Source organism: Microcella alkalica (assembly GCF_014137945.1).
Taxonomy (GTDB): domain Bacteria; phylum Actinomycetota; class Actinomycetes; order Actinomycetales; family Microbacteriaceae; genus Microcella; species Microcella alkalica.
This window is the reverse complement of record NZ_JACGWX010000009.1, coordinates 1-57,363: the sequence shown is the minus strand read 5'-3', so window position 1 is coordinate 57,363 and position 57,363 is coordinate 1. Positions and strand designations below refer to the sequence as shown.

The following is a 57,363-nucleotide window of genomic DNA, read 5'->3' as shown; positions in this document are numbered from 1 at the left end:
CACGCCCGCGTATTTGAAGCCCGCGACGTGGATGACGCCCGTGACGCCGTGGTCGACTACTGCGCGGTCGACCGCGACGGCGTCGAGGATGCTCGCCCGCACGAATGGGACCCCTCCGGGCACGAACCGCTCGTGCCCGCTCGAGAGGTCGTCGAGCACCACGGCCTCGAGCCGCGCGTCGAGGAGGGCGCGCACCACGTGCGCGCCGATGTATCCGGCGCCGCCGGTCACCAGCCAGGTCATGCGGTCAACGCTAGAGCCTTCCCGCGTCGATGCTCAGCGTGCGCTGCGTGGATACGCGATCGCGTCAAGGAGAGCCGACATCCGCACATAGACGTACCTTCCGTTGTAAACCACCTGGTACCAGGTCCGGGCGCTGGCGTAGACCTCAAGGCGCACTCCAGCCGGAATCGTTCCCAGAGGGGCACTCGTGCTGGCGTGACGGTAGAAGGTCGTGGGTGCCGCTGTCACGGCGTTCAGGCTGCTGTACGACGCAGCCGTGGCAATCGGGCCGTTGTAGTGCTCGTACACCACGCGGCCGATCGCTCGAACGCCGGCTGCCGTGGCCCCCCGGCTCCCGAGCACGGCGATCGCGTAGGTTCCGCCCACCGAGGACACGACCCCGGCGTCGGAGTGGAACCAGCCATCCGCCGTCCAGGCAGAGCCTGTCTTGTTTCCGACCGGCACGCCTGCAGCGACACCGGAGGGCAGCTTGGACCGCCAGTACTGCGTCTCGAGGAGCGCGATGAGATGCTCGCTCATAGCGGGGCTGAGCAGCTCTCCCCGATAGAGGCGGCTGAGCAGCAGTGCGAGATCGTCGGTGGTCGAGAGCTTCGCCGGGTAGTACGTGCCGCCACCGCTGCGACCGGCGTAGACCGTTCCTCGGTAGCCCTCCGCCCAGAACTGATCGTTCAGCGCCTGCTCCCCCACCAGCGCTACGAGATCCCAGTGGCAGTAGTTGTCGGATACCTGGATGATGACCCGGAGACAATCCTGGACCGTCACGCCAGATCGGGTCCTGGTGGCGAGGGTCAAACGCCCGAGATCGACGCGATCGAGCACGGCGTACGCCACGAACACCTTGATGACGCTGACCGGTTCCTGCATCGTTTCTCCACCGATGTCGACCGTGGACCGCGTTCCACCGAGATCTCGCACGCTCACGGAGTACTTGCCGCTCAGCCCACCGAGGGTGGCGGCCAAGACTGTCGAGAGGCCACCGGTGGGCAGCGGTGCGGCCGGTGCATACGAAATAGGAACCCGGAACGCATCGCCTTCAAATGTCCAGATATGCGCCGGATATACCGCTTTGACCTTGTCGATCTCCGCTGGATCCGAGCTGTAAAAGTGATTCCAGAAAGTTGGGCTCCAAAACTGAGCCATAACCTGGGTCTGAGCAAGTGCATCCTGTGTGCCGTACGCGTAGAACGCCACGCGCTCGTATTGCCATACGTCGACGGGATAGGCCGCAATGACGTGGTTCTTCTCGTCTTCGCTCGCCGTGTAGTAGTGCGCGTTGTGTACCTGGCTCCAAAACCGGTAGACCGGAATCGTTCCGGCCACTTGCGATTGGTAGGCGCCGAACTTGGCCCCTTCGTACTGCCACACCGACTTCGGATAATTCGCGATCACGGAATCCCGCTCCGCAACATCGAGGGTGTAGAAGTGCGACTGGAAAGTATCGCTCCAGAAGCGGTAGACCGCTGCAGCTTGATCCGACGCGACCTGGCCGCTCGGGGGCAGCGGTGCGGCCGGTGCATACGAAATAGGAACCCGGAACGCATCGCCTTCAAATGTCCAGATATGCGCCGGATATACCGCTTTGACCTTGTCGATCTCCGCTGGATCCGAGCTGTAAAAGTGATTCCAGAAAGTTGGGCTCCAAAACTGAGCCATAACCTGGGTCTGAGCAAGTGCATCCTGTGTGCCGTACGCGTAGAACGCCACGCGCTCGTATTGCCATACGTCGACGGGATAGGCCGCAATGACGTGGTTCTTCTCGTCTTCGCTCGCCGTGTAGTAGTGCGCGTTGTGTACCTGGCTCCAAAACCGGTAGACCGGAATCGTTCCGGCCACTTGCGATTGGTAGGCGCCGAACTTGGCCCCTTCGTACTGCCACACCGACTTCGGATAATTCGCGATCACGGAATCCCGCTCCGCAACATCGAGGGTGTAGAAGTGCGACTGGAAAGTATCGCTCCAGAAGCGATAAACGGCTACGGCTTCGGCAGAAGCAACTTGCGTAGACACGGCGTCCTCCGGCGACCCACCTTCGCCCGGCGGTGAGGTCGGGGGCGCTTCCTGCCTAGCGGGTTCCGGCTCCGCCGGAGGAGTCGGCGGGACGGTAGCAGACGCGGACTCCGTGGGCGAAGGCGGCTCGGCCTCGATAGTCGGCTCCGCGCTCGACTCCGCGCTCGACGTCGGTCCGACGCCCGATCCGGGCTCGGCGAGCGCCGCCGTTCCTGCCGACGCGGCGATGAGCGAAAGCGTGAGCACCGCGATGACGGCGGAGCGTGTTGTTGCGTGCAGATTCCCCATGACGATGTTCCCCCCGGTGACGTCTGAGCAAAAGGTAACTCACAAATCGAGCGCCGTGTGAGTGGTCGCGTCTAATGCCGTTCCGATGCCGTTCTGAGTTCGCGACGCGAAGACGTCGACCCGATCAGGCGATCGTCGCGATGACGACTCTGCCTTTGCCCGAGAGCCGCGGCGTGCCGGTGACGATGACGGCGGCCTCACCTCGCTCGAGCGTCTCGCCGTCGAGGTCGACCGCGCCCTCGAGGCATAGCGCGACAGCCAGCGGAGCCGTCTCGACGAGAAGCTCATTTCCGGGTGTCACCGCGACGTCGAGAAGGGCGAAGCCGACGGCATCGGGGCGGAATACGGCGACCGCGGGCGTCGGATGCTCGGGCTCGAGATACGGCGCGGGCATCGGCCGAGCATCCAGCACTCGAAGCAGCTCGGGAACGTCGATGTGCTTGGCCGTCAGCCCACCGCGGAGCACGTTGTCGCTCGCGGCCATGAGCTCGATGCCCACGCCCTCCAGGTAGGCGTGGATATTGCCCGCCGGCAGGTACAGGGCCTCACCGGGTCGCAGGAGCACCGTGTGCAGGAGGGTCGAGATGGCGATTCCCGGGTCTGCGGGGTGGTGATCGACGAGCATCCGCGCAGAACCGAGCCATGCGCCGCGCTCATCTCCGGCGACGCCGGACGCGTGCTCGCTGAGCGCCGTGATGACCTCGTCGACGCCGTCGCCTCTCTCCAGCAACCACCCGACGACCGACGCGAGCGACGAGTCGTCGACCAGACGCGTGAGCAGAGGAACGAGTCGCGAGTCGGCGAGGGACTCGAGGTCGGTGCGCGACTCCTCGACGGGGCGGAACCCGCACAGTGCGCGGAAGGGGTCGCTCAGGGCGAGCAGGAGCTCGGGTTTCGGGAATGGATCTTTGTAGTTTCGCTCCGGGGCATCGAGCGCGACTCCGAGCCGGTTCTCGCGAGCGAATCCCTCACGCGCCTGCTCGAGGGTCGGGTGGGCCTGCAGCGAGAGCGGTGCGGATGCTGCGAGCACCTTAAGCAGGAGCGGCATCCGGCCGCCAGGCGCGTGCGAGGCGGCCCACTGCGCGAGACCCTCCTCGGCGGCGCCCTCGACGATCCGCGCCGGCGAACCGGGGTGGGCGCCGAGCCAAAGCTCGGCCTCCGGGCCGCCGGAGGGCTCGGTGCCGAGCAGATCGGCGATCGCCGTCGTCGAGCCCCACGCGTAGGGGCGCGGGGTGTTGGTGATGCGGATGAGCATCCCGTCGTCTCTCTCTTGCAGGGTCGCGACAACGCGTCCGACGGAACCGCCGACGGCGTTGACTCTTCGACCCAACCACATCGACGCGGCGTGGTCTCGACCATAGCCTGACGGCATGACTGACTTCCCCACTCTCGCCAGCGACTTCCTCGGCTTCGAGGCCGACCTCGCCGACCACGAGCGCGAGGCGCTGGTGGCTCTCCGGCAGCACGCCGAGCGGAGCATCCGCCCCCTCGTGAACGACGCGTGGGATAAGGCGGAGTTCCCGCACGAGATCCTGCCGGGCCTGCACGAGCACCCGCTCTTCGGGCAGCTGTGGGATGAAACCCGAACGGGCGAGTACTCGGCCGTGTACGGCGGCTGGACGGCCCTCGAGCTCGCCCGGATCGACGCGAGCATCGCCACCTATGTCGGCGTGCAGAACGGCCTGGCCATGGGCTCGATCGGCGTCAACGGCTCGGCCGAGCAGAAGGCCGAGTGGCTGCCGAAGCTCGCGAGCGGCGAGATCATCGGCGCCTTCGGCCTCACTGAGCCGCTCTCCGGCAGCGATGCCGCACAGGGCCTGCGCACGACGGCGACGCCCGACGGCGACGGCTGGGTGCTCAACGGCTCCAAGCGCTGGATCGGCAACGCCACCTTCAGCGACATCACGATCATCTGGGCGAAGTCGACCGAGGACGGCCAGGTCAAGGGCTTCATCGTTCCGAACGCGACCCCGGGGTTCACGGCGACGAAGATCGAGCGCAAGCAGTCGCTGCGGATCGTCCAGAACGCCGACATCACGCTCGAGAACGTGCGGGTGGATGCTGCGCTCACGCTCGAGAAGGCGAACTCGTTCCGCGACGCCGCGGCGGTGCTGCGGCTCACGCGCGCCGACGTGGCATGGGCGGCCATCGGCACCGCGATCGGCGCCTACGAGGCGGCCGTCGCGTACACGAAGGAGCGCGTGCAGTTCGGCAAGACCATCGCGCACCACCAGCTCGTGCAGGACCTCCTGAGCCGCAGCCTCATGAACATCACCGCCTCGATCGCGATGTGCACGCGCGTCTCGCGCATGCAGGACGCCGGCACGCAGCGCGACGAGCACGCCTCGATGGCGAAGGCCTTCTGCACCACCGCGATGCGCGAGACCGTCGCGCTGTGCCGCGAGGCACTCGGCGGCAACGGCATCGTGCTCGACTACAACGTCGCGCGGTTCCACGCCGACGCCGAGGCGCTCTACAGCTACGAGGGCACGCGCGAGATGAACAGCCTCATCGTGGGCCGCGCGATCACGGGGGTCGGCGCGTTCGTGTGATCGACGCCGCCGGCGCCGGGCCGGGGCGCCGTGACCTCGCCGGTAGGCTGAGCGTCATGTCCTGGCTCCGCGAGCGCCGCGTCGCGCTCGCCGCCGTGACCCTCTTCGTCCTCCTCGCCGGCGACGCCGTGCGGTACCCGCTCACCTGGTACGGGTGGGGCGCCATCATCGCCGTCCTCGCCGTCTGCTGGATCGCCCTCGCCGTTCGCGCCCGCCTGTCGTGGCGCGGCGTGCCGATCGCGCTCGCGCTGTTCGTCGGCCTCGCGGTGCTGAGCATCGTGTGGTCGGCGTACCGGCTCGAGACGGCGATCGGCTCCGGACTGCTTGTGCTGACCGCGCTCGGCGGGGCCGTCATGGCCCGCACGCTCACGCTCGAGCAGGTGGTGCGCGCGCTCGGCGTCGCCCTGCGGTGGATAATCGGGCTCTCGCTCGTCTTCGAGCTCGCCGTCGCGACGGTCATCCGCCAGCCGGTCCTGCCGTGGTGGACCGACTACGAGGGCGAGATCCCTCTCGCGTTCTTCTGGTCGCGCAACGAGCTGTTCGAGGTGCTCGACGGCGGGAGGATCCAGGGCATCGTCGGCAACGCGAACCTCCTGGGCTTCGCCGCGCTCCTGGCGATCATCGTCTTCACGATCCAGCTCGTCGACCACCGGGTCGGCCAGGCGGCGGGCTACGGCTGGCTCGCCGCCGCCGCGCTGACGTTCGTCTGCGCGGGGTCGGCGACCATGATCGTCGCCGCGGCCGTCGTCGCGATCGTGCTGGTGCTGCTCGTCGTCGCGCGTCGCCTCGGGGCCAGGGCGCGCATCCGCCTGCTCCTCGTCAGCGCCGCCGCCGGAGTGACCGCACTCGCTCTCGTTGTCGTCTTCCGCGACGCCCTGCTCGAGCTGCTCGGCCGATCGGGAGACCTCACGAACCGCGTCGACATCTGGGCGGCCGTCACCGAGCTCGCGCTCGAGCGGCCATGGTTCGGCTGGGGCTGGGTGAGCTACTGGGCGCCGTGGGTCGAGCCGTTCGACGGGCTCGTGCTGATCAAGGGGGTCGAGTACCTGCAGGCCCACAACGCGTTGCTCGACGTCTGGCTGCAGCTCGGATTCGCGGGCGTCGCGGTCTTCTCGGTGCTGGTCGTCACGATGCTGCTCCGGGCCGTCTCGTGGGCGGTGGATGCTCCGCTCGGCGACATCGTCGACTCCCCCGCCCTGCGACTGCTGCCTGCCCTCATCGCCACCGTCCTGCTCGTGCAGAGCCTCGCCGAGTCGCGCATCCTCATCGAGGGCGGGCTTCTGCTGCTCGTCTGGCTCGCCGTCGCGAGCCGCACGCACGGTCGAGCCCTCTCGGGGATCGGGCGATGACCGACCGCGCCCGCTCGCTTCTCGACGCCGGGCGCTCGGCGCTCGCGTCGCCGCGCTTCACGCAGGCGCTCACCGAGGTCGCCATCGTCGTCGCGCTCTGCATGCACGCGGTGCGGGCGTTCCTCGGCTGGCCGGGAGCCCTCGCGGTGCTCGCGGGCCTGGTCGTGCTCGCGGCCCTGTCGCTCGCGGGCCAGCCGGAGCGCGTGGAATGGCGGGGCATCCTGCCCCTCTCGCTGCTCGCGCTCGTCGGGTTCATGGTCGCCAGCAGCTTCTGGAGCCAGTACCCGATCGCCACCTTCGGCAGCATGCCGTACATGCTCGCGTTCGCCTTCCTGGGGCTGTACATCGCGCTCGTGCGCGACACGATCCAGATCGTGCGCGGCGTGGGCAACGCTCTGCGCTTCGTGCTCGTGGTGTCGTTCGCGCTCGAGATCCTGTCGGGCATCATCATCGACACCCCGCTGCACTTCATCGGCATCACGGGCAACCTCGCAGTCGGCGGACCCGTCGAGGGCCTTGCGGGCACGCGCAACTACTTCGCCTTCCTCGGCGGCCTCGCCGCACTGAGCTTCTGGATCGAATACCGCACCCGCTCCGTGCCGCGCGGTCTCACGATCTTCTCACTCGTGCTCGCTGCGGGGACGATCGTCTTCGCCCGCTCCCCCGTGACCGGCGTCGTGCTCGCGGCCGTGCTCGCCGCCGGCCTCGTGCTCGTGCTGCTGCGCCGCCTTCCCGCGGAGCGGCGGCCGGCCGTGCAGAGCGTGCTGCTCATATCGGCGATCGTGGCGACGACGCTCGGCTGGCTCTTTCGCCAGCAGCTGCTCGCCCTGGCGGGCGCCACGGCGGATGTCACGATCCGCACGAGCGTCTGGGCCGACCTGGAGAAGTTCATCGGCCAGTACCCGGCGCAGGGCTGGGGGTGGCTCGGCGCCTGGCGTGAGGATCGCTACCCCTTCCTGGTGGTGCGCGACGCCGTCGGCCGGCAGCCCGAGTCGGCTCTCAACGCCTACGTGGATGCGACGCTGCAACTCGGATTCATCGGCCTCGGCCTCCTCCTGGTCGCGCTGGGTCTTGCCTTCGTGCGCGCGTGGCTCGTCGCGACGGAGCGTCGCTCGACGGTGCATGTCTGGCCGGCGCTCGTCCTCGTGCTGCTCGCGACGACGAGCATGACCGAGAGCTACCTGCTCGTCGAGGGAGGCTTCATGCTCTTCGTGATCGCGGCGCTCGTCGCGGCGCGCGAGCGCTCATGGCGAGGGCGGCTGCGCGGCTAGCGCCTAGTCTGGAGCGATGCCCCTCCACATCGTCATGCCCTTCTACGGCGATGAAGCGCTCTTCCGCGAATCCGTGCAAAGCGTCCTCGCTCAATCGAGCTCGGAGTGGACACTGACGGTGATCGACGACGCCCACCCCAATCGGCGCCCGGGCGAGTGGCTCGTCGGGCTTGCGCATCCCCGCATCCGGTACGTCCGCAACGAGAGCAATGGCGGGGTCTCGTCCTCATTCCGCCAGGCGGTCGAACTGGCTGAGGAGGCACTGCTCGCGATAATGGGGTGCGACGACCGACTTCGGCCTCAGTACGTGGAGAGGGCCCTGAGCCGGATGGCTTCGAGCGGCGCGACCTACTACCAGCCCGGCGTGCAGGTCATCGATGACCGAGGCCAGGCCTCGTCGCCGCTGGGGGATCGTGTGAAGCAATGGATGCGCCCGCGCCCCGGAATCGTGGGCGGCGAGGCCACGATGCGCAGCCTTCTTCGCGGCAACTGGACATATTTCCCCTCGATCGTCTGGCGAACGGATGCTGTGCGCGAGCATTCCTTCGACCCTCGCTTCGAAGTCGTGCTCGACCTTCATCTGCAGCTGCAGCTACTCGCGAGCGGCGGCTCGATGCTCGTCGACGACGAAGTGCTCTTCGAGTACCGCCGGCATGCACGTAGCGTCTCGTCGGTGACGGCGAAGGATGGCGCTCGCTTCGCCGAGGAACGCGCGCTCTTCGCAGAATGGGATGAACGCTGTCGCAGCCTGGGCTGGAGCCGCGCGGCACGAGCCGCGCGCTCCCACCTCACCTCACGCCTCAACGCTCTCACTCTGCTTCCGGGCGGAGCCTCAGATCGCGAGCTCCGTCGCCAGCTTCTTCATCACGTTCTCGGAAGGACGGCCGCCCGTGGATGACGTCAGCTCTGGCCGTCGCGTTCTCGTCATCATTCCGGCGTACAACGAATCCGAGTCGGTGGCGGACGTCATTGCAGAGGTCGCGCGCGAGGTTCCGACCGCTTCGTGCCTGGTCATCGACGACGGCTCGCGCGATGACACCGCTGCGGTCGCGCGAAGGGCCGGAGCCGGCGTGCTGCACCTGCCGATCAACCTCGGAGTGGGCGGCGCCATGAGGGCCGGATATCGCTTCGCGGCGGAGAACGGGTTCGACGTGGCGATTCAGATCGACGCGGACGGGCAGCATGACCCCGGACACGTCACCGACCTGCTGGAGGTGCTCGCCGACGCTGACATTGTCATCGGAGCCCGCTTCGCCGGCATCGGCGACTACGAGGTGCGCGGTCCGCGAAAGTGGGCCATGCGATTCCTGAGCTCTACGCTCAGTCACGCCACGCGAACGCGCCTCACCGACACGACCTCCGGCTTCAAGGCGTGCGGCCCTCGAGCGATCGCCCTCTTCGCTCGCGAGATGCCGGCTGAGTATCTAGGCGACACGATCGAGGCCCTCGTCATCGCGGCGAAGAACGGGCTGACAGTGCGACAGGTGCCGGTGGCCATGCGCGAGCGTTCCGCCGGCGTGCCCTCGCACAATCCCGTGAAGTCGGCCGTGTACCTGCTCCGCGCGGTATTCGCCCTCTTCTTCGCCTACGCGCGACCCACCTCGGGAGGAACGGACCGATGAGTCTGCTGAGCTACATCCTGAGCGTCGCGGCGGCGAGCGTCACGCTGCTGATCGTGATCGACATGCTGCGCCGCAATCGGCTGCGTGAGCGTCACGCGGGCTGGTGGCTCGTCGGCGGCGGCCTGGCTCTCGCCGTAAGCCTGTTCCCCCAGATCCTCGACGCGGTCGCTGACCTCATCGGCATCGACGTGCCGACCAACCTCGTGTTCTTCGTGAGCATCGCGCTGCTGGTCCTCGTCTGCATCCAGCACAGCGCCGAGCTGACCAAGGTCGAGAGCCAAGTGCGAACGCTGACCGAGGCGATCGCGCTGCTCGAAAAGCGCGTGCGCGACATGGAGCCCCAGGCTCGAGGCTGACGCTCAGGCTCGAGCGCGAAGCCCTGCCAGCACCGCCACCACGCCGACCACGGGTGCAATTGCAGACGCGACCGTGATCCGAGTCTCCACGTCGCCCGGCAGCACCGCGGCAAGAATGATCAGCGACAAAGCCGCCGCCCACCAGCCAGCGGCGTAGAACCGGCGACGCTCGCGAGCCAGCGCCCAGCATCCGACGACGATCAGTGCCGAGGTCGCACCTGAGGCGACGGCGATGCCGACGAGAACGAGAGTCGTCGGCACACCGATCGCGCCACCCACCGCGCGGACGATCGGCTCGCCGACGACCGCCAGTAGCAGTGCGCCCAGCCCTGTGACGGCGACGATCGCAAGGACGAGCATCCCGATCATTCGATTTGGCCGAGAGTGATCTCGCAGGTGGACGATCAGGAAGGACTGTAGCGCGAGGGCACCGACCACCAGCGGCGCACGGATCAGAATAAATGCGAACACGTAGCGGGAGACCACCGCCGGGTCTTCGCCCGGTGCGACGAGCGCGAACAGCATGGGAACGCCGTTGATGATGAAGGAAGAAGCCACGCCGCCCGCGACGACCACCGCTGCCGCCCGCGCCGCGGGGATCGCCGCCTTGTCCAGGATCAGCGATCGGTCGCGCAGGCTGACGGCGAGGAGGACGGCGGCGAGGACCGGGAACGGCGCGACCGCCGCCCAGATGGCGCCAGTGAGAGCGCCGCCCGCTTCGACCACGACGGTGATGAGGGCGATGCGAAGCAAGGGATCCGCGACAGTGGCGATCGCCACGGTTCTCCAGCGACGCGCGCCGTACTGCATGCCGAGAAGAACGGCGTAGAGACCGAAGAAGGCGAAGCCGACCCCGATTGCGACGGCGTGCTCAAACGGTTCCCCACGGAGAGCCGTGAATGCCAGGGCGACTGTGGACACCGCCGATACCAGCACAGAAGCGACGGACGCGGCTCCGATCGCTCGGGGAATGCGCTCTGCTCCGACGGAGGCGGGGAGCGCGGTGGGATTCGGGTCGAGGGAACGGGTCATGCGCGCGAACTCCTGCTGGGCGCCGGCGAGCGCCCCCACCCCGAAGTAGAGAGCTGACCAGAACACGCCGAAGGCCCCGTACTCGACGCCGAACATTCGAGCCGCGACGATCGTGATCGCGTACCCCAGGGCACCTGCGACCGCACTCGCGGCCGCGACCGTCGTGAAACCCGCAGAGGGGCTTCCGAAGCGGGGCATTGCACCATTGTGCCGCCTAGCGGCCCTTTGCCCGACTCGGGCGGGTCATAGACTCCAGAACGGCGTCCCGCCGATCGAGAGCTACGAGATGGAGTTACAGACCCGTGCACCGGCTTCTGACAACGTTCATGCTTTCCACTCTGGCGTATGTCGCTCTGGCCGCAACATGGGCGGTCGCTTCCCCCTTAGCCTCCGTTCCCGACGAACCCGCGCATATGATTCGAGCGGCGGCAGTAGTGAGAGCGCAAATAGTCACGGAGGCCTGGCCGAGCTTTCCCGCATGGGCCGGCGTCATCGTCCCGGAGTACATCGCCAACACGCCGCAGTTGACGTGCTTCGCTTTCCAACCGAGCGTGACGCCAGACTGCGCTCCGCCTGGCGCTGTCGCTGATGACCTCCGGTCCCCGACCTCGACGGGCACGTCGGCCGCGCTCAACAGTCCCTTGTTTTACTATCTCGTAGGCTGGCCCACCCTCTTCTTCACGGGCGAGTTGGCCTTGTACGCCATGAGGTTCGTCAACGCGCTGATGTTCGGTGCCCTCATGGGGCTGGCGATGACTCAACTGAGGAGGATGCGCCGAGCGCCGCGGTGGAGCATGGTGGCGTTCGTCGCCGCGACCACTCCAATGGCCTTGTACTTGGGAGGAAGCGTCAACCCCAATGGCGTGGAGGCGGCAGGCACGCTCGCGCTCTATCTCCTCGTACTCTCTTCGCTCCAGCAAGCACCTCGCGGGGTCTGGAGGACTTTCTCCCCGATCGTGATCGCTGCCACCGCGCTGCTCGTCGTGAACTCACGAAGCATCGGGTTTCTGTGGGTCGCCATCGTGATCCTCCTGGCAATCACGCAGACCGGGTGGCGACGGTTCTTCAACGCAATCCGCACTCGCTGGACGACCGTCACGCTTGCGCTGAGCGCCGTGATGGTGGTGGCATCACTCGCCTGGTTCACCGTGCTTCCCGAGTACGACCAGAGCGCGATTCTGGTCAATCCGACCTCACCGCGACTGGCTTTAATGAGCGCGGCATTCGGGGTGTTCGACGATGGCAAGGGGTTGATCGGCTTCTTTGGATGGCTTGACACGCCCGCTCCCGAGTTCAGCGCGCTCGCCTACGGGGCCGCCGGGCTCGGGTTCCTCCTCTTCTCCTCCGGCATGACACGTGGCGTAGACAGATGGATCCCGCTCGCGTTCGCGAGCGTGATCGTTATCGTCCCCGCAGCGGTGCAGACAATCGTCGCGGACGAACTGGGGTACATCTGGCAGGGCCGGTACCTGCTCGCCATGTACATGTGCTTTATCGTCGCGTCGGGACTGGCGCTTGATCAACAAGTCACACGGCGAGGTGCGGACGGTCTCGAATCGACGGATCGCATCGCGCGATACCTCATTTTCGGCCTGTGCGTCGCCCAGATCGTGGCCTTCCTCCACGTCATGAAGCGTTACGTGGTTGGCGAGGATGGCACATACGACCAGATGCTGACAGGCCCCGACTGGGTCCCTCCCGGCGGATGGATCCCGATTTCGGTTGCGTTCGCGATCATCGTTCTCGCCTGCGGGTATCTCGCCAACTCCGTATCGCGGCAGGCGAGGGGCGTCGTCGTCCGATCATCGGCAGAGCGAACCACCGATTGAACGGGCGGACTCGCGCGCCCCGTCGAACTTCGCCAGGCGACGGCTATCGCTTTCGAAGCCGGTTTCGGACTTTCCGCAGGACCGTCGAGGGCCCGCCGTTCTTCATGTAGAAGAGAACGAGCGAGATGTCGTGCCTGATCCCGGAGCGTTTCCGTCGGCGTCGTGGTCGACCCTCCATCGGACCGCCTGCAAGCACATCTCGATCGGCTGCGGGCCGCGGGGAAGACAGGAACGAGGTGAGCGGCGTGAGCACCGCCTCCCATTTATACTGCTCACGGACAAGCGCAATGTTGGCGCGAGCTAGCGCCGCGAATTCCTCATCAAAGAGCACTTTCTCGAGGGCGAGGGCGAGCGCGTCGACGTCCTCGGCGTCGACGGCCACTCCGAGCATCTCACGCTCCACGAGTTCGGCGAAGTGGTCGCCTCGCGTGACGACCATCGGCAGGCCCGCCCAGAGGTAGTCGAGGATGCGGGTGCGGAACGAATACGTGGTCTCGACATGGGCGTAGTGGGTGCTCACGCCCGCGTCTGCCTCGGTAAGGTAGTTCTGGCGATCGGCGAAGTCGACCCAGGATTCGTTGAAGTGAACGGCAGTGTCGAGCAACCCCAACTCCCGCGCAAGCTCCCGGGACTCTCGCACGATCGCCATCTCAGGCACGTGCGGATTCGGGTTCTTCGTGCCCTGAAAGTAAAGGTGCACGCCCCCGCCTCGACGCGCGCTCACCACCCCGACGGCGCGAATGAGCGTTCGTGGATCGAACCAGTTGTAAAGCCCTCCGCTCCACAGAAGGAGCTTGTCGCCTTTAGCGACGCCCGGGCGGACCCCCTTGACCACATCGTTCTCGTGGCGAGGTGGGGAATCGCTCAATCCGAAGGGCACGACATCGATGAGATCCCGCAGGTCAGGATCTCCGTCGTAGTTTTTAGGGTTGATCCGCCCGAGAGCGGCGAGCTGACCCAGGTAGAAATGACGCTGCCGCTCGGAGGCGCACACTATGAAATCCGCCCGGAGCAGCTGCTCGTTGAGAACGTCGGTCGCGTCGGACACCTGCTTCGTCCAAGCTTCTGCTCCGAGCTCGCGGCCCTGCTCCAACTGCTCGAGATGCATGGGGTCATAGATGTCCGCGACCAGAATCTTTTCGCTGCGCCGGAGCGAGTCGAAGATGGCGAGAGCGTGACCCTGGAAGACGATGACATCTGCCCACTTCTCCCACCTCGCAAAGGTCCGCTCGTCACCGGGGCGAACGTGAACGATGGCAAAGGGGGCGCTGATCGGCTCCGCGCCCGATAGAGTGACGAGCGTCACATCTGCAGTTCTGGCGAACGCCTCCGCCATATTCCACGCACGGATTGCGGGGCCGGCGAGCTTCGAGCCGATCGGGTCTCCCGTGATGACAAGTACACGAGCGGTCGGCGGCCGTTCCGACACATCGAACGCCGTCACGATGTTCTCGTACCCCCGCAGGTACTCCTCGTCCTGCAGCACCGGCGCATCGGCCATGCCGAACAGGCGCCAGATCGCGCCGTCGGAGACCCGGCGCCCGGCCTGGATTCTGTCACGCGATGCGCGGAGGCCCGGGAGGGCATCAACGAACTGGTCAATGGCGACGAGGGGCGCGGCCGCCATGCGGGGGATGTTCATCTGGGGTTCGTTGCCGCCCGGGGTGCGCAGATCGAACGACCCTGAGTCCACCGGGGCCCGAGTCATCCCACGACGCACGGCCAACATGAGCGCGGCCGGCAGGGCGCTCGCCAGTGTGTCGTCAGAGGAATTCTTGTACAGAGTCGCCAAAGCGTTCCGCTCCAGCAGCAGCGTCTCCTTGTGCGCACCGAAGCTCGCCATCGAAGCATGGTGCTTGTGGTAGGCAAGGGATTCTGGTTCATAAACAAACCGATAACCCAGCAGGTTCAGTCGCCAACCGAGATCCACGTCTTCGAAGAACATGAAGTACGACTCGTCGAAGCCGCCTAGCTCATCAAAGACGCTTCGTCGCACGAACATCGCCGAGCCGGTGCCGAAGAGCACGTCGCGAGACGAGTCGGCGAAACGTGGAACAGGATCACCGGTCATCGGCTTGTAACCCATGCCGTACCACGTGAGCGCAGCGCCGATGTAGTCCACCTTCTCGCCGTCCCAATCGAGAACACGGCTCGCGACGGCCCCGATGCGGGGAGACCGGGAGAACGCGGTCACGGCCGCTGCGATCCACCGGGCATCGGGGCGGGCGTCGTTATTGAGCAGGGCGATGAACTCCCCGGAGCTCGCGGCCACGCCGAGGTTGCAACCGCCCGCGAATCCGAGATTCGTCGACGACTCAATGAGCGTGACGTCGGGGTCGGCGGCGCGAATACGGGCCGCGCTGTCGTCTCCGGAAGCATTCTCGACCACGACGATCTCGAGCTTGCTGGCGGGCCAGTCGAGCGCTCGAAGGTGCTGGATGGCGGTGATCGTGTCGTCTACACCGCGGAAATTGACGATGACGACGGAGACGACTCCCGGCTTGTGCGTTGACATCGCATACCTCTTCTCATGCGGAACGGCCGCGGGCGAGCCTACCAAGGCACGTTATCCAAGTCGGTCGGCTCGCGACCTCACCTCCGACGGTAGCTTTCGAGCGCGACACCCCCGTCCGGGGTGGTGCGCACGGCTCAACGCCGTGCGATGCTGGAGGAGTCGGTCGAAGACGCATGACCGGGGGGGAGCCGACGTTGTCCATTCTTGAAAGAACCAGAGCCAGACGGTTTTTCGCCGCCTGCATCGCGTCATTTGCCGTCGTTGCCGCATTGCTCATGCCAGTAAGCCCCGCTCAGGCGGCCACTGCGACAGACTTCGACCCGGGCTTCATCATCAGCGACCAACAATTCTATGATCGTGAGGCGATGACGGAGGCTGAGATAGGCAATTTCCTCCAAGCGCAAATCGGCACGTGTCTCAACACCAATTGCCTCAACGTGATCAAGACGTCGACGACGGACCGACCGGCCGACGCGATGTGCGACGTTTACAGAGGCGAATCAGAAGAGTCCACCGCCAGGATCCTCTTCAAGGTCCAAACCGCGTGTGGGATCAGCGCACGTGTCCTTCTGGTAACACTTCAGAAAGAGCAGTCGCTAGTCACACATCGGCAGCCCACCCTGTCGCGGATCGACCGCGCCATGGGATATGCATGTCCTGACGACACGACCAGGCCTGGCTGGTGTGATCCCGCCTTCGCTGGCTTGTACAACCAGCTCTATCGAGCAGCTTGGCAGATGAAGCGGTACGGCAACCCTCCCGGCACGTCGAGCAGATTCACTTGGTTCCCAGTTGGTCGCGCCACCGCTGTCCTTCATCACCCGAATCGTGACTGCGGCACCCGCACGGTGACGATCACGAACAACGCAACAGCTGCCCTGTACTACTACACGCCTTACACCCCGAATGCGGCGGCGCTTGCGAATCTTTATGGAACGGGGGACGCATGTTCCAGCTACGGAAACCGTAATTTCTGGCGCTTTTACAGCGACTGGTTCGGTTCGCCCACCGGTCCCTTCACCCCCCTGGGAAATCTTGAAGCCGCTTCGGGAGCCATCAACGAAATCCGGCTGACCGGTTGGGCCCACGATCCGAACTCGACTAGCCCCATTTCCGTGCACGCTTACGTCGACGGTTCTGCAAGCGCATGGTCCGCCAGCTTGCCTCGTCCCGACGTTCAGTCCGCGATCAAGACGGCGGGTCCCGCTCACGGCTTCGACTTGGCGATACCTGCGGCTCCGGGTAAGCGCAGTGTTTGCCTCTACATGATCAATGTCGGCCCCGGGCAGAACACCCTTCTCGGGTGCCGAAGCGTCGTCGTGGAGGGCGTGGCTGAACTCGGACGCCCGCCATTCGGCACGATCGATGAAGTCTCAGCGTCCGCGGGCTCAGTCTCCATCAGGGGCTGGGCGATTGACCCCGACACAACTGCGCCTATCGACGTTCACGTTTACGTCGACGGGCGCGGGATCCCCGTCCGGGCGGCCGACACTCGTCCGGATGTCGGAGCGGCATACGCCCTCTATGGCCCGAACCACGGATTCAGCGCGACGATCCCCGCGGCGCCGGGAAACCGTCAGATCTGTGTTTACGCCATCAATTCGGTCAGCGGGGTCAATCCTCTTCTCGGCTGCCGTTCAACCACGGTCCCGAACTCGACGCCGACGAACGCACCTCCTAAGGGCAATTTTGAGGGCATCACGCTCACAGCGGGGGCACTGACCGTGACGGGATGGGCCTTCGATCCCGACTCGGCTGCGCCCATCGACGTTCATGTGTACGTCAACGGGCGGGGCAGCTCCCACCTGGCGAATGAACCTCGACCTGACGTCATCGCGGCATTCCCTGGTCGCTCCGCAGGCCACGGTTTCTCGCTGGTCGTTCCCGCTGGGACGAGCCCAGGCACCGTCTGCATCTACGCCATCGACACTACGGGCGGGACGAATCCCACGCTCGGTTGTCGGAGCATCTAGCGCCTGGAGTCGTACCGGACGCCTCTGCGAGTCGGATGCGGGGCGCTGGCCCACGAATGGGGTGGCGGGGCTGAGATCGAATCCCTGCAGCCGAGCTCGAGCTTGCAGCCGCAAACTCGAGGCGCGCACTCCCGCTAGGCTCGAACACGAGGAAATCCGATTTGCCGAAGTGCCGAGCGTCGATGACGCATGACTGTGGAGGTCACCACTGTGAGTCCCGTCCCCGACAACCCAATAGTTTCCGTGGTCGTCGTGAACTTTCGCGGTGCCGCCGACACCATCGAGGCAGTGCAACACCTTCTCGATGGCGATTGGCCTCGGGAACGACTTGATGTCGTGATCGTCGAGAATGGCTCCGGGGACGAAAGTGCTGAAAGAATCCACGCGGCTTTCGATAATGTTCCGGCGGTGACGATCGTCGAATCCTCCCAGAATCTGGGATTTACCGGAGGCAGCAACCTCGGCGCTCGCAACGCTCGGGGTTCGACCCTGGCGTTCTTGAACAACGATGCGCGGCCCGAGCCCTCGTGGATACCGGCCGCACTCGAGCAGTTCGCAGTGAGCTCCCGTGTCGCCGCCGTGGCGTCCAAGGTCTTGGATTTTGAAGGCAGAACCATCGATTTCGTCGGATCCGGCCTGACGTGGTTCGGTATGGGCTACAAAGAGCACGTCACTGAGGTCGACTCTGGCGCGTACGACGAGGCGCGGGACCTCCTGTTCGGAACCGGCTCGGCACTGTTCGTTCGGCGGGCGCAGTTCGAGGAGCTCGGAGGCTTTGACGAGGGCCTGTTTATGTTCTACGACGATGTCGACCTCGGGTGGCGCCTCAACATGCGGGGATACCGTGTACGGTTTGCGCCGGGATCGGTGGTCAGGCACAAGCACCACGGATCGATGTCGAGCTTCGGGCAGCACCGCGAAATGTATCTGCTCGAGCGAAATGCACTGATGATCCTGTACAAGAACCTCTCGGACACGAGTCTCGCGTCATTCCTACCCGCGGCGTTGTCGCTCGTTTCTCGTCGCGCCATCGCGAAGTCAGGTCTGGACGCCGAATCCTTCGATCTGCGCCGCCTTGGCAATGACTCGAACGAGATGACCCCGACTGTGACAGTGGACAAGTCTGTGCTGGCGGGTCTATTCGCCGTCGACCGATTCGTTGAGGAGCTTCCGCACCTTACTGAAAAGCGCGGCGTCGAGCAGGCCGCACGGACGGTCGCCGACGAGCAGCTGTTTCACTTGTTCGGAGACGCATTCCTTCCGCTAAACGATTCGCCCCACTACCGTGCCGGGCTCGATCACGTCGTCGATGCCTTCAACATTCGCAGCTCCTTCGCGCAGCGACGCGTACTCGTGATCACGGGGGATTCTCTCGGCGCGAAAATGGCCGGACCCGCTCTTCGGGCATGGAAGATTGCAGAGGCGCTCTCCGCCCAGAACGAGGTGCGCCTCGTCACCTGGAACCAAGCGTCAAGACCCTCGAGCGACTTCGAAGTGCATCGAGTGCGACTCGGGAACGAGCGCGAGATGATGGCGCATGAAACGTGGGCTGAAGTGATCATCTTCCAAGGCCACGCGATACATCACTTCGAGACCATCCGTGACTCTGAGAAGGTCATTGTCATCGATCTTTACGACCCCATGCACCTGGAGCAATTGGAACAAGGTCGGGAATGGGGATCGCCGGCCTGGCGTGCACAGGTCGCTTCAGCCAACGACGTCCTCAACGAGCAGCTTCTTCGCGGCGATTTCTTCATCTGCGCGTCCGAGCGTCAGCGACTTTTCTGGATGGGACAGCTGGCGGGACTGGGCCGCATCAACCCGGACACATACATGGCCGACCCCAATCTCGAGCGTCTCATCGATATCGTCCCGTTCGGGTTGGACGAGCGCATTCCTGCGCAAACCCACCGGCCGATTCGGGATGGGATACCCGCGATCGGAGAGAGGGACAAGGTCATCATCTGGGGCGGCGGAATCTACAACTGGTTCGACACCAAGACCCTCGTCAGAGCAGTGGCGCGCATCGCGGAAAAGCACAGAGACGTTCGACTTTTTTTCATGGGCATTGCTCATCCGAACCCCGACGTTCCCGAGATGGCCATTGTTTCGCAGACCAGGGAGCTCGCCTCTGAACTGGGAGTGAACGGCACGCACGTTTTCTTCAACGAGCAGTGGGTGCCGCTCGACGAGCGTCACAACTATCTGCTCGACGCCGATCTCGGGGTGAGTACGCACTTTAATCACGTTGAAACGACGTTCTCCTTCCGAACTCGGATCCTGGACTACCTGTGGGCAGGGCTCCCGATCGTGAGTACCGAGGGCGACAGTTTTGGTGACCTTGTCGCGCGAGAGGGTCTCGGTGAGGCTGTCCCAGCGGAGGACGTTGAGGCGCTTGCTGACGCACTTGAGCGTTATCTTTACGATGGCCCCAGTATTACGGCGGCGCAAGAAGCCGTGGCCCGGATAAGAACCGAATTCACGTGGACACGAACGCTCGAGCCGCTACTCCGCTTCTGCCGTAGTCCGCAGTTCGCGGCGGATCGCGACATGCGGACCTACTCAACCGGCAGACTGAAGAAGCGCGTGATGCAGGCAGGCAGCGCCACGGCCACGTCGGATCCCGCGAAGCTCTATCACCAGATCGGATCAATGCCGAAGGGGTTCGCGCGCGATGTCGCTCTGGCTCGGTACTACCTCCAGCACGACGGAGTGAGCGCTCTAGGACGGCGCTTCGTCAGCCGTCTCAGTGGTGGCGGAACGTCCTGATCACTGCGGCTCGACCGATTTGAGGTACGACGCGATAGTCGGGCGCGCCTCGCCAGTGGCCACCAACTTGCCGTGGCTGAGCCAGGCAACCTGATCACACATATCCTGGACCATATCCATCGCATGGCTCACGAGGATGACTGTCTTGCCTTCCTCACGGAACTGGACAAACTTCTGCTTGCACCGATCTTGAAACTCCGCATCGCCCACAGCGAGCACCTCGTCGACCACGAGAATGTCAGGAGCGACATTGATGGCGACAGAGAAGCCGAGTCTCACGTACATTCCGGACGAGTAGTTCTTCACAGGCTGATCAATGAAAGCCTCGACACCCGAAAAATCAACGATCTCGTCGAATTTACGAGTGATCTCTTTGCGCGACATCCCCAGGATCGAACCATTGAGGAAGATGTTCTCTCTACCCGACAACTCGGGGTGGAAACCCGAGCCGACTTCGAGGAGCGCAGCGATTCTGCCCTTGTAGGTGATGGAACCGAGCTCGGGGGTATAAATCCTCGCCAAGCACTTGAGGAGCGTGGATTTCCCGGAGCCGTTGCTGCCGATCAGCCCAAACGTTGACCCCTCGGGCACCTCGAACGAGATGTCCTGGAGTGCCCAAAAATCCTCGTGCACTGACCGTCGCCGACGGAGCACCGCCGACTTCAACGACTGATTTCGTTCGTGGTACAGGCGAAACTTCTTGGAAACGGAGTTGACGCTTACTGCATGAATGCTCATATGAGCTCGGCCATCCTGTTCTCGAACCGTCGAAAGACGACCACTCCGATAGCAAGGCTGAGGAAGGCTATGGCGACGAAGTAACCCATATCCTCGACGGCCGGCCACCTGTTGTCGTATAGCAGATTGCGCATGATCTCTACGTACCGCTCCATCGGGTTAAGGCGGTAGACGTCCAGGACCGTGATGGGCGTTCCGAGAAGACCGCCCACGCTTTCGGACGGCTCTTTAAGAAGCGATACGGGATAGATGACAGGAGTCAAATAGAACCAGATCTGCATAACGATGCCCATCAGGTATTGCGTGTCGCGGAAGTACACGTTGGCGATCGCCAAGACTAGAGCGACTCCAGTTGCGTACACAGCAAGGAGCACCATCATTACGAGTACCAAGGGAACCCATGGAAGAAAGAACGAGCCGACGAATAGCAGCACGACGCCGAGTACTGCCATTTCGAACAACCAGTTTATTCCGATGGATCCAGTCAACGAGAGCGGAAGGACGATTCGCGGGAAATAGACTTTCTGGACGAGACCAGCGTTCGCGATTATCGAGCCCATCCCGGTCTGGACGACGCTCGCGAAGAACGCCCAGGGCAATAGCCCGCACAGAAGCCAGACAGCAAACACATCCACACCACTTGGATCGCCAGCGTCGGGCTGAATTCTCAGGATGAAGGCGAAGACAATCGTGTAGACAAGCATCGTTGCCAGCGGGTTCAGCAGCGACCAGAGCCGCCCGAATATCGTGCGCTTATACTGACCCCGGACTTCACGCAGCGTTAGATTCGCCAGCAACTCGCGCGCGGCGAGCAGGTCCTTGAAATACTGAATCACAGCGCGCCGGTGGCAATCAGCCACTGGAGGCCGTGCGGGGCTCCTCCATCGTGCCGTCGAATGGTCAATTCTTGGTTCCTTCCGAACGTTGCCGCGTCACGCGAGAGCGGACCCAGCGTATGGGAGCGGTTAGCTTCCAACTTGTCGATGTCTTCAGGGCATCCAATTCATCTGACAATTCCGCGATCCTCGTCGCGCTTTTCTGGGTGAGAACTTGAAGCTGTTGTTCGAGCTCGGCGCTCGCTGCCGCTTGGACCAGCAGGTCACGTATCCCGGAGACCCGAAGGCCCAGCTGGTCATACTTCGCGCGGACTGCGTCGCGCTGGCTGGGGTCCGATTCACAGAGCGATCGAAGGGCGGGCGGCTGATCGTCACCGACCAGTGCTACACCGAGGCCGTGTGAGTGCGTGAACGCGAAGGTAGGGTACCGTTCCGCGATCTCTTGCCAGAATCGGTAGACACCGAAGTCCCCTGATCGTTCGGCTATGTCGTGGAAGATCACGACACCTCGCTCCGATAGCGCACCTTCGTACTGCTTAAAGTCGTGCGCAACGTCCTCGTATCGGTGCCGACCGTCCACATGCAGCAAATCGATCGATCTGTCTTCGACCAATGTCCGCGCCTTATCGAACGTCATGCGAAGGAGCGACGACCTGTCGGAGTAGCGCTCGTTCCAGCGCGACACGGCTCGATAAACATCGTCTTCGTAGAAACCGGCGTGCTCATCCCCCCGCCACGTGTCGACGGCGTAGAAGTTCGTTCTCAGATGAAGTCGTTCGGCGAACTCGCACATCGCGAAGTACGAGAACCCTTGATGGGTTCCGAGCTCGAGCGCAACTCGCGGGCGCAGCTGGCTCAACAACCAGGCCGCGAATGGCGCGTGGCCCAACCAAGCCGAATCGACGACGTACTCAGGCACCCAGTACGACTCAGCGCTGATCCATGGGGCTGCACCTACCGACGCTGGCTCGGCTTCACCCGCGGTCGACGTGATCACGCATCACCGCGCGGCGCCTTGCTTGGAACTGATTTCAGGTAGATTCCGTAGCCGCTCTTCATCAGAGGATCCGCCAGGGCCGCGAGTTGATCGTCGTTAATCCACCCGGCGCGCCAGGCGATCTCCTCGATGCACCCGATCTTGAAGCCCTGTCGGTCTTCGATTACACGGACGTACTCGGACGCCTGCATCATCGACTCGAACGTGCCGGTGTCGAGCCACGCTGTGCCGCGATCGAGCACATGCACCTGCAGCCGGCCGTCAGTGAGATAGCGTTCGTTCACGCTGGAAATCTCAAGCTCCCCGCGGGCGCTGGGTTCGATAGATTTTGCGATCTCAACAACGCTGTTGTCGTAGAAATAGAGACCGGGAATCGCAAATGAGCTCTTCGGCTCTGACGGCTTCTCCTCGATCGAGATCGCCCGACCCTCGTTATCGAACTCAACGACGCCGTACGCGCTCGGCTCGGCGACCTGATACGCGAAGATGAGGCCGCCGTCTATCGCGGTGTTCTTCCTGAGCGACGAGCCGAGTCCTGTCCCGTGAAAGATGTTGTCGCCAAGCACTAGTGCAACGCTGTCATCTCCGATGAAATCCTCGCCGATGAGGAACGCCTGAGCCAGGCCGTCTGGAGACGCTTGCACCGCGTACTCGAGGGTGATGCCGAGGGCGCTCCCGTCACCAAGCAGAGCTTGAAACTGTTCGTTGTACTCGGGGGTGGTGATGATCAGGATCTCTCGGATATCTGCCATCATCAAGGTCGAGAGAGGGTAGTAGACCATCGGCTTGTCGTAAATCGGCATGAGTTGCTTCGAGATGCCTTTGGTGATCGGCCAGAGGCGGCTGCCCGAGCCTCCTGCAAGGATGATGCCCTTCACGGCGATGCCCTCCTTCTCCACCTCGCGCTGACGCGCCCGGCCCGTCCTGGGCCACCCGAAACTCTATCAACGCTGGCGGCTCAGTAGACTTCCGGGGGCGTCCTCCGAGCGACGCCGCGAGGAATGAGGAGTATTCGTGAAGGTCATCGTCACCGGCGGCGCCGGATTCATCGGCAGCAACTACGTCCACTACCTCATGGAGAAGACCGACCACTCGGTCGTCGTGCTGGACAAGCTGACCTATGCCGGCAACATGGCGTCGCTGGAGGGTCTCCCCGCCGAACGTTGCTCATTCGTCAAGGGCGACATCTGTGACGCGGGCCTCGTGGACGAGCTCGTCGCCGGCGCGGACGCTGTCGTGCACTATGCCGCTGAGAGCCACAACGACAACTCACTCGATGATCCCCGCCCGTTCCTCGACACAAATGTGATCGGAACCTTCACTCTCCTTGAGGCCGTGCGCCGTCACGGGGTGCGATACCACCACATCTCGACCGACGAGGTGTACGGCGACCTGGAGCTCGACGACCCCGAGCGCTTCACCGAGTCGACTCCCTACAACCCGTCGAGCCCGTACTCGTCGACGAAGGCCGCGAGCGACCTGCTCGTCCGTGCGTGGGTGCGGTCGTTCGGCGTTCAGGCCACCATCTCCAACTGCTCGAACAACTACGGCCCGTACCAGCACGTCGAGAAGTTCATCCCCCGACAGATCACCAACGTGCTGCGCGGCGAACGCCCGAAGCTATACGGTGCGGGTGAGAACGTGCGCGACTGGATCCACGCCAACGATCACTCGTCGGCGGTCATGACGATTCTCGAGAAGGGCGCGATCGGCGAGACCTATCTCATCGGCGCCGACGGCGAGAAGAACAACAAGCAGGTCGTCGAGCTCATCCTGACCCACCTCGGGCAGCCCTCCGACGCCTACGACCACGTCAAGGATCGCCCGGGCCACGACCTGCGCTACGCCATCGACTCGTCGAAGCTGCGGTCCGAGCTCGGTTGGACCCCTCAGTATGCCGACTTCGATTCCGGTCTCGCGGCCACGATCGACTGGTACCGCGACAACGAGTCGTGGTGGGCGCCGCAGAAGGACGCCACCGAGGCCCGATACGCTGCCCAGGGGCAGTGAGGCCATGACGCGCTTCCTGATCACCGGCGCCTCCGGGATGCTGGGCCGCGATCTCGAGGCCGCCCTCGTCGGCCGCGATGTCACCGCCCTCTCCCGGACCGAGCTCGACATCGCGGATGGGGCTGCTGCTCTCGCGGCGGTCGCCGGTCACGATGTCGTCATCAATGCCGCCGCGTACACCAAGGTGGACGACGCGGAGACCCACGAGGACGACGCCCGACGAGTGAACGCCCTCGGTGCAGCGTCGCTCGCCAGCGCCGCCGCCCAGCATGGCGCTCTGCTCGTCCAGGTGTCGACCGATTACGTGTTCGACGGGTCCGCCTCGACGCCGTACTCCGAGGATGCCCCTCTCGCGCCCGTCTCCGCGTACGGCCGCACCAAGGCGGAGGGCGAAAGACTTGTCCGGCAGATCCTGCCCGACGACTCTCTGATCGTCCGCACGGCGTGGCTCTATGGCGAGCACGGTCCGAATTTCGCGTCGACGATGCTGCGCCTCGCGGGAGATCGCGACACGCTCTCCGTCGTGGACGACCAGCGGGGCCAGCCCACGTGGACCCACGACCTCGCCGAGCAGATCGTGCGACTCGTCGACTCCGGTGCGCGCACGGGGATCTTCCACGGCACGTCGTCAGGTGAGACGACCTGGTTCGGCTTCGCGCAGGCGGTGTTCGACGAGGCTGGACTCGACCCCGCGCGTATCACGCCCACCGACTCGGCGTCGTTCATCCGCCCCGCGCCGCGCCCGGCTTATTCAGTGCTGGGACACGGCTCGTGGGAGAAGGTGGGGCTCGCTCCCCTGCCTGACTGGCGCGAGTCGCTCAGGGCCGCGTGGAGCGCGGGCGCGATCGCGTAGCGGGCTGCACGAGGTCGCGAAGAATGTCGATCGCGCCGCGGTTGTAGCGCCGGTATCGGCCCGAGATCACACCAGCCGCGATGCCGGGCAGCCGCAGCAGCTGCCAGGACGACAGGCCCGCACGGTGGCGTTCATGCGCCAGTTTGCCGCGGGCGTCCGAGAGCTCGCGGCTCTCCGGTCGGGTCATCGTCAGCCTCTCGACGAGCGCCGATGCGCGCGCCACGAGTCGCGGTGCGCGCTCGTCTCGCGGCTCCCTCAAGCGCTCCCACCGACGACCCCAGGTCACCTCGCTCGCCCCGATCGCATTGCCGCCGTGCTGGCGATAGTCGAGCCATGGCTCGCGCAACAGGCGCAGACCGCCCTCGACCGCCGCCATCATGGCAAGCCACTCGTCGTGCACCCACGACTCGGGGAAGGGCATAGCCCGATCGGCGAGATCCTTCCGCAGCAGTACTGTGGCGCCAGTGACGAGGTTCCGCCTCAGCAGGACGGGGAATCCGGCACCGCGCTCGAGCGCCTCGAGCTCGTCGTCGCTCGCCTCGAGCGCCGCGAGCAGGCGTGTGCCCAGGTCGGAGCCGTGCGCATCGACGAGTCGAGCATCCGTGTGAACAAGCGAGACGGAAGGGTCGTCGAACAGGGGAAGCAGGCGGGCCAGGCGGCCCTCGGGCCAGAGGTCGTCCTGGTCGCTCAGCGCGACGAGCGACGACGTGCAGGCGCCGAGGGTCTCCTCAAAGTTGCGGACGACTCCGAGCGGCTGGGACCGCTCGAGCACCACGAGCGACACCGGCGACCCGACGTGGAGACGGTTGCTCTCGTCGACCGCCGCTCGAACGATGGCCAACGTGGCATCGGTCGAGGCGTCATCGCCGACCACGATCTCGCGGGGTCGCGGCACCTGCCAGAGGATGCTCTCGATCTGCGCGACGACGAAGCGCGCGCCGTTGTGGGTGCACATAGCCACCGACACGTCGGCGACGGGAGGCGCAGGGTTCGAGGCGGAGGTCACGCCCTCAGCCTAGGAGCGCTCGCCAGTACGATGGCATCACCATGACCACGGATGCGACCGACCAGCCCCCGCGCGTCGGCGTCATCACCGTCGTCTACCGCTCGAATCACGTTCTGCCGGGGTTCCTGCGCTCGCTCCCTGATGCGATCGGCGAGCCGTTCGCGACGATCATTGCTGACAACCGGCCGGGTGACGGCTCTCACGCTCCCGCGCTCGCCGAGGAGCACGGCGCGACATACCTGCCGCTTCCGGAGAACCTCGGCTACGGCGGCGCAGTGAACGCCGCCGCCGCTGAGCTGACCCCCGACCTCTCCTGGATCGTCATCAGCAACCCCGATGTCGTTTTCCGGCTCGGATCGATCGCTCGCCTGATCGCGACCGCTGAAGCCGACCCGGGGATCGGCGCTGTGGGCCCCGCGGTCGAGAACCTCGATGGAACGATCTACCCGTCGGCGCGAGCGATCCCGTCCCTGCGAACCGGCATCGGGCACGCGCTCTTCGCCTACATCTGGAAGTCAAACCCGTGGACGGCGGCATACCGTGACGGCGCGGCAGTCTCCGGAGAACGTCGAGATGTCGGCTGGCTGAGCGGCTCCTGCTTTCTCGTCCGACGGGCCGCCTTCGAGGCGATCGGAGGGTTCGACGATGGGTACTTCATGTACTTCGAGGACGTCGACCTCGGTCATCGGCTCAGTCGGGCCGGCTATCGGAATGTCTACGAACCGGATGCCCGGGCCCTGCACACGGGAGCTCACTCTACGGGGGCCGAGTCGGCGCGCATGACGCGCGCGCATCACGACAGCGCGAAACGCTTCTTGCACCGGAAGTACCGCGCGTGGTACCTCTGGCCGGTGCGCGCTGTGCTCTCCATCGGCCTCTCGGTTCGAGCCGCCATCATGGCCCGTGCCGTCGGGCGTCGCTGATCAGTCGCGAGCGTCCCACCGGTCGTCGAGCGCCGCGGTGTAGGCGCGTGCGCCTTCCCAGGCAGGTAGCAAACCGGCCGCCTCGGCGTCGAGCAGCGTGGGGGCCTCGAGGTCCTTCGGCGATAGGAGGGGCTCACCCGCTTCGCCGGGGAACTCCAGCGCGATCGTCGGGTCCAACGGGGTGACGCCGTGCTCCGCCGTCGGGTTGAAGACCTCGCTCACGAGGTAGGTCACCGTCGTGCCGTCTTCGAGTGCCATGAAGGCGTGCCCCAGCCCCTCGCCGATGTACACGGCTCGACGATCGATCGTGTCGAGCCGCACCGCTTCCCACTTCCCGAAAGTCGGGGATCCGACCCGGATGTCGATGATGTAGTCGATGACCGCGCCCGACGTTACGGTCACGTACTTCGCCTGGCTGGGCGGGACGTCGGCGAAATGGATGCCGCGGACGACGCCGCGATTGGACACGGATCCGTTTCCTTGACGCAGATCGAGCGGATGCCCCACCGCCTCGGCGAGTGCATCGAAGCGGTACCACTCCCAGAACAAGCCTCGAGCATCGGGGAATTGACGGGGCGTGACCTCGAAGGAGCCGGCTACGGACAGTTCTCGGATCTGCATGACAGAGAGTCTAGAACGTGAACCATCTCCCCCCATTCGGGGGTAAACGCTTCGCGCTGATATGGTCGGCGCGGGGTTCCCCTAGCCCCCATGGGAAGGTGAGGAGCGGCGGATGTCCACGACGACGCTTCGCGTCATCCTCGACCAGGTCGGGAATGAAGCGCCCTCCGGGGTAGGCCGCTACGCCCTCGAGTTGACCCGGCAGCTCACTTCCACCGCTCCGCGCGGATGCGACGTGATGGGAATCGTCCCTTCATCTCCCGAAGCTGAGTACGCGCGGATCGAGGCGGAGCTACCCGGTCTGTCCCGACTGTTCAAGAGCGCCCTCGACCGCCGGCAGCTTCGTGCGGCCTGGCAGCACGGCTTCACGCGCCTGCCCGGCGCCGGGATGGTTCACGCACCGAGCCTGTTCGCGCCGCTCCGCCGTCATGACCGGGTGAATTCCCCCGGAGAGCAGATTGTGGTGACTGTCCACGACGCCGTCCCGTGGACTCACCCGGAGACTCTCTCGCCGAGCAGCGTGTCGTGGGCTCGGGCCATGGCCAGGCGGGCGGAGCGCTATGCCGACGCGGTTGTCGTTCCGACGCATGCCGTCGCTGAGCAGCTCGGCGCCGCGCTCGACCTGGGCGATCGAATCCGAGTCATCGCGGGCGCGGTGAGCAGCACGCTCGTTGTGCCGGGGGATGCCGATGAGCGGGCGGAGCGGCTCGGCCTCCCGCCTCGGTACGTTCTGGCAGTCGGCCCGTTCGAGGCGCGGAAAGGCATCAGCGAACTCCTCTGGGCGCTCGCCGATCCGACCGCTTTGAACATCCCGCTGGTGCTCGCGGGCCCGACGAACAGTGCCGATCTCGGTATCGAGGCGGTGCGCTCGGCTGCTCGACTCGCGCCCGAGCAGGTCCTCACCCTCGGCACGGTCCACGACCCCGACCTCGCCGTCGCCTACGACCGCGCGAGCGCCGTCGTGGTTCCGAGCCTGGCCGAGGGTTTCGCCCTCCCGGTGCTCGAGGCAATGAGCCTCGGCACACCGGTAATACACTCGGACGCGCCAGCGCTTGTCGAGCTAGCTGCCGACGCTGGGATCGTCGTCGACCGGGACGACTACGCCGGTTATCCGCGCCGGATCGCCGAAGCGATCAGGCGAGTTATCGAGGAGCCGCTGCTCGCCGAGGACCTCGCGATCCGAGGCCACGATCGCGCACGCGCCTTCACCTGGCGGGATGCCGCGGAGAAGACCTGGCAGCTTCACGCCGACCTCTGACCGGGGTGATCAACCCTCGTCGTCCGGCGCGAGCGCCTCGGCGATCATCGAGTGCGCGAGCTCGTAGTCGGGCTCCACGTTGTCGATCGTCGGAGGAGTGAGCTCGACATTCGCGATGGGAAGCTCCCGCGCTTTCGCGGCGAGGTCGCTGAGCACGCCGAGCATCGACTGGGGGATGTCAGTGCGGACGACCTGAGTCCCTGCGTCGGCGATCGACTCGAAACGGGTGAGCACCGTCGCAGGCTCGACCTGCCGGAGGATCGCCTCCTGGATCTGGCGTTGATGCGCCATGCGGTCGTAGTCGGTCAGGTTGTAACGGTTGCGCGCGTACCAGAGCGCCGTGGCGCCGTCCATGCTCTGCTCGCCTGCCTCGATCCGACCGACCACCGGCCCGCCGTTGATTCCGAGGTCCATCGCCTCCGCGTCGACGACGACTCCGCCGAGCGCGTCGATCAGCTGCGCGAACCCATGCATGTCGATGAGGACGGCGTACTGTACGGGAAGTCCCGTGACCCCCTCCACGGCGTCCTTCATCGCCTCCATGCCCGCGGTGCTCCCATCGTGCTCGGCGGCGGGGAACAGCTCCGGGTGCTCCTCGGCCCACGTGTAGAGGTAGCTCACGAGGCAGTCGTCGCCGCAGTCGTAGCCGTTCGGCCACTGCTCCCAGAGGGGCGAGTCGTCGGCGAACGGAGCGTTGTAGAGATTGCGGGGAATGCCGATCATCGTCACCGCGCCGGATCCGGCGTCCACGCTCGCGAGGCTGATGCTGTCAGGACGCAGGCCGAACCGATCGGCTCCTGCGTCTCCGCCCAGCAGCAGGATCGTGTACCGCCCATCGATGGGGGCGTCGATGAAACCGTCGGCGAAGACGCTGCCGAGCGTGCTGCGGCCGATGCCGGTCGCCCAGGCGGTCCAGCCCGCTCCCCCGACGCCGATGAGGAGCGTCAGCACCACGAAGCCCGCAAGCGGGGCGCGTGCTCGTGAGCTCGTTCGGACGATCCGCGCGAAGGTGAGTGCGTTGAGCGTAGTCGCGAGCCACAGCACGGCGTAGAAGATGAGACCGAGCTGGGCGACCCACAGCACGATCGTGTTGGTCGCGATCGTCAGGGCGACCGGCCGCGCGAGCAGGAACAGCGCGACCGCGATGAGCACGACCCCCCACAGCACGAACGTCGCTCCTACCGCGAACCGCCCCCATCTCCGATCGCCCGCAAGCAGCTGCGCCGAGCCGGGGATCAGCAGATTGAGCCCGAGCAGCCACCAGGCGCGCGTGGTCATGAGCTCCGGCTGGCGGGTGTCGGGATGCCGCAGGGGCGAGGTGAGGCTCACCGCTCGCGAGAGGCGACCGCGGTCTTGAGCGCCTCGTTCTTGGCGGCGACGGCGTGCTCGAGGCCGGTCGCGAAGGCCGCCAGCTTCTCGGCGACCACGGCGTCCGTCGCCCCGATGATGCGCGCTGCGAGGATGCCCGCATTGCGCCCGCCGCCGATCGACACGGTCGCGACGGGGATGCCCGCGGGCATCTGCACGATGCTGAGCAGCGAGTCGAGCCCATCGAGGGTCTTCAAGGGCACGGGAACGCCGATGACGGGCAGCGTCGTGACGGAGGCGATCATGCCGGGGAGGTGGGCGGCGCCGCCCGCGCCGGCGATGATGGTGCGGATGCCCCTCCCAGCGGCCGCGCGGCCATACGCGATCATCGCGTCGGGAGTGCGGTGGGCGCTCAGCACCTCGACCTCGCAGGGGATGCCGAACTCGTCAAGAGCCTCGACAGCCGACTGCATGACGCTCCAGTCGGAGTCGGAGCCCATGACGACGGCGATGAGGGGTTCGGGCACGGAAGTCATGGTAGGCCTCAGACGTCGAAGTGGGCGGCCGCGGCGCGCGCGCGATAGGCGACGTCGTCGAGATCGTCGCCGATCGCCGTGACGTGACCCGCCTTGCGTCCGGCGCGCGGACCCTTGCCGTAGGCGTGCACCTTGGCGCTCGGCTGGTGGCCGAGGGCGGAAGCGATGCGCTCGGAGGGGAGGGCGCCGAAGACGTTGATCATGACGCTCCAGTCGGCGAGCGGCGAGGTGTCGCCGAGGGGCCAGTCGAGGACGGCGCGAAGGTGCTGCTCGAACTGGCTCGTGATCGAGCCGTCGATCGAGAAGTGCCCGGAATTGTGCGGCCGCATCGCGAGCTCGTTGACGAGCACACGACCGTCCGATGCGTGGAAGAGCTCGACCGCCAGTACGCCCGTCACCCCGAGGCCGTTCGCGACGGTCGTGGCGATCTCGGCGGCCGCTCGCTCGGCGGCATCGCCCGCGTGCGGCGCGGGGGCGATGACCTCGGCGCAGACTCCCCCGCGCTGGACCGTCTCGACGAGAGGCCACAGGCGGACCTCGCCGCTCGGGCGGCGCGCGGCGAGCTGGGCGAGCTCGCGCCGGAAGCTCACGAGCTCCTCGACGAGGACTGGGCCGTCGGCGAGCCAGTCGTCGGCGCCGTCGGCGGCGCCGACGACGCGCACCCCCTTGCCGTCGTAGCCGCCGCGCGGCGTCTTCACCACCGCGCGTCCGCCGTGATCGGCGAGGAAGGCGGCCAGGTCGCCGCGGGACTCGACGCGCGCCCAGTCGGGCATCGGCACGCCGAGCGCGCCGAGGCGCTCGCGCATGAGCAGCTTGTCCTGCGCGTACAGGAGGGCATCGGGGCCGGGCCGCACGGCCGCGCCGGCGGCCACGAGCGCCCTCAGCACCTCCTGCGGCACGTGCTCGTGATCGAAGGTGATGGCGTCGCAGCCGTTCGCGAAGTCGAGGACGGTGCGGGCATCCCGATAGTCGCCGACGGCCGTGGCGGCGAGCCGGGCGGAGGAGTCGCTCGCCTCGGCGAGCACCCGGATCTCGATGCCGAGTGCGACGGCCGCGGGGATCATCATGCGCGCGAGCTGTCCTCCGCCGATGACGCCGATGACGGGCATGCGGGCTCCTCCTCTAGATTGGGGGCTTCGGATCCATTGTGGTGCACCCCGGAGGCCGCATGCCCCACCTGCTCGCCCAGTTCGCACGCTTCGGCGCGGTCGGGCTCGTCGGGCTCGTGGTCGACATCGCGCTGTTCAACCTGCTGAGGGTGACCGTGCTCGCGCCCGAGGTGATCGCCGATGGGCCGATCATCGCGAAGATCGTCTCGACCTCGGTCGCGATCGCCGTCAACTGGGTCGGCAGCCGCTACTGGAGCTTCCGGCTGCGCCGCCGCCGCCCGGCGGGGCGCGAGGCGATGGAGTTCGCGATCGTGAGCCTCGGCGGGCTGCTCATCGCCGTCGGCTGCCTCGTGATCTCGCGCGAGGTGCTCGGCTTCACGAGCCTGCTGGCCGACAACATCGCCTCGAACGTCATCGGGCTGGGTCTCGGGAGCCTCTTCCGGTTCGCCCTGTACCGCTGGTGGGTCTTCCATCCTCGACGGGGCGCACGAACCCCGTCGCGCGTCGGCTGAGAACGGCGCGAGCCGACGTCAATCCGCGAGCGGCGTCGCTCCGGTCTGCCTGCGGGCCTCGGCGACCGCGCTCCTGCTCTGCTGCATGAGGTCTGAGAGCGCCTCCTGCACGAGGGCGGCGCGCGGCAGATCGCGCAGGACGACCGGGCGATCCAGGCCCGTGTTCAGCAGAATGTCTCCCGAGCCGAAGAGGCGCTGAAGCCCCGACTGGCGGAGGGACACGTCGTAACTCCTGCTGTGCAGCACCTCCTGGCGCATGCGCACTCCGAGACCCCGCCGCACGACGATGCGGCGCGTGGTGATGAGCACGTGGCTCGCGAGCCACCGGACGTACGGCACGAGGCCGAGCAGGATGATCGCGAGGGCACCGCCCGCCGCGACGGCGATGCGGAGCCACGTCTCCTCGAGCACAGCGGCGCCGTACACGGCGGCCCCGCTTACCGCGGTAACCACGAGGACGGGGACGACCAGGCACCGCGCGTGCGCGCGCAGCAGCACGATCACGCGCTCGGGTTCTCGGGGCTCCCCGGTCATGCCCTATTCATAGCGCAGGTGCGTCACGTCGCCAGCCGACACGGCGACGACCGGCGATGAGCCCTCGCCGGAGCGGACGAGCAGCCGGCCGTCGTCGTCGAGCCCCTCGGCGACCCCGCGGAGCGGTGCGAGGCCCGGCTGATCGACCCGCACCGCCGCGCCGAGGGTGTCGAGCACGGGCACGACGATGGGACGGAGCGCCGCCCCTGTCGGAGCCTCGCGCCACTGGGCGACGAGATCGCGGAGAGCGCCGAGGTACGCGGCGAGCACGCGGTCGGCGAGGAGGGCATCCGTCTCGACGTCGACGATGCCCTCGATCGCGAGGGAGGTCGCCGTGGGCACTGGCAGCTGCTCCTCCGTCATCCGGGTGTTGAGGCCCGATCCGATGACGACGCCGTGGGCGGTGAGCTCGGTCAGCACCCCCGAGATCTTCCGGCCGCGCACGAGGACGTCGTTGGGCCACTTGAGCCCTGCGCATTCCGCGCCGAGCTCGCGGACCGCGCGCGTCATGGCGACACCGGCGAGAAGCGGCAGCCAGCCGAGCCCCTGCGGGTCGGCAGGGGCGGCGTCAAGTCGGATGAAGACCGAGATCGCGAGGGATGCGCCCGGCGGCGCGCTCCACACGCGATCGAGGCGTCCGCGGCCCGCCGTCTGGTCGTCGGTCGCGAGCACGGCGAAGTCAGGCAGCTCCGCGGCACGCCGGACGAGCTCGGAGTTCGTCGACGGGCACGAGTCGCGCCACTCGACGCCGAAGGGTCCACGGCCGACGCCGACTCGATCAATTTTGGGCACGTGTCGATTCTGCTCCCCACGGGTCAGTTAGTGGGGAACCACCCGCTGACGTCGACAACGACGTGCGCCCATCCCGCATTGTTCCGAATGCTGATCGAGCCATCCGCGGCCACCTTCGCGACAACGGAATTGGCGATCGTCTGGCCCGCCGACGCATTCACATTGGACGCATTAGGAGCAGGGACACCCGTCGGGAACACCGTCAAGTGCGTGGCGACGCTGGGCTGCGTCACCGTCACATTCACCGCGACCGCTCCGACCCCGGACGCGGGGACGCCCCCGCGACCAGCGACCACCACTCGCAGGACGCCGCCCGGACCCACCATTCCCGAACCCGACTGCGACCCATCCACGGTCGGCAGCCCAGCCCGTGTGTCCGCCAGACGCGCAGGAGACAGCGCCGTAAAACTCTCCGTCGCGGGGAACCACCCGCTGACATCCACCACGACGTGCGCCCACCCCGCATTGTTCCGAATGCTGATCGAGCCATCCGCGGCCACCTTCGCGACAACGGAATTGGCGATCGTCTGGCCCGCCGACGCATTCACATTGGACGCATTAGGAGCAGGGACACCCGTCGGGAACACCGTCAAGTGCGTGGCGACGCTGGGCTGCGTCACCGTCACATTCACCGCGACCGCTCCGACCCCGGACGCGGGGACGCCCCCGCGACCAGCGACCACCACTCGCAGGACGCCGCCCGGACCCACCATTCCCGAACCCGACTGCGACCCATCCACGGTCGGCAGCCCAGCCCGTGTGTCCGCCAGACGCGCAGGAGACAGCGCCGTAAAACTCTCCGTCGCGGGGAACCACCCGCTGACATCCACCACGACGTGCGCCCACCCCGCATTGTTCCGAATGCTGATCGAGCCATCCGCGGCCACCTTCGCGACAACGGAATTGGCGATCGTCTGGCCCGCCGACGCATTCACATTGGACGCATTAGGAGCAGGGACACCCGTCGGGAACACCGTCAAGTGCGTGGCGACGCTGGGCTGCGTCACCGTGACGTTCACCGACACCGCGCCCGCCCCAGATGCGGGGACACCCCCGCGACCGGCCACCGCAACTCGCAGGACGCCGCCCGGACCGAGCATTCCCGAGCCCGACTGCAATCCATCAACCGTTGGCAGACCCGCCCGGGTGTCCGCCAAACGCGCCGGAGACAGCCCCGTGAATCCCCTGGCGGCCGGCATCGCAGCGTCGGAACCGACGAAGAGGATCCGCTTCGCGTCCACGTGCGAGCCAGGGTGAGGATCTGCCGGCGTCCCTCGGGAGACCAAGAGGTCGTGGACCGACGACGGGCTCAGCGCGGGGTTCGCGTGCAGGGCGAGGGCGACCGCGCCTGCCACGTGCGGGGTCGCCATCGATGTCCCGCTCATGAGCACGGCGGACGTCGTCGATGTGTTGTGCGCCGACATGATGCTCTCACCCGGGGCGTAGAGGTCGGAGCACGAGCCGAAGTTCGAGAAGGACGCCCTCGCGTCGGAGGCAGTGAGCGCGTTCACCGTGATCGCTGCGGCGACACGCCCAGGGCTCGTGAGGCACGAGTCGGTCTTCGTATTACCGGAGGCGACGACGACCGTGACGCCGTCGGCGATGAGCTGCTGAACGGCCATGTCGACGGCCGAGCTCGTCCCCTGAACGCCGAGGCTGAGATTGGCCACGGCTGGAGTGCCCGCCTGGTGATGCGCCGCAACCCAATTGAGGCCCTGGATGAGTGCGTCCGAGTTCCCCGCCCCGGTACAGGTGAAGACGCGGACTCCGATGACGGACGCCTTCTTGGCGACTCCGTACTGCGCTCCGGCGATGGTTCCCGCGACGTGAGTGCCGTGGCCGTCCGGATCGCTGCTCGAGCAGACATCCGCGTACGCCGAGTAACCCATGCTGGCCCGACCGCCGAACTCCTGGTGCGAGGCCAGGACCCCGGTGTCGACGACGTAGACGGTCACGCCCGTGCCGTCGTGGCTGTACGCGTACTGGCCGTTGAGGGGCAGCTGGCGCTGGTCGACGCGGTCGAGGCCCCACGGCGCGCCCGACTGCACGGTCGACACCGTCGCGGTCGCCGCCGGCTCGGTGACGCGCACGAGAGGCAGATTCGGTTCGGCTGCCTCGGCGCGCCCGCCGGCGACGAGGTCCGCGGCGAGCTTCCGAGCGTCGGCCACGGTTAGCTCCCCTCTGAGCGGTACGACCCGCGTGCCGAACCCAAGGTCCTGCCCTGATCCGGCGAGACCGGGCGCGCGCCCGAGCGCCTCCAGCGCCGTGCCGCGCGCGGACGACGGCCCGACGCGGACGATGAGCGAGTCGACGCGCCCGTCCGCCTCCTGCGCCGGCTCGAGCGGCGAGAACGCCTCGATCGGCTGAGCCGATGGATCGCTCGCTACCGCACTCGTCGCGCCAGCCGCCGTCGCCGGCAAAGAGCCGATCAGTAGCCCTGCGAGAACTGTGGCCGCAAGCGCGGTCTGCGAGCGCAACGAAGCGCCCGAAATCATGATCCCCATCGTGATTCCCCCTGCGATCAGGGTACGCCAAAGGGGCTTGTGCGGAAAGGTCGATACTGCCCCCCATTCGGGCACTGGTAGCGTGCCAGGGCCCGGAGAAGGCCGGCGCCGCCGCTGCGCGCCCCGCGACGAGGAGGACAACGCGACATGACCGCATCCCGCCCGAATTCCCCTGTTTCCCCGCCTCGCGAGCTCTTCACCGGCCAAGTCGGCTTCATCCTCGCCGCGATCGGCTCGGCCGTCGGCCTCGGCAACATCTGGCGCTTCCCGGGCGTGGCGTACGAGAACGGTGGCGGCGCGTTCCTGATCCCGTACATCGTCGCCCTGCTGACGGCGGGCATCCCCATCCTGCTCCTCGACTACGCGATCGGGCACCGGTTCCGCGGTTCCGCGCCGACCGCGCTGCGCCGCCTCGGCGGGGCGCGCGCCGGCCGCCTCATGGAGGGGCTCGGGTGGTTCCAGGTCGCGATCGCCTTCGTGATCGGCCTGTACTACACGGTCGTGATCGCGTGGGCGCTCAGCTACTTCGTGTTCTCGTTCGACCTGCGGTGGGGGGATGACCCCGCCGGCTTCTTCGTCGGCGACTACCTGCGCGTCTCCGACCCGGGGCTCAGCCTCGACTTCGTGCCTGGCGTCCTCATCCCGCTCGCCGTCGTTTGGATCGCGACGATCGTGGTCCTCGGCCTCGGGGTCGCGAAGGGCATCCAGCGCGCGAACGTCATCTTCCTGCCGCTGTTGCTGGTCGGGTTCCTGGCGCTCGTGATCCGCGCACTCTTCCTCGACGGCGCCGCCGAGGGCCTCAACGCCCTCTTCACCCCCGACTTCGCCGCGCTCGCGAACCCCGATGTGTGGATCGCCGCCTACAGCCAGATCTTCTTCTCGCTGTCGATCGCGTTCGGCATCATGATCACCTACTCCTCCTACCGACGCCGCCGCTCGAACCTGACGGCGCCCGCGCTCGTGGTGGCGTTCGCGAACTCGTCGTTCGAGATCCTCGCGGGCATCGGAGTCTTTGCGACCCTCGGGTTCTTCGCCGTGCAGCAGGGCGTCGCGGTCGGCGACCTCGAAGGGCTCACGGGCGTCGCACTGTCGTTCATCACCTTCCCGGCGATCGTCTCGGAGATGCCGGGGGGCCCGATCTTCGGCGCGCTGTTCTTCGGCTCTCTCGTGATGGCGGGCTTCACATCCTTGCTGTCGGTGCTGCAGGTCGTCTCCGCCGGGTTCCAGGAGAAGCTCGGTGTGAGTCCTCGCGGCGCAGCGGCGACGATCGGCGGCATCTCGGCGGTGCTCTCCGTGCTGCTCTTCTCGACCACGAGCGGACTGATCGCGCTCGACACCGTCGACCACTACGTCAACAACATCGGCATCGTCGCCTCAGCGGTGCTGATGACGGTGCTCGTGATCGGCGTCCTTCGCCGCGGTGCCGAGCTGCGCGGGCACCTGTCGGCGGTCTCGACCTTCGCGGTCGGGCGCGCGTGGACGATCCTCGTGGGTGTCCTCGCCCCCGCCGTCCTGGCGTACATGCTCGTCACTCGCGTGGTGGCGCTCGTGACGGGGGGCTACGAGGGGTATCCGAGCGAGTACCTCACGATCGTCGGATGGGGCTCGCTGCTGTTCATCGTCGTCGCCGCGGTCGTGCTGTCGGCGATCCCGTGGCGGCGCTCGCCCGATGACCTCGCGCCATGGCCGTCGCCCGCCCAGTTGCCCTCGACCCCGGAAGCGAGCACCCGATGACCCCCACCGCGATCGTCTTCCTGATCGGCGCCGTCCTCATCGTGTGGGGCGGGCTCGTCGCAAGCATCCTGCTGCTGCGGGCGCGCCCGGAGCGCACCGACTACCCCGCAGGCGGCGAGCACGACGCCCGCGACGACGCCGGCCCCGTCGAGCGCGACACCTAGGCACGGCGGCTTCTGGGTCGGCGGCTTCTGGGCCCCGCGGCTCCGGTCGCTCCCGATGCGGATGCTCGCCCTCAGCACCCCGCGAGCTCGAGCGCCTCGGCGAGCGTCGGAGCGGTCCCCGGCCCGGGCCGCGTGACGGCGATCGCCGCGGCAGCGTTCGCGACGCGAGCGGCCCTGCCCGGCGCCTCCCCGCGCGCGAGCGCGGCGGCGAACGCTCCGAGGTGCGCATCGCCCGCACCTGTCGCATCGATCTGCTCGACGACGAAGCCCGCGACGTGCTCGACCGACCCGCAGACGGCGACGAGGCAGCCGTCCGCTCCGCGTCTCACGACCGCGCCGCGATCCCGGGTCGCGAGCGCACGAGCCGCGGCTGCCGGCTCCTGCTCGCCCGTGATCGCCCGCGCCTCCTCGAGCGACGCGCTAACCCAGTCGGCGCGAGCGAGCGCGACCTCCAGCGCCGCCGGACGCTCGGCGACCGCGAGCGGCCCCGGGTCGAGCAGCACGGTCGCACGCTCCGGGAGGCCGTCGATCCACTGGCTGAGCACGGCACCGTTGGTGGAGTCGAGGAGGCCGTAGCCGGAGACGTGCACGACGTCGTCGTCCGCGATCGCGACGGAGGCGAGTGCGCCGGCATCCAGCTCGGCCTCGGCCCCGAAGGCGGTCGCGAAGCTGCGCTCGCCGTCCGGCTCGGTGAAGGCGACATCGACGCCCGTGTCAAGAGACGGGTGCGGCGCGAGCAGCACCTCGACCCCCGCGGCGGCGAGCAGCTCGCGCACCCGATCGCCGAGCGGCCCGGTGCCGTGCGCGCCCGCGTACGCGGCGGGCAGACCCTGCCTGCGTGCGGCGAGCAGCACGTTGACGGCGCCTCCGGCGTGCAGGCCGCGCGAGCGGCCGCGCACGTCGCCGCCGCGCGCGGGAAGGTGCGGGACGTCGAGAGCGAGGTCGATGAGAGCGTTGCCGACGCTCACGAGGCGGGCGGTCATCCCGTCGCCCTCTCGTCACTCGGTCGGTGGCGGAGCGCGAGGAGGGCGTCGGCGATCACGGGCAGCCCGAGCGACGAGACCCCGAGTCGCTCGGCGCTCACCGCGTCGACGGTCGTGGCGGGCCCGCCCTCCCACGGCGCAGTGCCGTGGACGGCGCCCACGATCGCGCCCGCGATGGCGGCGATGGTGTCGGCGTCGCCCCCGAGCGAGGCGGCGGCGCGCACCGCGAGCCACGGGTCGGCCGGGGCGAGCGCGAGCACCCCGAACGCCGCGGGGATGGATTCCTGGGAGGCGAGGCTCGTGCCGACGACGAGGACGATGCGATCGAGGAGGGCAGCGACGGCGGCCTCGCGCTCAGCGCCCTCGAGCTCGAGCCCCGGACCCTCTGCCTCGACGAGCGCGAGCGCGGCGCGGATGCGCTCGGCGACGTCGGCGCCGGCGATCCAGTGCCCGCGGCCCCGGCACGCCTCCGCCGCGACGACTCCGCTCGCGAGCGCTTCCGTCATCCCCGCCCCGGCGATGCCCGCGCTCACCGCAGCGGCGACGGCGGATGCGGCGGCTAGCGCGAGCGATGTCGCGTGCGTCACGGCGCTCGCGGCCTCGACCGCGTCGAGGAGAGCCCCGAGGTCGTCGGCGGGCGTCGCGATGCCGACGGGCGCGATGCGCATCGCGGCTCCGTTCGTCGTGCCCGTGCGGCCGGCGGTCTCGGTCGGCTCGCTGCGCAGCACGGCCTGCACGGCGCGCGTCGTCGACGGCCCGAGCAGGTCGACCGAGCCGCGGCGGCGCATGTCGTCCTCCCACTCGACGAGCTTCCGCGCGAGCGCGGCGGGCTCGATGCGGCCCTCGCCGGCGATGAGCAGCCGGGCGACCAGGAGCGCCTGCTCGGTGTCGTCGGTGATCGCCCCCGGCGGCATGCCCCCGGCGAGCGGATGCTCGGGCGCGGGCTCCGCGAACCCGGCGACGATCGCGCCCCATCCCGCGCGCACCTCGTCGCGGCGCAGGAGCTGGAAGGGCATCCCGAGCGCATCGCCGATCGCGAGCCCCTGCAGCGCGCCGAGCGCGCGATCGCGCTCCCCCGGCGTCGGCCCCGCCCCGACCGCGCTCACGCCCTCGCGACCTCGGCGAGGATCTCGGCGCTCGTCGTGATCTCGATGAGCGGCGCGTAGAGGGCCATCGCCGCGAGCGCGCGCTCGTGGTCGGCGTCGGTGACGCCCGCGCAGGCGTCGGCGACGACCCGTACCCGCACTCCCGCGTCCGCGGCGGCGAGCGCCGTCGAGAGCACGCAGCAGTCGGTCGAGACCCCGGCGAGGACCAGCTCGTAACCGACGAGGGAGGCGAGCTCGGCATCCCATTTGGAGAACGTCGTGCGCGTCACGACCCGATGATCGCGCGCGGGGTTGCTCGGCAGCAGGTCCCAGATTCCGTCGGTCGGCGGCACGAGCGCGAACGGCCAAAGCGCGTAGTACGGGACCCACGCGCCGACCGGCTCGGCGGGGGCGACGAAGCGGGTGAGCGCGACGCGGTCGCCGAACGCGTCGACGAGCGACGCGACCACGGGCTCGATCGCAGGCGCGCCGGGAGCGAACCAGGGGCTGCCCTCCTCCCCGAAGACGCGCTGCATGTCGATGACGACGAGCCAGGGACGCGCGCCCGCACCCTCCTCCGCCAGCAGGGTCGCTCCGCTCATCACGCGATGGGCGCGGTCGCGCCGAGGGCGTCCTGCCGGCGCACGGCCGCACGCCCGAGGAGGAGGTAGCCGGCGAAGCCGATCACGAGCGAGAACAGCACGCCGAGGTTCGCGCCGCCGAGCGGTCCGTCGAGCCCGCCGACAGCCCCCAGGAAGTAGCCCTGCCAGGCGAAGGCCTCGCTCGCCCACGCGTTCGAGACGAAGCCCCAGCCGATAGCCGTTCCGACCACGAGCAGCGCGATCGACTCCCAGCGCACCGAGCCGTAGCGGCCGCCGCGGTCGTAGAGCTCAGCGTCGGCGTACGGCTGCTTCCGCACGATGATGTCGGCGATGAACATGCCCGCCCACGCCGCGATCGGCACCCCGAGCGTGATGAGGAAGCCCTGGAACGGGCCGAAGAAGTCCTGGGCGATGAAGACGACGAAGATCGTGCCGACGACCATGAGGGCCCCGTCGATGCCGACTGCGGCGGCGCGCGGGAGCTTCAGGCCCGCCGCGAGCAGCGAGAGCCCCGACGAGTAGATGTCGAGCACGGCGCCGCCGACGAAGCCGAGCACGGCGACGATCGCGAACGGGATGAGGAACCACGTCGGCAGGATCGTCGACAGCGCCCCGACGGGGTCGGCGCCGATCGCGTCGAGCGTCGTCGTCGATGAGCCCGCGAGCAGGAGGCCGACGAGCAGCAGCAGCGCCGGCGCCCACGAGGCCCCGACGGTCGTCCACGCGACGACGCCGCGGCTCGATGCCGAGCGCGGCAGATAGCGCGAGTAGTCGGCCGCGGCGTTGACCCAGCCCAGCCCGAACCCGGTGAGCATGAAGACGAGTCCGCCGATCACGGCGCCCACCTCGGCCCCCGGGAGCGCGAGCACCGCGCCGAAGTCGATCTGCGGGAGGACAAGGACGACGTAGACGATCGTCAGCACGCCCGTGGCGATCGTGATCCACTTCTGCAGACGCATGATGAGGTCGAAGCCCATGACGCCCGCCGCGATCACGAGCGCGCCGACGACGACGAGCGCGACGACCTGCGTGACGATGCCGGCATCGAAGCCGAGCGCCCCGAACACGGTCGAGGTCGCGAGCACGGCGAGAGACACGAGCACCGTCTCCCATCCCACCGTCAGGACCCACGACAGGATGCTCGGCACCCGGTTGCCGTCGACGCCGAAGATCGCCCTGCTGAGCACGAGCGTCGGCGCCGAGCCGCGCTTGCCCGCGAGCGCGATCACGCCGACGAAGAAGAAGGAGACGCCGATGCCGATCACGCCCACCACGATCGCCTGCCAGAACGAGACGCCGAAGTAGAGCAGGAACGCGCCGTACGCGATCCCGAACACCGAGATGTTCGCGGCGGCCCACGGCCAGAAGAGGTCGCGCGGAATCCCCTTGCGCTCCGACTCGTGGATGACGTTGATGCCGTTCTGCTCGACGGCGAGCGCCGCCGCGCTCCCGCCCTGGGTCGCCGTCGACATGGGTGCCTCCGCTGCACGTGGGGTGCGGCCCGCCGGGCAGCGGGCCGTCAGCCGCGAGCGTATCCGCGGGCCAGAGGTCGGTCAACGCGCCGCGCAGACGGCCGCGGGCGATGGGGGATGCTGCGGCTCAGGGGGAGAGCACGCTCCGCAAGCGCGTCGCGCGCCGAGCAATCGCGCGCACAGGGGTCCCCACAGCGAGAGCCGCGGCCCCGATGAGACTGCGGTCGTGAGGCCCGAGCGCGGTCTTGCGGTCCCACGCGCGGCGCAGCGGGCCACCGAGCGTGGACCGCACCGGGCGGCGGGCCGGCAGCGCTCCGCTCGCGCGCTCGGCGATGAGCGCCGCCAGAACGGTCGCGACATCGTCGTCGGCCTCGGTGTGGAGATAGTTGTCGGCGGCCCACGTCGCGTCGGGCATCCGGAAGCGCCCATCCAACGGGCCGTCGATCGATCCCAGCAGGCCCGAGCCGCGGAAGACCGGGTTGATGAGCGCCTCCGAGACCCCGAAGTCGTCGACCGCGAGAGCGGGAATCCCGCGTGCGACCGCTTCGATGATCGCCGTCGAGCTGACGGTCGCGAGCGCCCCCGCGGAATCGAGAGCGTCTTGCATGGATCCGCCGCGCACGACGAGGTTCGGCGCTCGGTCGGGCAGCTCCTCGAGCAGGTCGGGCAACGGCCAGCGCTCCGCGTGCGTCTGCTGCTCGTTCGCTGTCGCACGCACCTTCAGCACGACGCGGCGGTGCGGAAGGCCGCGGGCGAGCGCATCGAGCCGGCGCACGAGCCATCGACGCTCCTCGACAGTCGCAGGAACAAGCGCCTGCGCGGCGAACACGATGTCGTCGCCCGAGGCCGGTCGACGCTCGAGGAATGGGAGGGAGGAGAGTGCGAAGCGGTGATCCCAGCCCAGCTCGCGGGCGCGGGTGTCGAACGCCCGCCGCTCCCCGCGTGAGTGCACGACCATGAGGTCGGCCTGCGCCCGGTAGTAGAGCGCCTTGCGCGTGGCCGGGATCGCCAGGCCCGGGAGACCCGTGACGAGGACGGGTCTATCGGGGAGGGAGGAGAGCTCGCGCAGCACGACGGCGGCGGTCGGCCCGCGCATGCCGACGAGCACCGCCTGGGGCCGCCGAACTCGAACCTGCTCGACGAGATCCAGAAGCCTGAGCACGGCGAGGTCGCGACTGCGCCAGCGGCTCCGATCCAGCGCAGCGCGACGCTGCGGCTCACTCGGGAGCACGGGGCTCGCGAGCAGCTGCACGACCGCCTCATCGACCGCCCCCGAGGCGACCAGGCGCTCCGCCGTCCCGGCCGCCCACTTCAGATACGAGTCGGAGTCCGCGAGGGCGATGAGGCTCATGCTCGGACCCGGCGCAGCTTCGCCATCGGGGCGAGCTCGCCCGGCTGGACGCGCTTGATGCCGTCGCCGAGAGCCTCCTCGATCACGCGCACGTCGCGAACGAGCCGCTCGAGTCCGCGGGGCTCGAGCGAGGCTGCCTGGTCGCTGCCCCACATCGCCCGGTCCAGCGTGATGTGGCGCTCGATCGCCGTCGCGCCCAGGGCGACCGCAGCGAGGCTGATCTGCAGGCCGGGCTCGTGGCCCGAATAGCCCACCGGCACGTCCGGGTAGCGAGCCGCGAGCACGGGGATCATCCGCAGGTTGGCCTCGCTGGCCGGCATGGGGTACGTCGACGTGGCGTGGAGCACGATGAGGCGCTCGTCGGCGTCGAGCGCGGCGACCGCGGCGTCGATCTGCTCGAGCGTCGACATTCCCGTCGAGAGGATGACCGGACGACCCGTCCCCGCGATCGTCCGCAGCAGGGCGAGGTCTGTGACGGAGGCCGAGGCGACCTTGTACGCGGCGACGTTCAGTGCCTCGAGGAACGCCACGCTCGGCTCGTCCCATGGCGAGGCGAACCAGGTGAGGCCGCGCAGCATCGCGTGGTCGCCGATCTCGATGTACTGCTCGCGATCGAGCTCGACGCGGTGGCGGTACTCGAGGTACGTCATCGCCCCCCACGGGGTCTCGCGCACGACGTCGCGCATGTGGGGCGGCGTCGCGAGCTCGGGCGTCCGCTTCTGGAACTTGACCGCGTCGACGCCCGCATCAGCGGCGACGTCGATGAGCTGCTTGGCGACCTCGACGTCGCCGTTGTGGTTCAGGCCGATCTCCGCGATCACGTAGACGGGGCATCCGGGCCCCACGGGCCGGCCGGCGATCATGACGCTCACGAGCACCCTCCTTCGAAGAAGCCCGCGTGGGCGTCGGCGAGCAGGAGCTGCTCCTCGGTGTCGATCTCCAAGGCCATCCGCTCGGCGACGATCGCCGGCTCGATACGCCCGAAGAACCGGTGCCCGGCGGCGCGGAACCGCTGGGCGTCCATGACGTAGAAGGCGCCTGTCTCGGCGACCTGCGAGGGGAGCTCCTGCCGTCTCAGTCGGCGGGAGGCGTCGTGATTGACGCCCGCCCAGCCCTGCGCGGCTCCGGCTCCGTCGGCCGCACTCGGACCCCACAGGAACACCGGCGTCGCGATCGCGGCGAAGACGACGTCGGCCTCGCCGGCGCGCACACGCGCGACCGCGGCATCCACGTCGGTCGGATCGATGAAGGGCGACGTCGCCTGCAGGAACACCAGAACCTCGACATCGTCGCCCACGACAGCGAGCGCGTGCAGAAGGGCCTCCTCCGACGCGGACTCGTCTGTGGCGAGCGCCGCGGGCCTCAGGACGACGACGGCACCGCTCGCCTCGGCCTCGCGGGCGATCGCGGGATCGTCGGTGCTCACCGCGACCCGGTCGACGGATGCCGCGGCGCGGGCCGCGCCGACCGCCCTCGCCACGAGGCTCCGCCCGCCGACCATCCGCAGGTTCTTGCCCGGCACGCCCTTCGACCCGCCCCGCGCGGGGATCACCGCGAGCACGCTCATCCCGCCGCCGAAAGCGGGTCAGCGAGCAGAATGCGCGACCGTGTCCCGTCGAGGACGAGTCGCAGCGTCTCGAGCGCGCTGGACGGGCGGCTCACGATGTCGAGTGCACGGCTCGCTCCGCCGAGGGAGAGCTCGATCGGCACGTGGGCGGGGATCACGACGACGTTGCGCTCGCGGGCAACGGCGCGCAGGAACCAGCCGGGCTCGCGGCGATGAGGTAGATAGGCGACGCGACCAGCGCGGGCGAGCTCCGCCACGAAGCGACGCTGTTCAGCGGGGTCGACGCGCCCGTCCGCGACCCCGGCGGTGCCCAGCACGATCAGGTGGTCAGGAGGGACGGCGCGGGCCTCGAGCCCCTGGTCGCGCGTCCAGGCGAAGCGATGGTGGCGGACGACGGCGCCCAGCCCGCCGAGCAGACCGCTCGCAGGGTCGGCCGGGTCGAGGTAGGTCGTGACCTCGAGCCGGCCCTCGGCGGCGAGCGCCAGGAGCGTCCGCGTCGTCGTCGCGCCGAGAGTCGTCCGAAGACCGGACAACGACTCTCCCTCGCGCCCGGCGGGACGCAGGAGCGGCTCGCCCGCGTCCAGCAGGCGCGCGAGCCGGCGGGTGATCGCTCCGTCGTCGACGATCACGAGCCTCTCCGGCACCGCTCTCGCCAGCCGGGCCTGCACGAGGCCGGAGAACGGATCGCCGACGAGCCAATCGCCTCCCGCCCGGAACCGCGGCCACGGCAGCAACCGCCGCTCGATGCCGATGGCCGTGGCTCGCGGCATCTCCCGCGCGTGCGCGACATCGGCGGTCCGCCCGAGCTGGGGATCGCCCGCGCGCGGGATGATCGCGAGCGGCTGATCGCGCTCGTCCGCGGTGAGCGCGGCGTGCTCGAGTGCCCCGAGCAGCTGCAGGGGCGACTCGACCCACGCGGTCGTGCAGGGCACCGGCATCGACTCCCCCTCGCTCCGCCCGCTCGAAACGCAGGCTGTTGCCGCGACCGACGGTACGAGCGGCGGGTGTCGCTTCGCGGGCGTCGCGGTGAACGCGGGGCGACGGCGGGATGTCCGGGCTCCGTCCCGGGGCGCACACCGCCGCATCCCCTTTTTGTGCCATTCCCCCAACGGTGCGGCCCGGTGGCTGGTCGATAGGCTGACCCGGTGACCGACGAGACCCCTGCTCCCGACCTGTCGACGACCGCCGGCAAGATCGCCGACCTCCGCGTCCGCTACCACGAGGCCGTCACGGCGGCGGGCGAGGCTGCGATCGAGAAGCAGCACGCCAAGGGAAAGATGACCGCGCGCGAGCGCATCGACGCGCTCCTGGATCACGGCAGCTTCGTCGAGCTCGACGAGTTCGTCCGCCACCGCACGCACGCCTTCGGGATGGAGGCCAAGCGGCCCTACGGCGACGCGGTCGTCACCGGCACCGGCACGATCCACGGTCGACAGGTCGCCGTCTACAGCCAGGACTTCACGATCTTCGGCGGATCTCTCGGCGAGGTCGCCGGCGAGAAGATCATCAAGGTCATGGAGCTCGCGATCAAGACGGGCGTGCCGATCATCGGGGTCCTCGACTCCGGCGGGGCGCGCATCCAGGAGGGCGTCGTCGCCCTCGGCAAGTACGGCGAGATCTTCCGCCGCAACACTGCCGCGTCCGGCGTCATCCCGCAGATCTCGATCATCTGCGGGCCAGCGGCGGGCGGCGCGGTGTACTCCCCCGCGCTCACCGACTTCGTGCTCATGGTCGACAAGACGAGCCAGATGTTCGTGACGGGTCCCGACGTCATCAAGACCGTCACGGGAGAGGACGTCGGGATGGAGGAGCTGGGCGGCGCGCTCACCCACAACCGCGTCTCGGGCGTCGCGCACTACCTCGCCGCCGACGAGAACGATGTCTTCGACTACGCACGCACGCTGCTGAGCTACCTACCCGACAACAACCTCGCCGACCTGCCCGAGTACGCATCCGAGGCCGAGCTCGAGATCACCGACGACGACCGTCGCCTCAACACGATGGTCCCCGACAGCCCGAACCAGCCCTACGACGTGCTCGACATCATCGACCACGTCGTCGACGCGGGCTCGTTCCTGGAGGTCCAGCCTCTCTTCGCTCCGAACATCGTCATCGGCTTCGCGCGCGTCGACGGCCGCAGCGTCGGCGTGATCGCGAACCAGCCGAAGGCCATGGCAGGAACGCTCAACATCGACGCCGGTGAGAAGGCGGCGCGCTTCGTGCGATTCTGCGACGCCTTCAGCATCCCGATCCTCACCCTCGTCGATGTGCCCGGCTACCTGCCCGGCACCGACCAGGAGTGGACGGGCGTCATCCGCCGCGGCGCGAAACTGCTCTACGCCTACGCCGAGGCGACCGTCCCGCTCGTGACGGTCATCACCCGCAAGGCCTACGGCGGCGCGTACATCGTCATGGGCTCCAAGCAGCTGGGCGCCGACATCAACCTCGCCTGGCCCACGGCCGAGATCGCCGTCATGGGTGGGCAGGGCGCGGTGAACATCCTCTACCGAAATGAGATCAAGGCGGCCGAGGCAGCCGGCGAGGACGTCGCGGCGGTGCGCACGCGCCTGGCCAATGAGTACACCTACAACGTCGCGAGCCCGTTCCTCGCGGCCGAGCGCGGCGAGATCGACGGGATCATCGAGCCCGCGGCCACGCGCGTCGCGATCATCAAGGCGCTGCGAGCCTTGAAGGGCAAGCGCGCCAGCCTGCCGCCCAAGAAGCACGGGAACATCCCGCTGTGACGGCCGAGGTCGGCTCGCGGAGCGCGGATGCTCCGCTGGAGGTGCTCGTGCGCTTCGTGTCGGGCGATCCCACCGAGGAGGAGCTCGCCGCGACACAGGCCGTGATCGCCGCTGCGCTCGCCGAGCAGGCGTCGTTGGGCGCGCCGCGCAAAGCCGTGGCCGACGACCTGTGGCGCCGCGCCGCTCGAGCTCCCCGTGCCGCCGTCCACGCAGGACCGGGCGCGTGGAGCGCCTCTCGGGGCCAGCGGGGCTGCTGACGCCCGTCGGAACTCCGGCCCTTTCCGCGTGACCTGCGCGCGGGAAGTGCGGAATCCGTCGTGAGCGGTGCGGATTTCGCAACCGGGAGGGTGTCGAGACGCCGAATCGCTACCCCCGGACGGGGGATGTACCCCGGTATCGAGCAGGATTCAGTCCCACACTCCCGGAAACTCGGGCAACAGAGCGATCGGGGTACGGAAAATGTACCCCGGCAGTCCCCCAAAATGACGACTGCGCAGACCTCGTCCTGGCGGCACTATTGCAGGTAATCGGTGCGGCTCTCTCTGAGCGCACCACCCTTCACCGGCCGAATAGGGTAATCGGCCGGGTGATTGGGGGGCGAGTTAGATCCGCATTCGGGTTGTGGGTCTAACTCGATACGTTGCGAAGGGCCGGAGATGGGTACTCCGGCCCTTCGATCGTTAACGGGCATCCGTCCGTCGGACGCGCCCGAGGCGGACGACCAGCGGTCAGGACGACCGGCGGGCGGATGGCCGCGGAATCTCCAGCCAGAGGTCGACCGCGTCGTCCTCGTCGTCCTCCTCCTCGGCCGACCCGAGGTCGCGCGCCGAGCCGTCGCCCACGGGCGTGAGTCCGACGACCGTGACCGCGATCTCCGAGTCCGCCGGTGCGGTACGGGCGATGATGCGTCGCGCGCCGGTTCCCCGGATCGCGACCGCGAGCTGGTCGAGGATCAGCTCGTGCTCCTCCGGGTCCACGCCGTCGAGACCGCCCTCGTCGAAGAGGGTGACGGTCGCTCCGCGCCGGCGCGCGGCCATGACCTGCGCCCGGACAGCATCGTTGAGCAGCTCCCGCCCGCGGATCTCGTCGCGGATCGCCGCCTCGAGGTAGAGGCACTCGCGGCGCTGCTCCTCCGAGAGCTCGCCGCCCGACCGCTCGATCACGCGCAGCATGGGAGCCGCCATCGTGCTCGTCTGGCCGAGCCGGAACTGCCGCTCGTAGAGGTGGGCCTCCTGCGCGGCCTGCCAGTCGGTCGCCTCGCGCTCGGCCTGAGCGAATCGCTGGGCGTCGAGCGAGGCCTTCGCGAGCGCTCGGCTGAGGATGTGAGAGATGGCCACCCACGCCGCCGACCCGATGACACCGATGCTCAGAAGCAGGCCGGGGCCGCCCCACCAGATCGTCTGGACGACGAGGAGCACGATGCCGGCCCAGGCGAACAGGTGGCGCTTGCGCGTCGAGGTGATGGTCAGGAGAGTGCCGATCGCGGCGACGTACCAGGTCGCGTAGCCGAGCCCGCCCTCCCTGGCCGGGTCCAGCTGCGGTGTGATGAGCAGCGTCATGCTCACGCACACCGCGACGTTGAGCGCGGCCATCCACACGGGCATCCGCTCGGGCTGGCCCGGCAGGAGGCTGATCGTGGAGGCGAGAGCGTAGAGGACCATGGCCGCGAGCACGGCGAGCGGGTTGGAGGGGATGTCTATCGTGTACAGGCCGAGCACGATGTGGTACCCGGAGAACAGGGCGGCCATCGTGACGATGAGCGCGCGGGGCACCCCGATCCTCATCGGGCCCCCCCGATGGTCTCGGCCGCAGAGGACTCATCGATCGCAGGAGCGAACACGGGCCAGCGCACCACCACGACCGTTCCGGTGCCCGGCGCGGCCCGGACCTCCGCGGCGCCTCCGGCGTTCGCGACGCGCTCGATGATCGATCGGCGGACGCCGAGCCGCTCGCCCGGCACCCTCGCGAGGTCGAAGCCCCTGCCCGCGTCGCCGACCTCGATCTCGATCGCGCCACCCTGGACGCCGGCGACCCGCAACCAGCGACGCACCTCCGGACCGCCCGCGTGCTGGATGGAGTTGACCATCGCCTGCACGGATGCCGAGTAGAGCGCTTCGGCCTGGGCTGCGGGCACGATGCGCGTGTCGAGCGATCGGACGCGGATGGAGAACGGCACCGACATCTCGCGTGCGGCGCGGACGATGCGATCGGCGACCTGGCGGAAGCGAACCGTGCTGCCGTCGTCAGGCGTCGCGAGCGCGGCCTCCTCGAGGTGTCGCATCGCATTGGCCGCCATGGTCGCAGCGAGCTGCTTCTCCTCCCGCGACTCGGCCCGGGCCGCCGAGAGGAACGTCGTCAGGACGCTGTCGTGGACGATCGCATCGACGTGGACGCGCTCGACCTCCGTCGCGTGCTGCCGCACCGCGTACGAGTACCGGTCGAGCGCCGTGCCCTGGGCGTCGTCGACCGAGCTCGACGCGGCGCGGGTCATCGTGATGATGACGAGGACGGCGCCCCCGAGGATGACGGCGTAGACGGCGTTGAAGAGCCCCAGCTCCCACGGACCGCCGCCGCCCGCGGGCAGCGCGCGGATGATGCCGTATATGAAGGGAACGACGAAGAGGTACACGAGCGCGCCACGGACGCTCAGACCGATCGCCGCGCTCGCGGTCGCCACCGTCGTCAGCAGGTACAGCCAGTGATCGCCCTCCTGCGGGTTCGCCGGGTCAGCGAGGAAGTGGGGCCAGGTGAGCAGCGCCAGCACGTACACAGCGGCGACGATGCGGTGGGCTCCGACGACGAAGCGCTTGAGCATGGAGCACACCAGCGACAGCAGAAGAGAGCCGTAGAGCGCACCGATCGCGATCGTGGCCCAGAACGGCTGCGCGAGCCCGTACTGCGGGATGACCAGCAGGAGCGCCTGGATGCCGAAGACCACGCCGAACCACGCGACCGAGCGGGATAGGACGGTGTCGACCCGCTTGCGGCTGATCGGCTGACGCGGCTGCTTCGCCGCGCTTGGAGCCGGCTCAGGCCGAGTCATCGCCGTCGTTGTCGAGGCCCGGGAGGATGCCGTCCTCCACGGCGCGGCGCAAGAGGTCGACCTTCGTCGGCGCCGGTCTTCCGACTTCGACGTACTTCGCACGGATCCGGTCGAGGTACTCGCGCGCCGTCGAGTAGCCGATGCCCAGCTGCTGCGCGGCGAGCTTGAGCGGCAGGCCCGAGGCGTAGAGGTGGAGGATCTCGCGCTCGCGCCGACCGAGCTGCGCCTTGGCGAAGTCGCGGTCGGCATCGATCGCGCTCGCCCACTCGAGGTTGTTGAGCACCTCGCCCCGCGCGACGGTCTCTGCCGCGGCGATGACGGTCTTGGTCGCCGATGACTTGGGAATGACGCCGGCAGCCCCTGCAGCGAGGGCCTCGCGCACGCTCGCGACCCGGTCGGCGATCGAGTGCACGAGCACAGCCGAGCCGGTGGCCTGCACGGCCTTGACGTTCTCGGTCACGCTCGAGCCGTCGCCGAGCGACAGATCGAGGACGACGACATCGACCTCGCCCGAGCCCAGGCCCTCGACGAACTCGGGGACGGTCGCGGCGGCGAGCACGAACTCGAAGCCCGTGTTGGTGAAGGCGGCCTGGAGGCCGAGGCGGACGGACTCGTGGTCGTCGACCACGGCGATCCGGACCTTCTTCCCCTGGGGTGCGACCACGACGACGTTCTACTTCCCTGAGCGGCTCGGAGCGCACCGTCGGGCTGCGGTGCTCGCCCCATGCTAGTCGCCCGAGGTGCCTCGGGCCGTGCCGCGCCGCGCCGGTGAAGACGCCTGGTCGCCGGTCGTCGACGCGAGAATCAGTCGCGGACGAGCGACGCCACGGCCTCGACATGGTGGGTGTGCGGGAAGAGATCGAAGGCGCGCAGCCGCGCGAGTCGGTACCCGTGCTGGGCGGCGAGCGCGACATCCCGGGCGAGCGCGACGGGATCGCACGCGACGTAGACGAGCTGAGCGGGCGAGAGTCGACCGAGCGCCGCCATGACCTCGGTGCCGGCTCCCGCGCGCGGCGGGTCGAGGACGACGGTCGCCGCCCGCAGACGCGCGCGCTCGGCCGCGCTCGCCGACTGCTCGAGCTCGCGCAGGAAGCGGTCCACGCGCCCGGTCACGGCCGCGGCGCCCACCCATTCGGCGAGGTTCTCGGCCGCGCGCTCGGTCGCGCGCTCATCCGCCTCGACGCTCGTGACGCGCGTCGAGGCGCCGAATCGGTCGCCGACGGCCGCGGCGAGGAGCCCGACCCCGCCGTAGAGGTCGAGGTTCGCTGCCCGAGGGTCGAACGCGGCATCGTCGATCGCGGCCTGCACCGCGGCCGTGAGCGCCGCGGGAGCCTCCCGGTGCACCTGCCAGAACCCGGTGTCGTCGAGGCGGAAGGTTCTCTCGCCGACGCGCTCACTGATGACCGTCGGCTTCTGCTCGCCGAGCACGAGGCGCGCGTCGCCGACCGTGGGGGCGAGCACGTCGACCGTGCCAAGGCCCGTGAAGCGCTCGCTGAACGGCGTCGCGGCCTGGACCGCGGGAGAGGCGAGCGGAGCATCCGTCACCGGGATCACCGTGTGCGAGCGGCTCGCCATCGGACCGATGCGGCCCTCGTCGTCGACGTGGAGGCGGATGCGCGTGCGCCATCCGAGCCCGTTCGCGGCGTGGTCGCCCGGGAGCTGCTCGACCCTGACGTCGCTCTCGACGCCGGCCATGCGCTGCAGCGACTCGGCGAGGACCTGGCGCTTGAGCTCGCGCTGGTGACTGAGCGCTATGTGACCGAACTCGGCGCCGCCGGCCCGCTGCCGGGGGTCGCGGGCAATGCTCGCGACGGGCCAGACATGGTCGCGGCGGTGCTCGCTCGGCGCCAGCACCTCGATCGCATCGGCGCGCCAGAAGCTCTTCTTGCGGTCATCGGAGATGCGCGCGCGCACCGTCTCACCCGGGATCGCGTCGGCCACGAAGACCACCCGCCCGTCGAGCCGGCCCACCGAGATGCCGCCGTGCGCGATGCGCTCCACCGTCAGTTCGACCTCGCGGCCGGTGTTCTCTCCCATGCGCCCCAGCCTAGGTGCGGGCGACCACCCGGAACTCAGGCCTCGGGGCGGCAGGCGCCCGATCGGGGGGCCATCCGCGCCGGGCCCGCCTGAGTTGCGAGCGACCGCCCGTAGCATCGAGGCGTGCGCCTCATCCTCGCCTCGACCTCGCCCGCCCGCCTCGCGACGCTGCGCGCCGTCGGCATCGATCCGGTCGCCATCGCTCCGCTCGTCGACGAGGATGCGGCGGTCGCCGCCGCGGGCCCGCTGACGGCCGCCGAGATGGTCCAGCTGCTCGCACGCCTCAAGGCCGAGGCGGTGCTCGACCCGGGCGTGTGCGGCGGCGCCGGGTTCGCGCCCTCCGACCTCGACGGGTTCATCCTGGGCGGCGACTCGGCGTTCGAGCTCGACGGCACCGTGTACGGCAAGCCGCACGAGCCCTCGATCGCGCGCGAGCGGTGGCTCGCCCAGCGCGGGCGCAGCGGAGTCCTGCACTCCGGGCACTGGCTCATCGACCACCGCGGGGGCGAGCTGCGCGGCGCTGTCGGCCGCTCCTCGAGCGCCGTCGTGCACTTCGCCGACGACATCGAGGAGTCGGAGATCGACGCGTACATCGCCACGGGCGAGCCGCTCACGGTGGCCGGCGCGTTCACGATCGACTCGAAGGGCGCCGGCTTCATCGAGCGCATCGAGGGCGACCCGCACACGGTCGTCGGTCTCTCCGTGCCGCTCGTGCGCAAGCTCGTGCACGAGCTCGGCGGGCGGTGGACGGAGCTTTGGAACCGTTGACGACGGCCTCCACGGCCGGATGGCACGGGCATCCGCCGCCTGTGACCCTCTGCAAGGGATTCGCCCGGCTTTTGTTAGAGCGCGCCAAACGGGGGGTGCGGGGCGGCCCCTAGGGTAGAGAACCATGGCCCGCATCTCGAAGGTACTCATCGCGAACCGCGGCGAGATCGCCGTCCGCGTCATCCGCGCCGCTCGCGACGCGCGCCTCGGCACCGTCGCCGTCTACGCCGACCAGGACCGCGATGCGCGCCACGTCAAGCTCGCCGACGAGGCCTACGCCCTCGGCGGCTCGACGAGCGCCGACACCTACCTCGTGATCGAGAAGCTGCTCTCCGTGGCCCGCCGCTCGGGAGCCGACGCCGTGCACCCCGGCTACGGGTTCCTGGCCGAGAATTCGGATTTCGCTCGCGCCGTTATCGATGCAGGCCTCATCTGGATCGGCCCCTCCCCCGAGGCGATCGACGCGCTCGGCGACAAGGTCAAGGCGCGCCACATCGCCGAGAAGGTCGGTGCACCGCTTGCGCCCGGCACCCTCAACCCCGTCTCGGGCGCCGAGGAGGTGCTCGACTTCGTCGACGTGCACGGCCTCCCCGTCGCGATCAAGGCCGCGTTCGGGGGCGGGGGCCGGGGCCTCAAGGTCGCCCGCACCCGCGAGGAGGTGCCGGAGCTCTTCGACTCCGCCACCCGCGAGGCGATCGCGGCCTTCGGTCGCGGCGAGTGCTTCGTCGAGAAGTACCTCGACAAGCCGCGCCACGTCGAGACCCAGTGCCTCGCCGATGCGCACGGGAACGTCGTCGTCATCTCGACGCGCGACTGCTCGCTGCAGCGCCGCCACCAGAAGCTCGTCGAGGAGGCGCCCGCGCCGTTCCTGACGGCCGAGCAGACGGAGCTGCTGTACACGTCATCGAAAGCGATCCTGCGGGAGGTCGGCTACGTCGGGGCGGGCACGTGCGAGTTCCTCATCGGCTCGGACGGCACCGTCTCGTTCCTCGAGGTGAACACGCGCCTTCAGGTCGAGCACCCCGTCTCGGAGGAGGTCACGGGCATCGACCTCGTCCGCGAGCAGTTCCGCGTCGCCGAGGGCCAGGAGATCGGCTACGACGACCCCGTCGCACACGGCCACTCGATCGAGTTCCGCATCAACGGAGAGGACCCGGGGCTGAATTTCATGCCCATGCCCGGCCCCGTTCACGCTCTGCGCTTCCCCGGCGGCCCGGGCGTGCGGGTCGACTCGGGCGTCACGACCGGCGACGTCATCTCCGGCGCCTTCGACTCGCTTCTTGCGAAGCTCATCGTGACGGGCAAGACCCGTGAGGATGCCCTCGAGCGCTCGCGCCGCGCTCTCGCCGAATTCGAGGTGGCCGGCCTGCCCACCGTGCTTCCGTTCCACCGCGCAGTCGTCGACGACCCCGCGTTCGCGCCCGCCGACGGCGCTCCCTTCACGGTGTTCACGCGGTGGATCGAGACCGAGTTCGACAACCGGCTCGAGCCCTGGAGCGGCTCGCTCGCCGACGAGGTGTCGGCGCCTGCCGCGCGCCACACGGTCGTCGTCGAGGTCGGCGGCAAGCGCCTGGAGGTGTCGCTGCCCGATTCGCTCATGCCGAGCGGAGCATCCCGCGCCCAGACCGCCCTCGCCGTCGCCCCACGCCGCCGGGGAGGCACGGCGGTCGCGATCGGCGCGTCGGGCGACGCGGTGAAGAGCCCGATGCAGGCCACGGTCGTGAAGCTCGCCGTTGCCGAAGGCGACAGGGTCGTCACGGGCGACCTCGTCGCCGTGCTCGAGGCGATGAAGATGGAGCAGCCGATGACGGCGCACAAGGACGGCACGGTCTCCGGGGTGAACGCGACGGTCGGCGAGACGGTCGCCGCGGGCCACGTGCTCCTCACGATCGCCGACTAGCGGCCGCGCCCGCGCCCGCGCGGCCGACCCCGCGCGCCCGACCCCGCGCGCCCGACCCCCACTTGAGTGCGAAAGTTGCAGTTGTGCGCGGAATTTTGGGCGCTGATGCGACTTTTCGGCTCAACTGCCATCGCAGGGCACCCCGAGTCGCATGATCGCCGACCTCATGAGATCGCGCGACCTCGACGTCCGCCAGTCCCATCGCCCGAAGGCGCGGACGCGGGGGCGGATGTCGTCCTCCCGAAGCTTCTCGTCATAGACAGCCTGTGCAGGGGTCCGGCCGGCGAGGTAGCGCGCGTCGGAGTACTTGGCGCGTCCGTCGAACTCGGCGACGGCTCCGAACTCCGGCCACCCGAAGTCGGTGTGCCACGTTTGGCCCGAGACGCCCACGACCGCGAACTGCAGCTCGGGAGCCGGCGCACCCAGCAGGTGCATCGTGGCCCGACTGAGAGACTCCCCTGGCCGGTCGGCTCGCTCGTCGGCGAAGCCGATGACCCGTCGGGCTCGCGCGCTCCCCGGCCCCGTCGCGAGCTCCTCGAGCTCGTCCTCGAGTTCTGCACGGAGTGACGTCACTGTCTGCCCTGCATGCGCGCCATGTGCGACGGCGAAGAGGGCGGCGTCGGCGAGCGCAACTCCCGCCGGGAACGGACTCGTCGCGGCGACGTCGACGACTGTCCTGGCGAGTGAGGTCACCGGGAGACCGAGACGCTCGCGCAGCGCTCCCGGGCCGCGACGCGCCCGATGCCGTCGGAGGCTGCGGGTCGACGCCAGCATGCTCGCGGCCGGCACCGTCGAGTGCACGGCGGCCGGCCAGGAGTCGACCGAGGGCAGCCCCCACAGCGCGGCGGCCGACCAGTGGGACAGCACGTCGAGTCGGTGCAGCCTGGAACCCACAGCGACGACGCGCAGCAGGTACCGGTCGTCCTGGCTGAGTTCCTTCAGCCGAGACGCCGCGATGTGGACGCCGGGGTGCAGCCGACGCATCGAACCGGAAGCGAGTGCGCGGTATGTCACCGCTCGCTCACCGCGGTCGACGACTTCGCTGATCAGAGTGAGCGACTGGCGCATTTCCTCGGGCAAGAACATCCCCCGAGTGTGGCCAGTGCGCGTCCGCCAGCGGCGCGGCGCGCCCGTCGCCGGGGACGCAGGGGCGGCGCCGGCGACTCTGGAGGAGCTGCGTTCGACCTCGCGAACGTCGCACGTGAGCGGAAAAATCACGCTTGAGTCAGAACTTTCCGGCTCAACTGCGACTTTCGGGCGCAACCGCGGGCCGGAGGCGCGCGGGCGCCGCCCCGCTACTCGCGGATGACGTGCATCGCTCGCGCGGCATCCGTGATGCCCCCCGAGAGCGAGGGGTAGACGCTCATCGCCGACGCGAGCTGGTCGACCGTGAGCCGGTGCTCGACCGCGAGCGCGATCGGCAGGATCAGCTCGGAGGCCCGCGGCGCAACGACGACCCCGCCGATGACGGTTCCGGAGGTGCGCGAGGCGAAGAGCTTGATGAAGCCCTCCTTGATGCCCTGCATCTTCGCGCGCGGGTTCGCCGCGAGCGGCAGCTTGAAGACGGTGC

General features: G+C 68.3%; 50 protein-coding genes and 1 pseudogene (1 of these 51 only partly in view). 20 read left to right on the top strand and 31 right to left on the bottom strand.

The genetic code is table 11. The features are described 5' to 3' along the window. From galE to manA, 3 genes are all read right to left on the bottom strand, one after another. Positions 1 to 243, bottom strand: partial view of a UDP-glucose 4-epimerase GalE gene (gene galE, locus FHX53_RS12690; RefSeq protein ID WP_182491731.1) — the 5' portion only. It extends 723 nt beyond the left edge of the window; 243 of the gene's 966 nt are visible here — the first part of the coding sequence; its start codon is at positions 241 to 243; its stop codon lies off the left edge, out of view. 33 nt (positions 244 to 276) lie between these two features. Next, on the bottom strand, positions 277 to 2,538 hold the full coding sequence (locus tag FHX53_RS12685) for a serine hydrolase (RefSeq protein WP_182491729.1): 2,262 nt from the start codon (positions 2,536 to 2,538) through the stop codon (positions 277 to 279). A gap of 124 nt (positions 2,539 to 2,662) precedes the next feature. Continuing rightward, positions 2,663 to 3,793, bottom strand: a complete 1,131-nt coding sequence (gene manA, locus FHX53_RS12680) for a mannose-6-phosphate isomerase, class I (protein WP_182491727.1) — start codon at positions 3,791 to 3,793, stop codon at positions 2,663 to 2,665. Positions 3,794 to 3,908: 115 nt separating this feature from the next. On the opposite strand from manA, the gene FHX53_RS12675 reads away from it, so the two are divergent. From FHX53_RS12675 to FHX53_RS12650, 6 genes are read left to right on the top strand one after another with little or no spacing between them, the layout of a single operon-like run. Then, the gene (locus tag FHX53_RS12675) at positions 3,909 to 5,090 is read left to right on the top strand and encodes an acyl-CoA dehydrogenase family protein (protein ID WP_182491725.1); all 1,182 of its coding nucleotides are present in this window, start codon (positions 3,909 to 3,911) and stop codon (positions 5,088 to 5,090) included. A gap of 56 nt (positions 5,091 to 5,146) precedes the next feature. After that, complete coding sequence (locus FHX53_RS12670; RefSeq protein WP_182491724.1) at positions 5,147 to 6,439, top strand: O-antigen ligase family protein; 1,293 nt, start codon at positions 5,147 to 5,149, stop codon at positions 6,437 to 6,439. Next, positions 6,436 to 7,710, top strand: a complete 1,275-nt coding sequence (locus FHX53_RS12665; protein ID WP_182491723.1) for an O-antigen ligase family protein — start codon at positions 6,436 to 6,438, stop codon at positions 7,708 to 7,710. The genes FHX53_RS12670 and FHX53_RS12665 overlap by 4 nt, the downstream gene beginning before the upstream one ends. A gap of 16 nt (positions 7,711 to 7,726) precedes the next feature. Continuing rightward, on the top strand, positions 7,727 to 8,608 hold the full coding sequence (locus tag FHX53_RS13735) for a glycosyltransferase family 2 protein (protein ID WP_182491721.1): 882 nt from the start codon (positions 7,727 to 7,729) through the stop codon (positions 8,606 to 8,608). Continuing rightward, entirely contained in the window at positions 8,601 to 9,332 is a 732-nt protein-coding gene (locus FHX53_RS12655) for a glycosyltransferase (protein ID WP_182491719.1), read from the top strand. The genes FHX53_RS13735 and FHX53_RS12655 overlap by 8 nt, the downstream gene beginning before the upstream one ends. After that, on the top strand, positions 9,329 to 9,688 hold the full coding sequence (locus tag FHX53_RS12650; RefSeq protein ID WP_182491718.1) for a DUF2304 domain-containing protein: 360 nt from the start codon (positions 9,329 to 9,331) through the stop codon (positions 9,686 to 9,688). Before FHX53_RS12655 ends, FHX53_RS12650 begins: the two co-directional genes overlap by 4 nt. 3 nt (positions 9,689 to 9,691) lie before the next feature. Here FHX53_RS12650 and FHX53_RS12645 read toward each other — a convergent pair whose 3' ends face one another. Then, on the bottom strand, positions 9,692 to 10,816 hold the full coding sequence (locus FHX53_RS12645; protein WP_182491716.1) for a hypothetical protein: 1,125 nt from the start codon (positions 10,814 to 10,816) through the stop codon (positions 9,692 to 9,694). Positions 10,817 to 11,046: 230 nt separating this feature from the next. Between FHX53_RS12645 and FHX53_RS12640 the strand changes: the two genes are divergently transcribed. After that, entirely contained in the window at positions 11,047 to 12,549 is a 1,503-nt protein-coding gene (locus FHX53_RS12640) for a DUF2142 domain-containing protein (RefSeq protein ID WP_182491714.1), read from the top strand. 43 nt (positions 12,550 to 12,592) lie between these two features. Here the strand turns inward: FHX53_RS12640 and FHX53_RS12635 are convergent, their stop codons facing one another. Continuing rightward, the gene (locus FHX53_RS12635; RefSeq protein WP_182491713.1) at positions 12,593 to 15,064 is read right to left on the bottom strand and encodes a glycosyltransferase; all 2,472 of its coding nucleotides are present in this window, start codon (positions 15,062 to 15,064) and stop codon (positions 12,593 to 12,595) included. Between the two features lie 194 nt (positions 15,065 to 15,258). Between FHX53_RS12635 and FHX53_RS12630 the strand changes: the two genes are divergently transcribed. Beyond that, on the top strand, positions 15,259 to 17,037 hold the full coding sequence (locus FHX53_RS12630) for a hypothetical protein (RefSeq protein ID WP_182491711.1): 1,779 nt from the start codon (positions 15,259 to 15,261) through the stop codon (positions 17,035 to 17,037). Between the two features lie 243 nt (positions 17,038 to 17,280). Continuing rightward, positions 17,281 to 19,806 carry a glycosyltransferase gene (locus FHX53_RS12625; protein ID WP_343051018.1) on the top strand — a complete coding sequence of 842 codons (2,526 nt, stop codon included), beginning with the start codon at positions 17,281 to 17,283 and terminating at the stop codon, positions 19,804 to 19,806. Here FHX53_RS12625 and FHX53_RS12620 read toward each other — a convergent pair whose 3' ends face one another. The 4 genes from FHX53_RS12620 to rfbA form a co-directional block, all read right to left on the bottom strand. After that, positions 19,807 to 20,544 (bottom strand): ABC transporter ATP-binding protein, encoded by a 738-nt coding sequence (locus FHX53_RS12620; protein ID WP_182491708.1) that lies wholly within the window; start codon positions 20,542 to 20,544, stop codon positions 19,807 to 19,809. Then, a complete protein-coding gene (locus FHX53_RS12615; protein WP_343051017.1) occupies positions 20,541 to 21,380 on the bottom strand; it encodes an ABC transporter permease in 840 nt (279 codons plus the stop codon). The genes FHX53_RS12620 and FHX53_RS12615 overlap by 4 nt, the downstream gene beginning before the upstream one ends. A 64-nt stretch (positions 21,381 to 21,444) precedes the next feature. Beyond that, a complete protein-coding gene (locus FHX53_RS12610; RefSeq protein WP_182491707.1) occupies positions 21,445 to 22,299 on the bottom strand; it encodes a class I SAM-dependent methyltransferase in 855 nt (284 codons plus the stop codon). Between the two features lie 74 nt (positions 22,300 to 22,373). Beyond that, complete coding sequence (rfbA, locus tag FHX53_RS12605; protein WP_182491706.1) at positions 22,374 to 23,255, bottom strand: glucose-1-phosphate thymidylyltransferase RfbA; 882 nt, start codon at positions 23,253 to 23,255, stop codon at positions 22,374 to 22,376. Positions 23,256 to 23,391: 136 nt separating this feature from the next. Here rfbA and rfbB point away from each other — a divergent pair, with 136 nt between their 5' ends. Both rfbB and rfbD read left to right on the top strand, forming a co-directional pair. Beyond that, the gene (rfbB, locus tag FHX53_RS12600) at positions 23,392 to 24,387 is read left to right on the top strand and encodes a dTDP-glucose 4,6-dehydratase (RefSeq protein ID WP_182491705.1); all 996 of its coding nucleotides are present in this window, start codon (positions 23,392 to 23,394) and stop codon (positions 24,385 to 24,387) included. Positions 24,388 to 24,391: 4 nt separating this feature from the next. Then, entirely contained in the window at positions 24,392 to 25,240 is an 849-nt protein-coding gene (rfbD, locus tag FHX53_RS12595) for a dTDP-4-dehydrorhamnose reductase (RefSeq protein ID WP_182491704.1), read from the top strand. Here the strand turns inward: rfbD and FHX53_RS12590 are convergent. Beyond that, positions 25,206 to 26,246: a glycosyltransferase gene (locus FHX53_RS12590; protein WP_182491703.1), complete on the bottom strand. Its 1,041-nt coding sequence runs from the start codon at positions 26,244 to 26,246 to the stop codon at positions 25,206 to 25,208. The two genes, rfbD and FHX53_RS12590, sit on opposite strands and share 35 nt — an antisense overlap. Before the next feature lie 41 nt (positions 26,247 to 26,287). Here FHX53_RS12590 and FHX53_RS12585 point away from each other — a divergent pair, with 41 nt between their 5' ends. Then, entirely contained in the window at positions 26,288 to 27,169 is an 882-nt protein-coding gene (locus FHX53_RS12585; RefSeq protein WP_182491702.1) for a glycosyltransferase family 2 protein, read from the top strand. On the opposite strand, the gene FHX53_RS12580 is transcribed toward FHX53_RS12585, so the two are convergent. Then, positions 27,170 to 27,790, bottom strand: coding sequence for a dTDP-4-dehydrorhamnose 3,5-epimerase family protein (locus FHX53_RS12580; RefSeq protein WP_182491701.1), 621 nt, complete (start codon positions 27,788 to 27,790; stop codon positions 27,170 to 27,172). A gap of 112 nt (positions 27,791 to 27,902) precedes the next feature. Here FHX53_RS12580 and FHX53_RS12575 point away from each other — a divergent pair, with 112 nt between their 5' ends. Beyond that, positions 27,903 to 29,048, top strand: coding sequence for a glycosyltransferase family 4 protein (locus tag FHX53_RS12575; RefSeq protein WP_182491700.1), 1,146 nt, complete (start codon positions 27,903 to 27,905; stop codon positions 29,046 to 29,048). A gap of 9 nt (positions 29,049 to 29,057) precedes the next feature. Here the strand turns inward: FHX53_RS12575 and FHX53_RS12570 are convergent, their stop codons facing one another. Genes FHX53_RS12570 through FHX53_RS12560 form a run of 3 tightly spaced genes read right to left on the bottom strand, consistent with a single transcriptional unit; the run spans position 29,058 to position 32,001 of the window. Next, positions 29,058 to 30,377, bottom strand: coding sequence for an LCP family glycopolymer transferase (locus FHX53_RS12570; protein WP_343051016.1), 1,320 nt, complete (start codon positions 30,375 to 30,377; stop codon positions 29,058 to 29,060). Further along, complete coding sequence (gene purE, locus FHX53_RS12565; protein ID WP_182491699.1) at positions 30,374 to 30,892, bottom strand: 5-(carboxyamino)imidazole ribonucleotide mutase; 519 nt, start codon at positions 30,890 to 30,892, stop codon at positions 30,374 to 30,376. The genes FHX53_RS12570 and purE overlap by 4 nt, the downstream gene beginning before the upstream one ends. Positions 30,893 to 30,900: 8 nt before the next feature. Next, a complete protein-coding gene (locus tag FHX53_RS12560; RefSeq protein ID WP_182491698.1) occupies positions 30,901 to 32,001 on the bottom strand; it encodes a 5-(carboxyamino)imidazole ribonucleotide synthase in 1,101 nt (366 codons plus the stop codon). Positions 32,002 to 32,039: 38 nt separating this feature from the next. On the opposite strand from FHX53_RS12560, the gene FHX53_RS12555 reads away from it, so the two are divergent. Then, positions 32,040 to 32,513, top strand: a complete 474-nt coding sequence (locus FHX53_RS12555) for a GtrA family protein (protein WP_343051015.1) — start codon at positions 32,040 to 32,042, stop codon at positions 32,511 to 32,513. Between the two features lie 18 nt (positions 32,514 to 32,531). On the opposite strand, the gene FHX53_RS12550 is transcribed toward FHX53_RS12555, so the two are convergent. From FHX53_RS12550 to FHX53_RS12540, 3 genes are read right to left on the bottom strand one after another with little or no spacing between them, the layout of a single operon-like run. Beyond that, complete coding sequence (locus tag FHX53_RS12550; RefSeq protein WP_182491697.1) at positions 32,532 to 33,047, bottom strand: PH domain-containing protein; 516 nt, start codon at positions 33,045 to 33,047, stop codon at positions 32,532 to 32,534. Positions 33,048 to 33,050: 3 nt separating this feature from the next. Continuing rightward, positions 33,051 to 33,839 (bottom strand): biotin--[acetyl-CoA-carboxylase] ligase, encoded by a 789-nt coding sequence (locus tag FHX53_RS12545; RefSeq protein ID WP_343051013.1) that lies wholly within the window; start codon positions 33,837 to 33,839, stop codon positions 33,051 to 33,053. Between the two features lie 23 nt (positions 33,840 to 33,862). Further along, positions 33,863 to 36,334 (bottom strand): S8 family peptidase, encoded by a 2,472-nt coding sequence (locus tag FHX53_RS12540; RefSeq protein ID WP_182491696.1) that lies wholly within the window; start codon positions 36,332 to 36,334, stop codon positions 33,863 to 33,865. Positions 36,335 to 36,490: 156 nt separating this feature from the next. Between FHX53_RS12540 and FHX53_RS12535 the strand changes: the two genes are divergently transcribed. Continuing rightward, complete coding sequence (locus FHX53_RS12535; protein ID WP_182491695.1) at positions 36,491 to 38,077, top strand: sodium-dependent transporter; 1,587 nt, start codon at positions 36,491 to 36,493, stop codon at positions 38,075 to 38,077. Beyond that, positions 38,074 to 38,241, top strand: a complete 168-nt coding sequence (locus FHX53_RS12530; protein WP_182491694.1) for a methionine/alanine import family NSS transporter small subunit — start codon at positions 38,074 to 38,076, stop codon at positions 38,239 to 38,241. Before FHX53_RS12535 ends, FHX53_RS12530 begins: the two co-directional genes overlap by 4 nt. A 71-nt stretch (positions 38,242 to 38,312) precedes the next feature. Here the strand turns inward: FHX53_RS12530 and FHX53_RS12525 are convergent, their stop codons facing one another. The 8 genes from FHX53_RS12525 to FHX53_RS12490 form a co-directional block, all read right to left on the bottom strand. Further along, positions 38,313 to 39,224 (bottom strand): PfkB family carbohydrate kinase, encoded by a 912-nt coding sequence (locus tag FHX53_RS12525; RefSeq protein WP_182491693.1) that lies wholly within the window; start codon positions 39,222 to 39,224, stop codon positions 38,313 to 38,315. Then, a complete protein-coding gene (locus FHX53_RS12520) occupies positions 39,221 to 40,330 on the bottom strand; it encodes an ADP-ribosylglycohydrolase family protein (protein ID WP_343051012.1) in 1,110 nt (369 codons plus the stop codon). The genes FHX53_RS12525 and FHX53_RS12520 overlap by 4 nt, the downstream gene beginning before the upstream one ends. Then, on the bottom strand, positions 40,327 to 40,911 hold the full coding sequence (locus FHX53_RS12515; protein WP_182491692.1) for a cysteine hydrolase family protein: 585 nt from the start codon (positions 40,909 to 40,911) through the stop codon (positions 40,327 to 40,329). The genes FHX53_RS12520 and FHX53_RS12515 overlap by 4 nt, the downstream gene beginning before the upstream one ends. Next, positions 40,911 to 42,383: a purine-cytosine permease family protein gene (locus FHX53_RS12510; RefSeq protein ID WP_182491691.1), complete on the bottom strand. Its 1,473-nt coding sequence runs from the start codon at positions 42,381 to 42,383 to the stop codon at positions 40,911 to 40,913. The genes FHX53_RS12515 and FHX53_RS12510 overlap by 1 nt, the downstream gene beginning before the upstream one ends. A gap of 127 nt (positions 42,384 to 42,510) precedes the next feature. Further along, positions 42,511 to 43,734, bottom strand: a complete 1,224-nt coding sequence (locus FHX53_RS12505) for a DUF6716 putative glycosyltransferase (RefSeq protein WP_182491690.1) — start codon at positions 43,732 to 43,734, stop codon at positions 42,511 to 42,513. Next, positions 43,731 to 44,597 (bottom strand): N-acetylneuraminate synthase family protein, encoded by an 867-nt coding sequence (locus FHX53_RS12500; RefSeq protein ID WP_182491738.1) that lies wholly within the window; start codon positions 44,595 to 44,597, stop codon positions 43,731 to 43,733. Before FHX53_RS12500 ends, FHX53_RS12505 begins: the two co-directional genes overlap by 4 nt. A 5-nt stretch (positions 44,598 to 44,602) precedes the next feature. Continuing rightward, on the bottom strand, positions 44,603 to 45,301 hold the full coding sequence (locus tag FHX53_RS12495) for an acylneuraminate cytidylyltransferase family protein (RefSeq protein WP_220476433.1): 699 nt from the start codon (positions 45,299 to 45,301) through the stop codon (positions 44,603 to 44,605). Then, on the bottom strand, positions 45,298 to 46,239 hold the full coding sequence (locus tag FHX53_RS12490) for a hypothetical protein (protein ID WP_182491689.1): 942 nt from the start codon (positions 46,237 to 46,239) through the stop codon (positions 45,298 to 45,300). The genes FHX53_RS12495 and FHX53_RS12490 overlap by 4 nt, the downstream gene beginning before the upstream one ends. Positions 46,240 to 46,446: 207 nt before the next feature. Here FHX53_RS12490 and FHX53_RS12485 point away from each other — a divergent pair, with 207 nt between their 5' ends. Then, positions 46,447 to 48,045 (top strand): carboxyl transferase domain-containing protein, encoded by a 1,599-nt coding sequence (locus FHX53_RS12485; protein WP_182491688.1) that lies wholly within the window; start codon positions 46,447 to 46,449, stop codon positions 48,043 to 48,045. After that, the gene (locus tag FHX53_RS12480; RefSeq protein ID WP_182491687.1) at positions 48,042 to 48,302 is read left to right on the top strand and encodes an acyl-CoA carboxylase epsilon subunit; all 261 of its coding nucleotides are present in this window, start codon (positions 48,042 to 48,044) and stop codon (positions 48,300 to 48,302) included. The genes FHX53_RS12485 and FHX53_RS12480 overlap by 4 nt, the downstream gene beginning before the upstream one ends. A 471-nt stretch (positions 48,303 to 48,773) precedes the next feature. Here FHX53_RS12480 and FHX53_RS12475 read toward each other — a convergent pair whose 3' ends face one another. From FHX53_RS12475 to FHX53_RS12460, 4 genes are all read right to left on the bottom strand, one after another. Further along, on the bottom strand, positions 48,774 to 49,817 hold the full coding sequence (locus tag FHX53_RS12475) for a hypothetical protein (RefSeq protein ID WP_343051009.1): 1,044 nt from the start codon (positions 49,815 to 49,817) through the stop codon (positions 48,774 to 48,776). Between the two features lie 8 nt (positions 49,818 to 49,825). Further along, positions 49,826 to 51,088, bottom strand: coding sequence for a sensor histidine kinase (locus tag FHX53_RS12470; protein WP_182491685.1), 1,263 nt, complete (start codon positions 51,086 to 51,088; stop codon positions 49,826 to 49,828). Further along, positions 51,075 to 51,752, bottom strand: coding sequence for a response regulator (locus tag FHX53_RS12465; RefSeq protein ID WP_182491684.1), 678 nt, complete (start codon positions 51,750 to 51,752; stop codon positions 51,075 to 51,077). The genes FHX53_RS12470 and FHX53_RS12465 overlap by 14 nt, the downstream gene beginning before the upstream one ends. A gap of 140 nt (positions 51,753 to 51,892) precedes the next feature. Further along, positions 51,893 to 53,125 carry a class I SAM-dependent RNA methyltransferase gene (locus tag FHX53_RS12460; protein WP_182491683.1) on the bottom strand — a complete coding sequence of 411 codons (1,233 nt, stop codon included), beginning with the start codon at positions 53,123 to 53,125 and terminating at the stop codon, positions 51,893 to 51,895. Positions 53,126 to 53,248: 123 nt separating this feature from the next. Between FHX53_RS12460 and FHX53_RS12455 the strand changes: the two genes are divergently transcribed. After that, entirely contained in the window at positions 53,249 to 53,893 is a 645-nt protein-coding gene (locus FHX53_RS12455) for a Maf family protein (RefSeq protein ID WP_182491682.1), read from the top strand. A gap of 124 nt (positions 53,894 to 54,017) precedes the next feature. Continuing rightward, the gene (locus FHX53_RS12450; RefSeq protein WP_182491681.1) at positions 54,018 to 55,793 is read left to right on the top strand and encodes an acetyl/propionyl/methylcrotonyl-CoA carboxylase subunit alpha; all 1,776 of its coding nucleotides are present in this window, start codon (positions 54,018 to 54,020) and stop codon (positions 55,791 to 55,793) included. Positions 55,794 to 55,913: 120 nt separating this feature from the next. Here FHX53_RS12450 and FHX53_RS12445 read toward each other — a convergent pair whose 3' ends face one another. Further along, positions 55,914 to 56,879 (bottom strand): hypothetical protein, encoded by a 966-nt coding sequence (locus FHX53_RS12445; RefSeq protein WP_182491112.1) that lies wholly within the window; start codon positions 56,877 to 56,879, stop codon positions 55,914 to 55,916. Between the two features lie 209 nt (positions 56,880 to 57,088). Continuing rightward, a pseudogene (locus FHX53_RS12440) lies at positions 57,089 to 57,363 on the bottom strand (NAD(P)H-quinone dehydrogenase); the annotation flags it as partial.

What these genes read in the sequence shown, in the direction of transcription:
- rfbD (WP_182491704.1), top strand. Translation starts at nt 24,392, where the DNA reads ATGACGCGCTTCCTGATCACCGGCGCCTCCGGGATGCTGGGCCGCGAT.
- manA (WP_182491727.1), bottom strand. Translation starts at nt 3,793, where the DNA reads ATGCTCATCCGCATCACCAACACCCCGCGCCCCTACGCGTGGGGCTCG.
- FHX53_RS12460 (WP_182491683.1), bottom strand. Translation starts at nt 53,125, where the DNA reads ATGGGAGAGAACACCGGCCGCGAGGTCGAACTGACGGTGGAGCGCATC.
- FHX53_RS12490 (WP_182491689.1), bottom strand. Translation starts at nt 46,239, where the DNA reads ATGCCGGTGCCCTGCACGACCGCGTGGGTCGAGTCGCCCCTGCAGCTG.
- FHX53_RS12515 (WP_182491692.1), bottom strand. Translation starts at nt 40,911, where the DNA reads ATGAGCGGAGCGACCCTGCTGGCGGAGGAGGGTGCGGGCGCGCGTCCC.
- FHX53_RS12470 (WP_182491685.1), bottom strand. Translation starts at nt 51,088, where the DNA reads ATGACTCGGCCTGAGCCGGCTCCAAGCGCGGCGAAGCAGCCGCGTCAG.
- FHX53_RS12510 (WP_182491691.1), bottom strand. Translation starts at nt 42,383, where the DNA reads ATGTCGACGGCGACCCAGGGCGGGAGCGCGGCGGCGCTCGCCGTCGAG.
- FHX53_RS12670 (WP_182491724.1), top strand. Translation starts at nt 5,147, where the DNA reads ATGTCCTGGCTCCGCGAGCGCCGCGTCGCGCTCGCCGCCGTGACCCTC.
- FHX53_RS12620 (WP_182491708.1), bottom strand. Translation starts at nt 20,544, where the DNA reads ATGAGCATTCATGCAGTAAGCGTCAACTCCGTTTCCAAGAAGTTTCGC.
- FHX53_RS12540 (WP_182491696.1), bottom strand. Translation starts at nt 36,334, where the DNA reads ATGATTTCGGGCGCTTCGTTGCGCTCGCAGACCGCGCTTGCGGCCACA.
- FHX53_RS12635 (WP_182491713.1), bottom strand. Translation starts at nt 15,064, where the DNA reads ATGTCAACGCACAAGCCGGGAGTCGTCTCCGTCGTCATCGTCAATTTC.
- FHX53_RS12640 (WP_182491714.1), top strand. Translation starts at nt 11,047, where the DNA reads ATGCTTTCCACTCTGGCGTATGTCGCTCTGGCCGCAACATGGGCGGTC.
- FHX53_RS12645 (WP_182491716.1), bottom strand. Translation starts at nt 10,816, where the DNA reads ATGTTCGGCGTCGAGTACGGGGCCTTCGGCGTGTTCTGGTCAGCTCTC.
- FHX53_RS12450 (WP_182491681.1), top strand. Translation starts at nt 54,018, where the DNA reads ATGGCCCGCATCTCGAAGGTACTCATCGCGAACCGCGGCGAGATCGCC.
- FHX53_RS12535 (WP_182491695.1), top strand. Translation starts at nt 36,491, where the DNA reads ATGACCGCATCCCGCCCGAATTCCCCTGTTTCCCCGCCTCGCGAGCTC.
- FHX53_RS12575 (WP_182491700.1), top strand. Translation starts at nt 27,903, where the DNA reads ATGTCCACGACGACGCTTCGCGTCATCCTCGACCAGGTCGGGAATGAA.
- FHX53_RS12560 (WP_182491698.1), bottom strand. Translation starts at nt 32,001, where the DNA reads ATGCCCGTCATCGGCGTCATCGGCGGAGGACAGCTCGCGCGCATGATG.
- FHX53_RS12585 (WP_182491702.1), top strand. Translation starts at nt 26,288, where the DNA reads ATGACCACGGATGCGACCGACCAGCCCCCGCGCGTCGGCGTCATCACC.
- purE (WP_182491699.1), bottom strand. Translation starts at nt 30,892, where the DNA reads ATGACTTCCGTGCCCGAACCCCTCATCGCCGTCGTCATGGGCTCCGAC.
- FHX53_RS12500 (WP_182491738.1), bottom strand. Translation starts at nt 44,597, where the DNA reads ATGATCGCCGGCCGGCCCGTGGGGCCCGGATGCCCCGTCTACGTGATC.
- FHX53_RS12505 (WP_182491690.1), bottom strand. Translation starts at nt 43,734, where the DNA reads ATGAGCCTCATCGCCCTCGCGGACTCCGACTCGTATCTGAAGTGGGCG.
- FHX53_RS13735 (WP_182491721.1), top strand. Translation starts at nt 7,727, where the DNA reads ATGCCCCTCCACATCGTCATGCCCTTCTACGGCGATGAAGCGCTCTTC.
- FHX53_RS12675 (WP_182491725.1), top strand. Translation starts at nt 3,909, where the DNA reads ATGACTGACTTCCCCACTCTCGCCAGCGACTTCCTCGGCTTCGAGGCC.
- FHX53_RS12665 (WP_182491723.1), top strand. Translation starts at nt 6,436, where the DNA reads ATGACCGACCGCGCCCGCTCGCTTCTCGACGCCGGGCGCTCGGCGCTC.
- FHX53_RS12580 (WP_182491701.1), bottom strand. Translation starts at nt 27,790, where the DNA reads ATGCAGATCCGAGAACTGTCCGTAGCCGGCTCCTTCGAGGTCACGCCC.
- FHX53_RS12530 (WP_182491694.1), top strand. Translation starts at nt 38,074, where the DNA reads ATGACCCCCACCGCGATCGTCTTCCTGATCGGCGCCGTCCTCATCGTG.
- FHX53_RS12495 (WP_220476433.1), bottom strand. Translation starts at nt 45,301, where the DNA reads ATGAGCGTGCTCGCGGTGATCCCCGCGCGGGGCGGGTCGAAGGGCGTG.
- FHX53_RS12685 (WP_182491729.1), bottom strand. Translation starts at nt 2,538, where the DNA reads ATGGGGAATCTGCACGCAACAACACGCTCCGCCGTCATCGCGGTGCTC.
- FHX53_RS12445 (WP_182491112.1), bottom strand. Translation starts at nt 56,879, where the DNA reads ATGTTCTTGCCCGAGGAAATGCGCCAGTCGCTCACTCTGATCAGCGAA.
- FHX53_RS12550 (WP_182491697.1), bottom strand. Translation starts at nt 33,047, where the DNA reads ATGACCGGGGAGCCCCGAGAACCCGAGCGCGTGATCGTGCTGCTGCGC.
- FHX53_RS12525 (WP_182491693.1), bottom strand. Translation starts at nt 39,224, where the DNA reads ATGACCGCCCGCCTCGTGAGCGTCGGCAACGCTCTCATCGACCTCGCT.
- FHX53_RS12650 (WP_182491718.1), top strand. Translation starts at nt 9,329, where the DNA reads ATGAGTCTGCTGAGCTACATCCTGAGCGTCGCGGCGGCGAGCGTCACG.